This is a genomic window from Streptomyces sp. NPDC003943 (assembly GCF_053605265.1).
This window is the reverse complement of the sequence record NZ_JBSGIW010000047.1, coordinates 1-57671: the sequence shown is the minus strand read 5'-3', so window position 1 is coordinate 57671 and position 57671 is coordinate 1. Positions and strand designations below refer to the sequence as shown.

Below are 57671 nucleotides of genomic sequence, written 5' to 3'. Positions count from 1 at the left end.
GGGTGATCGGGTGCGGCTCGGTCCAGCCGAGCTCAGTGAGCGTGGCCAGCGAGTCCAGCGGCACGCACAGGTGCATGAACCCGGAGCGGTGGATGTGGCCGAACTCGTCCACCGACGGGTGCAGGAACATCTCGAACGGACGGTTCTGCCGGTTGAGGCGGAGGGCGAGCGAGCCGGGCTCGGAGACCAGGCTGGGGCTGGTGAAGACGCCGGGCAGTTCCTGGGCGCGGGCGACGAGCGCGTCACGGATCTCCCGCGGCGAGAAGTCCTCGAGCTGGTCGTGCGGAATCTCCCGGCCGGTCGTCGCGGGACGGGTCCCCTTGCGCGGGGGCAGAACGCTCAGATCGACGGCCATGGGAATTCCTCCGGTGCGGTGCGGGGTGCGGCGAAGCCGCGCACTTTCCGTGCGCTGGTTACTTCTTGTTTCCGACTGAATTCTGGGCGATCCTTCTGCTGTGGCAGAAGACGGCACTTCAAAAACACCTACGCACATGAATGTTCCCGAGCAGGTCGGAGAGGGTCTCACCACCTGTCAGCTACGGGATGTGCTCGACCGGGTCGGCGACAAATGGAGCGTCCTGATCATGGCGCTGCTCGGCGACGGGCCGCGGCGCTATTCGGAGCTGCGCCGCTCGATCGACGGCATCTCGCAGCGGATGCTGACCCTGACGTTGCGCAGCCTGGAGCGGGACGGTCTGGTGATCCGGACCGTCACGCCGAGCACGCCGCCGCGGGTGGACTACGAGCTGACGCCGGTCGGCCAGACCCTGTCCCGTGAGGTGGCCTCGCTCATCAAGTGGTCCGAGGAGCACCGCGAGTACATCAGCATGTCCCGGCTCACGTTCGACTCGGACTGAGCGCGCACGACGCGGAACGGCCGGCGACCCGCTCTCGGCGGGGCGCCGGCCGTTTCATGTGCGGTACGCGCCGTCAGGAGACGCGCATCTGGGCCATCATGCCCATCGCCGCGTGGTCGAAGATGTGGCAGTGGTAGAGGTACGTCCCCCGGTAACCGGTGAACGTGGCCTGGATCTTGACCGTCTCCCCCGGGTTCAGGTTGACGGTGTCCTTGAGCCCGACCTCGGGACCGGAGGTGATCGGCTTCCCGTTCCGTTCGAGGACCCGGAACTGCACCAGGTGGACGTGGAAGTTGTGCGGGATGATCTTGTTGGCGTTGGTGACGGTCCAGATCTCCGTGGTGCCGTAGGCGATCTCGGTGTCGATCCGGTTCATGTCGTAGCTGGCGTTGTTGATGTAGCCCATGTCCGTGGCCAGGCCGTTCTCGTCCATGCTCAGCGTGAACGAGCGGTTGACCGTGGCCGGCGGCAGGGCCGGGAAGGTGCGCATCTGGTACGGGATGGCGCCGAAGTCCTTCGCACCCGTACTGCCGATCCGGAACTGGAGCACCTTGGTGATCTGGTCCGCAGGGCCGCCGGGCATCGCGTCGGCGGCGTTCCTGAGCTCCACGGTGCTGTTCAGCGGGTACTCGTAGAAGTCGATGAGGATGTCGACGCGCTCGCCCGGGGAGAGCATCACGCTGCTCATGTCCTGCGGCTTCTCGAGCAGTCCGCCGTCGGTGCCGATCAGCGTGAACGCGCCGCTGGACAGGCTGAGGTTGAAGTACCGCATGTTCGACGTGTTGAAGATCCGGAAGCGGTACTGCCGGCGTTCGACGTTGAAGTACGGCCACGCCTTGCCGTTGGCGAGGATGACGTTCCGGTTCATGAAGTCGTCCATGGCGTACACGAGCTGGCCCTGGTCGTCGAAGCGGGCGTCGCGCAGCTGTATCGGCACGTCGTACGCGCCCGTCGGCAGGGTGCTGTTGCTCTTCTCGACGTCGTCGGTGAGCAGGTACGTACCGCTCAGACCGCGGAAGACGTTCTCCGACTCCGCGTGGTGCGCGTGGTCGTGGTACCAGAGGTTCGCGTGCGGCTGGTCGTTCGGGTACGTGTAGGTCTTGGTGCCGCCGTTCGCCGCGATGAGGTCCATCGGGCCGCCGTCGCTGTCCGCCGGCACGTGTGCGCCGTGCAGGTGGACGGAGGTGGCGACGGGCAGGTTGTTCGTCTGCTGCACCACGGCCCGCACGCCCGACTTGGCGCGGATGACCGGGCCGGGGAAGCTGCCGTTGAAGGTGCGGACCCGGGTGAGGCGGCCCGGCAGGATCTCGACGTCCGCCTCCTTCATGGTCATCGCGTAGTAGTCCGCGGTGCCGGTGGAGGAGTACGGGGTGAGCGTCGGCGGGATCGGCATGGCCTGGGTGAACTTGGGCACGGTGGCCGGATCGAGGTCGGCCGCCTGCGCGGTGCCGCTCGCGGCCGGTATCAGCAGGCCGGCGGCGCCGGCCGTACCGGCCACCGCCGCGCCCGCCTTCAGTACGTTTCGACGAGTGATCACGAAAAATCCCCCATGATGCCCCCGGACCGCGGCTCGGCGATGCGGCCGAGACCGGCGTCCGGGAGTAGTCCGTCGTGAACGAGTCCGGCCACGGAGAATCGGACCGGATCATGGCCATAATTCTCCGGTGGCCCCAGGACTTGATCAATGGAGGAAGATTCAGGGGTACGTGCAATTCCGCAGGTCACGCTCGCGCTGTGTCAGTTTTCGGCAAGCGAATGTCAAGATTCCGCCAGGACGGACCGAAGGCCGGTCGGGGCGCCCTAGGCCGGAATTCGTCGTTCCATTGCGATCGTCTCGGCCAATGGCCCGGCCAACGGCTCGGCGAAAGGCTCGGCCGACGACTCGGCCGACGGCTCGACGAAAGACTCCGCGAAAGACTCGGCGATCGACTCGTGGTGCCGGATGACCTCGGCCACGACGAAGCCCAGGAACTTCTCCGCGAAATCCGGTTCGAGCCGGGCCGATTCGGCGATGGCTCTCAGCCGGGCGACCTGCCGGGCCTCCCGGGCCGGGTCGGCCGGCGGCAGACCGTGCTCCGCCTTCAGCTCGCCGACCCGGCGGGTGTGGGTGAAGCGCTCGGCGAGCAGGTGCACGACGGCCGCGTCGAGGTTGTCGATGCTGGCCCGCAGCCGCGCGAGTTCCGCTCGTGCCTCAGCTGTCGTCACGCCTGTCACCCCTGTTGCGCCTGTTGCGCCTGTTGCGCCTGACACGTCCGTCATGCCTGCTCCTCGCGGTGCAGGAACTCCGAGACCAGGAAGGCCAGATCAAGCGACTGGCTGCGGTTGAGCCGCGGGTCGCAGGCCGATTCGTACCGCTCGAAGAGGTCGGGGAAGCCGAGGTCGTGCCCGCCGCCCACGCACTCCGTCACGTCGTCGCCGGTGAGCTCGACGTGGATGCCGCCGGCGTGCGTGCCGAGCGACCTGTGCACCTCGAAGAAGGCGCGGACCTCGCCGAGGATGTCGTCGAAGTGCCGGGTCTTGTGGCCGGACGGGGCCTCGACGGTGTTGCCGTGCATCGGGTCGCAGACCCAGGCCACCCGGGCGCCGGACGCGGTGACCTTCTCGACCAGGCCGGGCAGCACGTCGTGGACCTGGTCGACCCCGAGCCGTACGACGAAGGTGAGCCGGCCCGGCTCGCGGTTCGGGTCGAGCCGGTCGATCAGCCGCAGCGCGGTGTCGGCGGTGGTGCTGGGGCCGAGCTTCACGCCGATCGGGTTGTCGATGCGGGAGAAGTACTCGACGTGGGCGCCGTCGAGGTCCCGGGTGCGCTCGCCGATCCACAGCATGTGGCCGGAGGTGGCGTAGACGCGGCCGGCCTCGGGGTCGTGGCGGGTGAGCGGGGCCTCGTAGTCGAGCAGCAGGCCCTCGTGGGAGACGTAGAACTCGGAGTCGTCGAAGGCGCGCGGGCTGGCGCCGGTGGCCTGCATGAACTTCAACGCGCGGTCGATGCCGTCGGCGATGGCCTCGTACTGCTCGCGCTGCGGGGAGGTGGCGATGAAGTCGCGGTTCCACTCGTGGACCTGGCTGAGGGCCGCGTAGCCGCCGGCGGTGAACGCCCGGACGAGGTTGAGGGTGTTGGAGGACGCCTGGTACATCCGCAGCAACCGCTCCGGGTCGGGGACCCGGGCCTCGGCGGTGAAGGGGAGGCCGTTGACGGCGTCGCCGCGGTAGGTGGGGAGCGTGAGGCCGTCGCGGGTCTCGGTGGGCTTGGAGCGCGGCTTGGCGTACTGGCCGGCGATCCGGCCGACCTTCACGACCGGCATGGCGGCGGCGTAGGTGAGCACGGCGGACATCTGCATCAGCGTGTTCAGCTTGCTGTGCACGGTCTCGGCGGAAACCCGGTCGAAGGTCTCGGCGCAGTCGCCGCCCTGGAGCAGCAGCGCCTCGCCGCGGGCGACGGCGGCGAGCCGGTCCTTGAGCCGGTCGCACTCGCCCGAGAAGACCAGCGGCGGCGCGGCGGCGAGCTCGGCGGTGACGCGGAGGAGGGCGGCGGGGTCGGGGTACTCGGGCTGCTGGGCCGCGGGCAGCCCGCCCCATGTGTTCACCAGTTCGAATTCAAGGGTCGGGTTCTGGGATTTCAAGGTCTCCATGACGGAAGCTCCCGGAGAGGTAGCGAGGCGGGGTGTGACGGTCCCGCCGGGCGCCGCCCGCGAACGGGGACGCCCGGCCGGGACCGCCGGGCTGCGGCGGAGGGGAGCGCCGCAGGTCTTGTGGGACGTCGGTCGGGCCGGTACGGGGTCAGGCGCGCCGGGCGTGCTCGCGCGCGCCCGCGAGCGCCGCCTTCAGCGACTCGGCCGCCATCTGCTGGAAGCCGGCGAGGCGCGGGACATGACCGGACTTGGTCATCTCGGCGTGCAGGAAGGTCAGGTCGTCCGCGAGCGCGATCATGCTGAACGCGGCCTTCAGATAGGGCTCCTGGAAGTCGTACGCGTGCCGGGGCGTCCCCGGGCCGTACGCGCCGCCGCGCGCGGTGACCACGACGACCCGCTTGCCGGCCAGCGGACCGGTGCCGGTCTCGGGGTCGACGACCAGCGGCGCGACGACGACCCGGTCGAGCCACGCCTTGAACGTCGAGGGCAGCGAGAAGTTGTGCATGGGCAGGCCCAGGAGGATCGTGTCGGCCGCGAGCACCTCGTCGACCAGCTCCCAGGTGATCTCCCAGCTCTCCTTCTCCTCCACCGTCCGCGCCGCCCCGCGCGCCTCGTCGAGGTCACGGACGCCGGCCGTCTCGATCCGCTGCATGACGGCCATCTGCGCCCCGTCGATGTGCGGCACGGGCGCGGCCCCGAGGTCGCGGTACACGGTCACGCCGCCCTCGTGCGCGGCCCGCCACGACGCGGCGAACTCGGCCGTGACCCGGCGGGTGGTGGAACCGAGGCGGGCGCTGGTGTCGATGTGGAGCAGGGTGGACATGGGGTGGTCTCTCCTGACGGTCCGGTGCGGTGGGGGTGGAACGGGGATGAGCAGCGCGACGCAGGAGGTCGCGCGCCGGGCAGGCGACGTACGACCCGCCCGCCGGCCCCGCGCGATCGACCCCGGCGAGAGGAGCCCGGGCCTCCCGGGAGGGCGGGAGACCCGGACCCCGGAGCGGGGGCGGGACCGGTGCCGGTGCCGGTGGCTGAGTCCAGTCCGGTGCCTGGGCCCGGACCGGTGCCGGTGCCGGAGCCGTAGCCTGAGCCTGAGTCCAGTCCAGTGCCGGTGCAGGACGAAGCCGGCCCGACAGCCCGGCCAACCGCCAGGCCCGCAGGCCTCGGCCGAGAGACCAAGGGCAGAGAACCAGGCAGCCCGGAAGCCCGGGCCTCCCGGCCCAGTCCGGGGCCCGGCAGGCGTACGGCGGCCCCGCGGATCCAGCCGGAGTGCCGGTCGTGGCCAGGAGGCGGAGCCGAGGACCCGTAGAGCCGGGCCGCCGTCAGACAGCGTCCCCGCGCCCCGGAAGGGTCGGACCGGCCGCCGGCTCAGCCGGGCACGGACCCGACCGGAAGGCCGGAAGCCGGCCCGGCGGCCAAACCGGCTGCCAGGTCCGCAGGCCCCGTGGCCTGCAACTCCGGGGCCGGCCGAGGGGCCGAGGCCCGAGCCCCAGGGGGACCCGGAGACCCCCGTCTCACGGCCCAGGGCGCGAGGCCGGGGCCCCCGTCAGGCAGCCCTTCGCGCGCCCGGCAGGGCGTACTGGGCGTCCGCCGGCTCCGCGGTCACGGACCCGGCCACGGCACCGGACCCCGCAGCCGATCCGGCCACGGCACCGGACCCCGCCGCGCCGGCCACGACGCCCTGGCCCGGCATCGGGCCGACGGCCGCGCCCGCGCCCGCCCACCGCGGATAGCTCCCCAGGAAGCGCGCGCCCGCGCCGACCGCCGGCAGGGCCGACAGGGCGCCGCGGACCGCCGGGTTCTCGACGTGGCCGTCGAGGTCGACGAAGTAGCGGTAGCTGCCGAGGCGTTCGCCGGTGGGCCAGGAGTGGATGCGGCTCACCGGAATGCCGCGGCCCGAGAAGAGGCCGAGGACGTCCGCGAGGCGGGACGGGCCGCCGTCGGCGGTGGTGACGACGAGGGAGGTGCGGTCGCGTTCGGTGCGGGCGGCCGGGAGCCAGGCCGGGGCGACCGCGACGAAGCGGGTGACCGCTCCGCCGCGGCGGCCGAGGCCCTCGGCCAGGATCCGGAGCCCGTACCGCTCGGCCGCCGGCGGGGCGGCGATGGCCGCCGTCCCGCCGTGCGCGCCCGCCGCCGCGGCCGCCGTGGAGTCGGCGGGCACGGTACGGGCGTCCGGGAGGTGCTCGGCCAGCCAGCCCGCGCACTGCGCGAGCGCGTGCGGGTGGCTGACCACCTCCCGTACGTCCGCCAGCTCCGTGCCCTCCGGCGCCATCAGGGCGAAGGTCACCGCGAGTTCCACCTCGCCGATGATGTGCAGCTCCGCCTCGGCCAGCTGGTCCATGGTGGCGGGCACGACGCCCTTCACCGAGTTCTCCAGCGGGACGACGGCGACCGCGCAGTCACCGCGCCGTACGGCGTCGAGCGCCGCCGGCACGCTGGGGTACGGCCGACGGGGCAGTTCCTCCGCGTAGCCGGGCAGCCTGCGCAGCGCCGCCTCCGTGAAGGTGCCCTCCGGGCCCAGATAGGCGTATGAGGCGAAGGTCATGGCCGGGGCACCCGTCAGCTCTCGATCACCCGGTGGAACGCGACCGTGTCGAAGATGTCCTCCATGCGCACGGCCTTGCCGTCGCGGAACGTCCACGAGTGGACGAACTGCAGCGTCTCGGTGTGGCCGGAGCGGGAGGTGACGTCACGGACGCCGAAGACGACGACCCGGTCGCCGTTGTCGAGGAACTCCAGCGGCTGGAGCTTCATCCCGCCGAGCACGGTCGGGACGTGGGCCAGGAAGGCGCGGACGCCGGCGTGGCCGTGCTTGGTGCCGCCGAGGCCGTACTTGTCCATGGTCTCGGGGTGGATCCACTGCATGTCCTCGGCCATGGTCGCGACGAGCGCGTCGATGTCACGGTCGCGGAAGGCCGCGTACGCGGCGTGGATCAGGTCCAGGTTGCTCGAGGTGGTGGTCGAGGCGGGGGTCGAGGTGGGGGTCGTGGTGGTCATCTGCGCGGTGCCTCAGGCCTTCTTCGCGTACTCGGGATACATGGACTCGACCGTGCGGCGGATGCCCTCGCGCCAGTCGACCTTGCACGGGCCGGTCAGCTGCTTCCGCAGCGTCGGGTCGAACTGGTAGGTCTCGCGGGTGACCTCGCTCGGCGCCAGCTTGGCCTCGACGCCGGTGAGCTCCTCCAGGTAGCGGACGCAGTCGGTCATGCCGACGGACTCGTCGCCGCCCCAGTTGGTGAGGGTGGCGGGCACGGTCGCCGCGTTCCACAGGTGCGGGACCTGCTCGATCAGGTCGTCGGTGTAGAGCAGGGAGCACCAGTTCTGGCCCTCGATCGGGACCGGGATGGGCTCGCCGGCGAGCATCCGCTTGAAGTAGATCATCGGCACGCCGCCGTAACCGCCGGGCCCGTACGCGATGTTGAGGCGGGCGATGATGGTGGGCAGGCCGAGCGTCTGCGCGTACGCGCGGACCGCGCCCTCCGTGGCTATCTTGACGACCGGGTAGACCGGAAGCCAGTCGGCGACGCCGTCGACCGGGTCGGTCTCCTTGTACTTGTGGTCGAGCGTCTGGCGCTTGTAGAGCGCGCCGGTCGACACGTACAGGAAGGCCTCGGCCGTACGGCAGTGGGTCATCAGGCGCCCGGCGGCGACCGTGTTGACCTCGATGGCGTTGTTGAAGTCGCCGTCCTCACCGCGGTTCACGGCGGAGTGGATGACGTGCGTGAAGTCCTCGGGCAGGCCCTTGAGGCTTTCCTCGCTGGTGTCGTTCATGTCCCAGCGGAAGGTGGTGATGCCGTGCTCGCGCAGCGCCTCCTCCGAACCCGGGGAGCCGAAGCGGCCCAGCGCCCAGACCTCGTTGTCCTTGGCCAGCGCCTTGGCGACCGGGCCGGCCACCTGTCCGGTGCCGCCGGTGACCAGGATCTTCTTGCCTTGCATGGTGGTTCAATCCCCTCAGATTGATCTCAGATTTGATCGCGGAACTGACGTTTTGCCGCCGCCTGCGCGCCTACTTGCCGTCGCCAAGCGCCCGGTCGAGCTCCTTGCGGAGGATCGACTGGAAGCTCGCCACGTGCTGCGGGCCCATGAGCGTGTAGTGCTCGCCGGGGACGTCGATGAAGTTGACGTCGTCGGAGTGCTCCTTCCAGCGGCTCAGCTCATTGTTGAGCCAGTCTTCCTTGGTCCCGCGCAGCGGGATCGCGTAGAAGACCGACATGCCGCGCACCCGGCCGGACGGGGAGTAGGTGCGGCCCAGGTTGGTGAGGCCGTCGGCGAGCTCGGCCCAGGCCGTGAACTTGGGCAGGTCCAGGTCGAGTTCGGCGAGGCGGGCCTGCGGCGCGTTGTCGATGAAGTAGGCGAGCTGCTCCTCCTTCGACAGGTGGCGCAGCTGCTTCGGGAGTTCGAGCGACTGCTTCTTGTCGATGAGCGCCAGGAAGAAGGCGAGGTTGGCGGCGGTCTCGACGAAGTCGAGCTCGTCCATGCGGTACTTGATGTGCGGCGGCAGGTTGAAGCTGCCGACGAAGTCGACCTTCTCGCCCTCGGCCTCCAGGACCTTGGCCATCTCGAAGGCGACGGCGCCGCCGTACGAGTAGCCGGCCAGCGCGTAGGGGCCGTGCGGCTGCTTCTCGCGGATGGCGGCCACGTAGGTGGAGACCATCTCCTCGAAGCTCTCGAAGGGCTTCTCGCCGGGGTTGAAGCCGCGGGCGCGGAGCGCGTAGAACGGCCGGTCGCCGACGAAGTACTTGGCGAGGTTGACGAAGACGAGGACCTCGCCGACGCCCGGGTGGACGCAGAACAGCGGCGTCTTGTCGCCGATCACCTGCATGGGCACGATCGGGTCGTACGGGCGCTCCACGACGCCGCTGGCGTCCTCGGCGAGCCGGGCGGCGAGCTGGCGGACGGTGGGGTTGGTGAGGACGGTGATGACCTGGAGGTCGTTCGCGCCGAGGCGCTGGGCGACCAGGCTGCGCAGCCGCAGGATGTCGAGCGAGGTGCCGCCGAGGTCGAAGAAGTTGGCGGTGGCGCTCAGCTTCGCCGGGTCGGTGTCGAACATCTCGGCGTAGATGCCGGCGAGGACCGTCTCGGTCTCGCCCTCGGGCGCGGTGTAGCCGCCGAGGCGGCGCAGGATGAGGTCGGCGACGGCGTCGACGGTCTCGGCGTACGCGCCGGCCTCCAGGCGCTTGCGCATCAGCGGGCGCTGGATCTTGCCGAGGCTGGTCTTGGGGAAGGCGTCCTTCGGCAGCGGCAGGATCAGCGAGGGGCGGAAGCCCCAGTGCATGACGACGCTGGAGCGGACGGCGGAGAGCACGCGGTAGAGGGCGAGTTCGTCGCCCTCCTCGGTCTCCGGGTGGAAGGCGATGACGAGCTGCTCGGTGTCGGAGCCGGGGGCGCGGGTCGGGAAGGCGGCGACGTAGGAGCGGGCGACGTCGTCGAGCTCCTGGAGCAGGGTCTCGATGTCGTGGCTGAAGTAGTTGACGCCGTTGACGATGATGCTGTCCTTGCTGCGCCCGACCAGGGTGAGCCGGCCCTCGTCGATCCGGCCGAGGTCGCCGCTGCGGAACCAGCCGTCGGCGGTGAAGGCCTCCTTGGTGGCCTGCTCGTTGTTGTGGTAGCCGGGCGTGATCATCGGGCCGATGAGCTGGAGCTCGCCGACCTCGCCCTCGCCGAGCGGGCGGTCGAGCTCGTCGGCGACGCGGATCCGCAGGCCGTCGACGGGGCGGCCGAGGTTGGCGAACTCCTGGCCCTGGTCGGAGAGCGGGAACTCGCGGGAGTAGATGGAGCCGGCGCAGGTCTCGGTCATGCCGAAGGCGGGCCACACGGTGTCGCCCTTGAGGCCGTACGGCGCGAAACGCTCCAGGAAGGTCTCGCCGGTGGTGCGGACGACGGCCTCGCCGCCGCTGATGATGTGGCGCAGCTTGGACAGGTCCACCGGGCCGTTCTCGGTGAGCCGGTCGGCGGAAGCGTTGAGCAGGCCGAGCAGGAAGTTCGGGGTGAACGTCATGGTGACGCCGTAGCGGGAGATCAGCCGCAGGAAGTCGAGCGGCTCGCCGAGGACGACGGTGGCCTGGACGTGCAGCTGGGTGGCGCCGACGGACAGCGGGAGCAGGTGGCACTCCAGGAGCGCGGCGACGTGGTCGAAGGAGACCCAGTTGAGCGAGATGTCGTCGGCGCCGATGCGGTGGGCGCTGTTCTTGCCGGCCATGGAGGCGAGCAGGTTGGCGTGGGTGAGGCGGACGGCCTTGGAGTTGCCGGTGGAGCCGGAGGTGAGGACGAGCAGCGCGGTGTCCTCCGGCGCGGCCTCGTGCAGCGTCGCGGTGTCGGCCGGCTCGGCCCCGTACAGCGTCTCCAGGGCGGTGACGGCCAGGCCCTCGACGCGGGGCAGTTCGGCGGCGAGGGACTCGCTGGTGACGACCAGCGGGTGGTCCAGGAGGGTGTCGACGTGCCCGAGCTGGGCGGCCCAGCGCTCCGGGTCGCCGCCGAGCGGGGCCATCGGCACTGGTATGTAGCCGCCGAGGAGGCAGGCCCAGAAGGCGGTCAGGAACTCCTGCGGGCGCTCCAGGAGCAGCACGACCTTGTCCTGCGGGGCGAGGCCGCGGTCGCGCAGGGCGGTGAGGACCCGGCGGGCCTCGCGGACGAGCTCGGGATACGGCTGGAGGTGGCTGTCCTCGGAAGTGGCATCGCCCTCGTGGTAGAGGACCCCGTTGCCGGGGTGGTCCTCCGCCGCCTGGAGCAGCAGGTCGGCGACGGTCCGGATCGATGGGATGGCCACGGTCATGGCGATGTCCTCTCTTCGCTGAGTGGGGTGTACGGTGCGGGCGCTCCGCGCGAGGGCCGTGCACACGGTTCGCGTGAGGGGCCCTGTGACGGGTCCGGAAACACGGCCGCCGCCGGCCGCGGGATGGGCGGCGCGACGGCGGCGTCGGGTTTCGTGGGGGCGGGGATCTACCGGGCCGGAAGGGTGCTTCCGGCTGGGCTGGTCACACGGTGGAGGCAACGCACCGGACCTTGACAACCAGCTTCTTCGGTTGGGCCGCCGGGTTCAATGGGCATCGTGTCAGAGCTCTGTCGGGTTTCTCAAATCCCGGTCGGTGTGTGCGGGTTGTCATGGATTTCGGTCGGGGACGCGATCCGGTGGAGGCGCGGTGCGCGGGTGGCGGACCGCGGTGCGCGGACGGCGAGCGCGCCGTGATGGCGGGGGCCGCACGGCAGGTCGTACACGGTCCAGCCGGCCGGTTCGCCGGTGAGGTCGTCCAGTGTGGTGGCCCGGCCCAGGCCGGTGCCGATGCCCTTCAGATACGCCTCCTTGCGGGCCCAGATCCGGCTCAGGACGGCCGCCCCGCGCTCCGGGTCGGCGGCGGCCTCGACCTCCGACCGCTCGCGCGGATGCAGCGCGGGCAGCAGGTCCCGTACGGCCGTGGGGACTTGGGCGCACTCGACGTCGGCGCCGACCGGGACGGGCGCGGTCGCGACGAGGACGCGGCCCCGGGTGTGCGACAGCGAGAAGTGCACCGGCGGCTCCGGCACGGCGAGCACCGGCCGCCCGTGCGGCGCCCCGCAGCACGGGCAGGGCTCCCGCGCGAAGACGAGGTCGCCGGGCCGCTCACCGAGCAGCCGCCCGAGGACGGCGCGCAGCGCGACGTGCGCGGCGGTGTAGAGCCGCCGGTCCTCGGCCCGGAGGAAGGCGGCGGCGCGCTCGCGTTCGTGGGCGTCGAGGGTGGCGGTGTCGAGGTCGTCGGCGGAGCTCTCGGCGAGCTCCAGAAGCCAGGCTTCGGCCTGCATGGTGCGGTGTCCTCACGGGGCGGCGACGGGCACAGACCTCGCCCCGCCGGCCTCGGGGGCGGGCGGGGCGAGAGGGGTGCGGTGTTGTGGGGTTGCGGGGTTGAGGGGTTGAGGGCTTGAGGCGGGACGCGTGCCGCTGTCGTTACGGCGTCCCGGTCGTCGCCGGGGTGCGGCGGCGGCTGAAGGTGCCGTCGACGTCGGCCTCCGCGTAGTAGGTGCGGCCGCCCAGGTTGCGGCGGCGCCAGCGCTGCTCGCTGGCGAGGCGGTACACGGTGCCGGTGGGCGCGCCGAAGAGCTCGGCGATGTCCCGGGCGGTGAGCCAGCGTTCGCCCGATTCGGGGGCGGCCGCGCGGCGCAGCCGGGACCAGTCGGGGGCGCCCCAGCGGTGCGCCCGGTCGGCGTCGCACTCGATGTGGCGGGCGCCGGGCGGGACGGCGAGCCGGCCCGTGCAGCCGGGCTCCACGCAGGGCCCGACCGGCAGTTCGCGGGCGGGCTCGGCGCGGGCCACCCGGCGGGCCGCGCGGGCCAGCCGGTGCAGCTCGCGGGTGGCGTCGGCGGCGGCCGGGTGCGCGGCGAGCCACTCGGCGCTGCGCAGCACGAACGCCGCGAGGTGGGCCGGATTGCGCCGGGGTGCCGGGAAGCGGCGTTCGTCGGCGATGAGTCCGCTCCAGGAGGCGAGGGTGGCGACGATCGCCGAACGCACCTCGGCCGCCGGGCCGTTGAGGGGAATCCCGGCGGGCGCGCCGCCGGTGCCGCGCCGTTCGCCGCCGCCGCGTGCGGGGCCGCCGCCGCCGAGCAGCCGCTCACACTCGGCGTAGAGGCCGGGCAGCTCCTCGACCGTGGCGACCAGCCGGGTGAGACAGGTGGGGCAGAGCCGGAGCCCCGGTCGCGCGGATCGTTTCGTGCCGCCGTCGGCGGCGTTTCGCCTGCATTCCTCGCCCACGCACATGGTCCGTGGAGGGATGTGCGTTCCCGGGTGAGTCATTTTCTTTTTTCCGTCCTGTTCCGAAGCCTGCCGAAATGCGCACTGAGCGGAATGGATGTCTAAATCCACCGGATTTCACCCGTGGCCGAGTCTGAATCCGACTCCGCGAATGGTGACGATCCAGTCAGGACAGCCGAGCTTGCTGCGCAGGCTGCTGACATGCGTGTCGACGGTGCGACGGGACCAGGAATCCCCCCAGATCTGCTGCATGAGCTTTTTGCGCGGCACGACGTTTCCGGGATTGGAGGCGAGCAGATAAAGGACGTCGAACTCCTTGCGGGTGACGTCGATCCGCTTTCCGTCCAGGCTGACCTGCCGGGCCCCGGCGTCGATGCGCAGCGGCCCCTGGTCGATGACGTCCACGGTCTGCGGCCGGGGCTTCGCGCGGCGCATGACGGCCTGCATGCGGGCCATCAGCTCGTGGAACCCGTACGGCTTGACCATGTAGTCGTCGGCACCGGCCTGCAGGCCGAGGACACGGTCGAGCTCGGTGCCGCGCGCGGTGAGCGCGATGATCGGGGTCTCGCCGGCGGCGCGGATGGCCCGGCAGACCTCCAGGCCGTCCAGGTCCGGCAGTTCGAGATCGATGAGGACGAGGTCGGTGTTGCCGTAGACCTGCAGGGCGGCGCCGCCCGTCTCGACCCTGGTCACCTGGTGGCCGTGCCGGCGGAGGCCCGCCATCAGCGACTCCGCGTACGTGAGGTCGCGCTCCACCACCAGGATCCGCCAGACTTCGCCGGCCGCGGCGGGAATTATGTTTTCCGATATGAGAGGTGCAGGTTTTTCTTGCGTACGCTGACTCATCATCTCCCCCATGGACTAGTGTCCCCAGGAGTCTAAAAACCGCCGCTTCGCTTTGTCAAAGATCCCCGACGTAAACACGTCATGTCGACGGAGTAACGCGGATCATCGAATCGCTCTGGAATGTTCGGGGAATTTTTTTAATCTCCGAGGATACACGGCGCGGGTGTGCGCCCCGTGCCGGGCGAAGCATTCCGGACACCCCCCGTGGGGCTTTGGGCAGGGCTCGGGCGGTACCGGGGGCCCGCCCCGCCGGTCAGGGCGGTCCGAGGCTCGGCCGAAAACAGTCAGGAACACGCGTGTGCGCTGCCCACCCGCATGTGCGCCGAGGGTCCGTTCCGCATATTGAGACCTCCTGGATCCGGCATGGGATTCTCTTTGCCAGGGACCGCGGACGGATGTGTCGGGGGTCACTTCCGGCCACATTGGCGGAACCGGAGGTTCAGGTCTCAGGCCGTCCGCTTGTGCGGAGTCGCCTTCTTCGCGGGCTCCTTCTTCGCAGCCTTCGTCGCCTTCGTGGCCTTTGCCGCCTTCGTCGCCTTCGCGGCCTGCTTCTTCGCCGCGGTGGACCTGGTGGCGGTGGACTTGGTGGCGGTGGCGGTGGACTTCGCGGCGGCCGTCTTCGCCGTCTTCGCCGTGGACTTCCGGGCCGGTGCCGCCGTCTTCTTCGCCGCCGTGCGGGCCGTGGACTTCTTCGCCCCGGTCTCCTTGGGCTCGGCCCGGGACGCCGCCGCCCGCCCACGCGGCCGGAGCTCGGTGATCTCGGCCGACTCGCCGCGGGCCTCCTTCGCCGCGCGCACGCTGCTCTCCAGGGCCGCCATCAGGTCGATGACCTTGCCGCCGCCCGCCGCCGCGGGCTCCGCGGGCGCCACGGCCCCGCCGCCCTCCGCCTTGGCCGCGATCATCTCCTCGACGGCCTCGCGGTAGTCGTCGTGCAGGCTGGTGATGTCGACCTCGCCGAGCGTGGCCATCAGGGCGTCCGCCAGGTCGAGTTCGGCCTCCCGCACGGTCACCTGGGTCTCGGGCGCGACGCCCTCCGGGGCGCGGATCTCGTCCGGCCAGAGCAGTCCGTGCATGGCGATCACGTCGTCGACGACGCGCAGCATGCCGAGCCGCTCCCGCCCGCGCAGCGCGTACTTCGCGACGGCCACCTTGTCGCTGCGCTTCAGCGCCTCGCGGAGGAGGGTGTACGGCTTGGCGGCGGGCACACCGTTGGCCGAGAGGTAGTACGCGGCGTCCATCTGGAGCGGGTCGATGTCGCCGGCCGGCACGAAGGCCACGATCTCGATCGTCTTCGCCGTCGGCAGCGGCAGCGCGGCCAGGTCCTCGTCGGTGATCGGGATCATGGACCCGTCGGCGTCCTCGTACGCCTTGCCGATCTCGGCCTGGGTGACCTCCTCGCCGTCCAGCTCGCACACCTTCTTGTAGCGGATCCGGCCGCCGTCCTCGGTGTGGATCTGCCGGAAGGAGACCGACCGGCTCTCGGTGGCGTTGACCAGCTTGATCGGGATGCTGACCAGGCCGAAGGATATGGCCCCGTTCCAGATGGATCGCACGCTTCATCCCCTTCGTCCTGGTAACCGTGGGATTCTCATCGTATGACGCCCATCACAGAGGTGGCGGGACGGCGGATCGCCCTGAGCAACCTGGACAAGGTCCTGCACCCGGCCACCGGCACCACCAAGGGCGAGCTGCTGCACTACTACGCCACGGTCGGGGCCGCGATCCTGCCGCATCTGCGGGACCGGCCGGTCTCCTTCCTGCGCTACCCGGACGGCCCGGACGGCCAGCTCTTCTTCACCAAGAACCCGCCGCCCGGCACGCCCGACTGGGTGAGCACCGCCCCCGTGCCCCGCTCCGACGCCCCGGGCGCCCGGCAGGTGCTGGTCCAGGACCTGCCGTCGCTGATGTGGGCGGCGAACCTGGTGGTGGAGTTCCACACCCCGCAGTGGCGGGACGGCTCGCTCGGCGTCGCCGACCGGCTGGTCCTCGACCTCGACCCGGGCCCGCCCGCGACCGTCGTCGAGTGCTGCCGGGTCGCCCTCCACCTGCGGGAACGGCTCGCGGCCGACGGCCTCACGGCGTACGCGAAGACCTCCGGCGCCAAGGGCCTGCACCTCCTCGCGCCCCTGGAGCCGGCCCCGTCCGCGCAGGTCTCGGCGTACGCGCGGAAGCTCGCCGTCGAGGCGGAGGCCGAGCTGCCCCGGCTCGTCGTGCACAAGATGGCCAAGGCGCTGCGCCCCGGCAAGGTCTTCGTCGACCACAGCCAGAACGCCGCGGCGAAGACCACCGCGACCCCCTACACCCTGCGGGCCCGCCGTCTGCCGGCCGTCTCCGCGCCCGTCACCTGGGAGGAGGTCGAGGAGACCGCCGGGGCCGGGGACCCGGACCGGCTCGTCCTGCTCATGGACGACATCGCGCCCCGCCTGGACGCGTACGGCGGCGACCTGCTCGCCCCGCTCTTCGACCCGGCCGTCGCCGGAGCCCTGCCGTGACCCGGGACCGGAACCCCGCCGTGACCGGGGACGGGGGCGACGTGGTGCTGCGGCCGCCCGTCGAGGTGATGCGGCCCCGGTCCGCCGACGCGATCCCGCCGCAGGGCTCCATCCCCGGCGGCTTCCAGTACTCCCTCAAGCTCGACGGCTTCCGCGCGCTCGCCTTCGCGCTCGGCGGCGGCCAGGTCTTCCTCCAGTCCCGCAACCGGCGCGACCTCGCCCCCGAGTTCCCGACCGTCGCCGCCTACCTGGGCGAGCGCCTGCCGCCCGGCATCGTCCTGGACGGCGAGCTCTGCGCGTACCGCGAGGGCCGGATCAGCTTCACCGACCTGCTGCGCTCGCACCGGGAGCGCGAGCGGGCCGGCATCCCCGTCTCGTACATCGCCTTCGACCTGCTCGCGCTGCCCGGCCACGACCTGCGCGGCCGGCCGCTGCGCGAGCGCTGGGAACTGCTCGGCGCGGCTCTCGCCGGCACCGGACCGCCGCTCCAGCGGGTGCTCGCCACCGACGACGAGGCGACGGCACGCGAGTGGTTCGGCGCGCTGCGGGAGGCGGGCGTGGAGGGAGTGGTGGCGAAGGCGTGGAACTCGGCCTACCGGTCCGGTCACACCTGGCAGTGGCGGAAGGTCCGGCACGCGGACACCCAAGACGCCCTGCTCGTCGGGGTGTTCGGCCCGCCGGACCGCCCGCAGGCGGCCCTGGTCCGCCTCCCCGACGGCCGGACCCTGCGCACCACGCCCCGGCTGACCGGCCCGCAGGCCCGCGAGGTCGCCGAGTGGGCGGCGGGGCGGCTCGGCGCGCCGGTGACGGACCCGGAGCACGGGCCCGTGCGCCCGCTGGCCGATCCGCTGCCCGTGGAACTGCTGCTGATCCGGACCCGCCAGGACGTCGCACGCTTCGTACGCGTGCGGGACGAGCCGGCGGACGATCCGGCGAGCGATCCGGCGAGCGATCCAGCCCCCGACAATGACCTCCACACCGGGCCCCGCGCCGGGCCCCGCGCCGGGCCCCGCGCCGGGCCGGTGCCGGCCCCCGGCGAAGGCGACGACACGCCGGCGACCCCGCCCCAGGCCGACAAGCGTCCACACGGCTGAATCCCGACTCCCCCTCCGCTCCGCCCGGTTCAGGACAAACTCCCTGTGCGCCCGCCACGCGCGCCCCGGGATGCGCCCCGGCACACAAGTGCGCCGGTAGGACGGGCGCGGAGCGCGGTGCGGATCCGCCGGAGGGGGTGTAAGGGGCGCGGTGGAGCGCCGGGCCGGGGGCCGGCCGGGGTCCCGCACCCGCCCGGACGTGGCGCAAAGCGAACGCCCGGGCGGGGCTTACCGGGCAGGCTCCCGCAGGCGGGGCCTTGTTGTCGGTGCGTTGGTGCACACTTGCGTCCTGGTACAGCGCTCACGGGGAAGGCGGCCTTGGCATGCTGACGGGGATCGAGGAGGTCGACTGGGCCTCGCTGGGCCATGCGTACGGCCCCGCGGACGACGTGCCGGAGCTCCTGCGCGGCCTCGCCTCCGACGACCCCGCCGAGCGCGAGCAGGCCCTCGACGGCATGTACGGGGCGGTGCACCACCAGGGCGACGTGTACGACTCGACGCTCGCCTGCATCCCCTTCCTCCTCGAACTCGTCGCCGACCCCGCGGTCCAGGACCGGGGCGGCATCGTCGAGTTGCTCACCAGCATCGGCGGCATCGAGCTGTCCGACGACGACGAGCTCGACGACCTCGACGAACTCGACCCGGACGACGCGGAGTTCATCCCGGCCGCGAACTACGCGATGGCCGCGGCGGCGATCGCGGCCGGCGCCGACGTGTTCCTCGGCCTCGTCGACGACCCCGACCCCGAGGTGCGGCTCGCGGCGCCCTGCGCGCTCGCGTCCCTGCACCCCGACCCGGCGCACGTGCTCGACCTGCTGCGCGAGCGGCTGACCGTCGAGCGGGACACCGAGGTGCGGCTCGCCCTGGTCGCGGCCGTGGGACGGATCGCGCTGCGGCACGAGGCGCTGCGCGCCGAGACCGTCGAATGGCTGAGCTGGCTGTCGTACGTGGCCCAGGCGCCCGGCCTGCGGCTGGCCGCGCTCGCCCAGCTCGCCCGCTGCGCGCCCGCCGAGATCCCCGCCGACGTGGTGGAGCGGGTCACCGCCCTGCTCGACGAGGTGCGCACGGCTCCGCCGGACCGCCCCGTGGAGACCCCGAGGACCGCCGCCCCGACGCTGATCGGCCAGGTCCGCGAGCTGCTCGAAGAGCACTCCGCGGGCCGCCCCACCCCCTGGACCGAGGAGCTGCTCCGCACCCTGCACACCGCCCTCGACGACCGCGTCGACGACCGCATCGAGCTGATCCTGGCGCAGCTGCGCAGCCCCGACTGGGGGCAGCGGTCCGATGCCGTCTGGCTGTGCGGCGGCCTGATACGAGCCTGGCGCGGGCGGTACGAGGAGGTCGTCCGGCTCGTCGGGGAGCAGCTCGGCGACCCGGAGCCGCGGCTGCGCGAGGCCGCGACCTCGTTCCTGGAGCGGCTCTTCGAGCTCGCCGCGCCCGCCGCCGACGCGCTCGCGGCCCGGCTCACGGCGGGGCCCGTGGGCCCGCTCGGCCTGCCCGGCCCGGGCGCCCGCGCGGGGCGCGGCGGTGCGCTGCTCGCCCTCGCCCGTTCGGGTGATGCGCGCGCGATCCCGCTGCTCGGGCGCGCCCTGGAGGAGGAGCGCGAGGTGCGGCGCGAGTTGCTGTACGCGGTGGACGCGCTGGGCCCGGCCGCGCAGCCGCTGGCTCCGGTGCTCCGGCGCCGGCTCGCCGAGGTCGAGCTCGACGAGCTGCTGTACGACCGGGCGGCGCCGCTGCTCTTCGCGCTCGGGTCGGTGCGCGGCGCGCAGGCGCTGCCGGAGGTGCTGCGGGTGCTGCGCGAGGCGCCGCCGAACCGGCGGGACCGGGTGCGTGAGGCGTGCCTGCGGACGCTCGCCGCGTTCGGGCCGGTCGCGCGGGAGGCACTGCCGGACGTGCGGGCGCTGCTCGGCGACGGGTCCGCGGCGGTCTCGGCGGTCGCCGCGCAGGCCGTCTGGTCGCTGGACGGCTCCCTCGGCGAGGCCCTCGCCGCGCTGGAGCGCTGGCTGCGTCCCGGCACGACCTGCGCCGAGTGGTGCGCGGCCGCGCAGGCCCTCGGCGCCATCGGCCCCGCGGCGGCGGAGGCGGCTCCCGCGCTCCGGGCCGGCCTGGGCGCGCGCGACCTGTGGGTGCGGGTCCGCTCGGCGGCCGCGCTCTGGCGCGTCTCCGGCGAGGCGCGGACCGTGCTCCCGGTCCTCCTCGCCGCCTGGGAGGAGAACCGGCACGCGCGCGTGGCGGTGGCCGAGTGCCTGGCCGAGATGGGCCCGCTCGCCGCGGACGCCGAGCCCGCGATCCGCGCGGAGCTGTCCCGAAGACGTCGCCACAACGCCCGCGACGACGGCTCGGGCTCCCACGACGTCCACGAGGACGAGAAGCTGATCACGCTGTGCCGCGCGGCTCTGTCCCAGATGGAGCGACCGCTCCGCTAATGGGCAAAAAGGACTTCCCTACGAATAAGGTCTAGGGGAAGACCGACGCCCGAGCCGGAGGGAGCAGGGAGTGAGACAGCGCCGCACCCTGCTTCTGCCCGCCGTCCTCCTCGGCGTGCTCGCCGCCGCCTCCGCCGGGCTCACCGGCTGCGGGCGCCAGGGCGGGCTCAGGAGCGCCGGCCCCTCCCCCGCCGCCATCGGGCCGGTGCGGCTGTGGCCGGGTCTGTCGCCGGCGACGAATCCGCCGTTCGACTACGGCGAGACCGACACCGAGCGCGTGCCCGGCGTCCGGGTCCCCGACAACGACGTCCGCCGGATCGACCCGGTCGCGGTCGTGCAGGCCGAGGTGCGCGCGCACCAGAGCGACCGCTCGGGGCAGGACGGGCTGTACGAGGAGACCGTCAGGGCGGTGCTCGCCTGCACCACGGACCGGGCGCACTGCCCGGTCCTGACGCCGTACTACCGCGACCTCACCGGCAACGGCCGCGACGAGCTGATCGTCGGCATCCGGATGCCGGACCAGCAGCTCGGCGTCCGCGTCTATCTCGCCGAGAACGACGGCCTGACCCGGATCATGTCCACCGTCGACCAGGTGATCAGCGTCGACGTGGCGGGCCGGGACCTGATCGTGCGGGCGAGTTCGGCCGGGATCCCGGGCTACGAGTACCGGACCGCCTGGTCCTGGGACGAGCAGCAGCGGGCCATGCTGCCGGCCCGGGACGAGATCGTCCGGATCAAGCCGCCGGGCCCGGGCGTCTCGCTGGTGCCGGCGCCGGACTTCGTCAGCCCGAGCCCGTCCCGTACCCCGGCGCCCGTGCCGCCCGCGCCCGAGGTGAGTCAGTGAGAGCGCCCCGGCTGCCCGCCTGGACCGCGACGCTCACCTGGAAGGCCGCCGTCTTCATCACGGTGATGTGCTGCGCGCTGGCCGCGCTGCTCGGCGTCCTGGTCCATGTGTCGGTGGCCGGCCAGACGGTGCGGGACTCCCGGGACAAGGCGCTGGCCCGGCTCGGCGAGGTGAGCCGGCTGTACGAGGCGGGCGAGCCGCTGCCGCGGTTCGCCGGGGTGAACCCGCCGGGGATGCCCGACCGGCTGCGGGACCTGGCGGTGCGGGGCGACCGGGGCACGATGGTGGCCGAGTTCGAGGGCCGGCCGACGATGTGGGCGGCGGGCCCGGCGGACGGCCGCGCCCTCGCCGTGCGCGTCGACTACACGCAGAGCGCCGCCACCATCGACGGGCTCGACCGTTCGATCCTGGGCTCCTCGGTGCTCGCCATCGGGGCGACGCTGCTGGTCGGCGCGTTCGCGGTCACCCGGATCACCCGCCGGCTGCACGCGACCGCGCAGGTGGCCCGGCGGATCAGCGCGGGCGATCTGGACGCGCGCGTCAACGACCCCCGCACGAAGGACCCTTCGCGCCCGCAGGACGAGGTGGCGACGGTGTCCGGGGCGCTCGACACCATGGCGTCCTCGCTCCAGCGCAAGCTGCAGACCGAGCAGCGGTTCACCGCAGACGTGGCGCACGAGCTGCGCACTCCGCTGACCGGGCTGTCCGCCGCGGCCGAACTGCTGCCCGAGGGGCGGCCTTCGGAGCTGGTGCGGGACCGGGTGCGGGCGATGCGCTCGCTCACCGAGGACCTCCTGGAGATCTCGCGGCTCGATGCCGGCACCGAGCGGGTCGACCTGGCCGTGCACGACCTCGGGCCGCTGGCCGAGCGGGTGGTGCGCGGTTCGGGCACCGACACCGAGGTGCGGGTGGTGCGGGACGCGCGGGTGGAGACGGACCGGCGGCGCCTTGAGCGGGTGCTGGGCAATCTGGTGGCCAACGCGCACAAGCACGGGGCGCCGCCGGTGGTGCTGACCGTGGACGGGCCGGTGGTCACGGTCCGGGACCACGGGGCCGGTTATCCGGCGTATCTCCTGGAGTCGGGCCCGCAGCGCTTCCGCACCGAGAGCGGCGGCAAGGGCCACGGTCTCGGGCTGACCATCGCGGTGGGCCAGGCGGAGGTGATCGGCGCCCGGCTGGTCTTCGGCAACGCGCGCCGGACGCAGGGCGGCGGGGCGGTGGCGCGCCTGACGCTTCCGCTCGCCGACACGGACGCCGACCCCGACACCGACGACTGACGGCTCACCGTCACACAAAAGGGACATAAGGCTTACTGCTTGCTACGTTGCGGACCATGACCGCACCGCCGCCGACCGACTCCAGGGACGCCAGAGCCGCCGGGGACGCACCCCCGCCCGGGGTGCGGATCCCCAAGCGGCGCGGCGTGGAGCTCTCCCTGCTGGTCGGCGCGGTGCTGATCTCCGTGCTCGGCTACGCGGAGGTCGGCCTGGCCCGCAGTGGCGCCGTGCCGCCGGACGCCGCCCGGTACGGCGCCGGGCTCGGCGCCCTCGCGCTCGTCGCGCATCTCGCGGTGCGCTGGCGCGCCCCGTACGCCGATCCGCTCCTGCTGCCGATCGCCGTACTGCTCAACGGACTCGGCCTGGCCCTCATCTACCGGCTGGACCTGGAGACGCCCGGCGACATCGCCGCACCGACCCAGCTGGTGTGGTCGACGCTCGGCGTGGGCCTGTTCATCACGGTGGTCGTGCTGATCCGGGACCACCGGCTGCTCCAGCGGTACGCCTACCTCTCCGTCGCCAGCGCGCTCGCCCTGATGATCCTGCCGATCTTCTTCCCGGCGGTGAACGGGGCCAAGATCTGGATCCGGATCGGCGGACTCTCCTTCCAGCCGGGCGAGTTCGCGAAGATCCTGCTCGCGGTCTTCTTCGCCGCCTATCTCGCCGCCAACCGGCACGCGCTCGCGTACACCGGCCGCACGGTGTGGAAGCTCCAGTTCCCCACTGGCCGGGTGCTCGGCCCGATCGTGGCGATCTGGGGCCTGAGCGTCTGCGTGCTCGTCCTGGAACGGGACCTGGGCACCTCGCTGCTGTTCTTCGGCCTCTTCGTGATCATGCTGTACGTGGCGACCGGGCGCACCGGCTGGATCGCGGTCGGGCTGCTGCTCGCCGCCGCCGGGGCGTTCCTGGTGGGCTCGCTCGAACCGCATGTGCACAGCCGGGTGCAGGACTGGCTGGACCCGTTCGCCTCGATCCGGGCGGGCCAGGGGCCCGGGCAGCTCGCGCAGTCGCTCTTCGCCTTCGCCGCCGGCGGGATGCTCGGCGCCGGCCTGGGCCTCGGCCACTCGGTGCTCATCGGCTTCGCCGCCAAGTCCGACTTCATCCTCGCCACCGTCGGCGAGGAGCTGGGCCTGGTGGGCCTGACCGCCGTGTTCCTGCTGTACGCGCTGCTCGTCGCCCGCGGCTACCGGGCCGGGCTGGCGCTGCGCGACCCCTTCGGGCGGCTGCTGGCGATCGGCCTCGCCTCGATCCTCGCGCTCCAGGTCTTCGTCATCGCCGGCGGGGTGATGGGCCTGATCCCGCTCACCGGCATGGCGATGCCGTTCCTCGCCCAGGGCGGCTCCTCGGTCGTCACCAACTGGGTCATCATCGCGCTGCTCGTCCGGGTCTCCGACTCGGCGCGGGCCCCGCGCCCCGACATGGCCGACTCCGGGGTCATCGCCCCGGTCACGGAGGACGCGCAGTGAAGGAGACCAGGTGATCCGGTACATCCGGCGGGCCGCCGCGCTCTGTCTCGCGCTGCTCGTGGCGCTGCTCGTGAACGCGGCCCGGGTGATGGTCGTCGAGGCCGACTCGTACGACGACAACCCGGCGAACCGGCGGATCGCCATCACCCGCTGGGGCCAGCCGCGCGGCGAGATCGTCGTGGACGGCCGCCCGGTCACCGGCTCCCGGGACAGCGGCCAGCAGCTGCGCTACGAACGCACCTACACCCAGGGACCGTTGTACGCGCCGGTGACCGGCTACGCCTCCCAGACGTACGGCACCACGCTCCTGGAGAGCGCCGAGGACGACCTGCTCTCGGGCACCGATCCGCTGCTCGCGCCGTTCCCGCTGTGGAACGACCTGAGCCGGGACCGGCAGCCCGGCGGGGACGTCGTCACCACGATCCGGGCCGGGATGCAGCAGGCCGCCTTCCGCGGCCTGGACGGCAAGCGGGGCGCGGTGGTGGCGGTCGAGCCGTCGACCGGCCGGATCCTGGCCCTGGTCTCCTCGCCCTCGTACGACCCGGGCGTGCTGTCCGGTACGGGCCGCGCGGTCACCGCCGCGTGGCAGCGGCTCAACACCTCGCCGAACCAGCCGATGCTGGCCCGGGCGATCCGGCAGACCTATCCGCCCGGCTCCACCTTCAAGATCGTGACCGCGGCGGCGGCCCTGGACGCGGGCGTGGTCACGGACGTCGACGCGCCGACCGTGACACCCGACCCCTTCGTGCTGCCGGGCACCCGCCAGGTGCTGCCCAACGAGGCCACCGGCTGCGAGAACGCGTCGCTCGCGTACGCGATCCAGTGGTCCTGCAACACGGTGATGGCCGGGCTCGGGGTGAAGGTGGGGCTCGCCGGGATGGTGGAGGCGGTGCGCGGCTTCGGCTTCGACGACACCGGGCTGCGCATCCCGTCCTGGGTGGCGAAGTCCAACTTCGACACGGACATGAGCGACGACCAGCTGGCGCTGTCGTCCATCGGCCAGTTCGACACGGCGGCCACGCCGCTGCAGATGGCGCTGGTCGCCTCGGCCGTCGCCAACAACGGCGAGATCGCCCAGCCGCACCTGGTCGAACGCACCACGACCTCCGGCGGCACGACGGTCACGGCCACCGGCCGCCGCAGCTACCGCCAGGCGATGTCGCCGGCCACCGCGACCAGGCTGCGCGAGCTGATGGTCCGCGCGGTCGAGGACGGCACCGGCACCAACGCGGCCATCCCCGGCGCCCTGGTCGGCGGCAAGACGGGCACGGCCCAGCACGGCCTGGGCAACGCGGGCACCCCGTACGCCTGGTTCATCGCCTGGGCCCAGGCGGCGGACTCGGCGCAGCCGGCGGTGGCGGTCGCGGTCGTGGTCGAGGACGCGGAGGCGAACCGCACGGACATCAGCGGGGGCGGCAGCGCGGCGCCGATCGCGCGGGCGGTGATGGAGGAGGGGCTGCGACTTGAGGCGGCGGCGCGGGGGTGACCGGTCGGCCGGCCTGGTAGCACAACGGCGAAGGCCTCACCGGACATGTCCGGTGAGGCCTTCGCCTGTCACTCGCGAGCCGTTGTCTCAGTCACGGCCGATGAGTTCGTCGCCCGCCGCCTTGACCGCGGCCAGCGCTTCCTCGTCCACCGCGAGCGGCGCCGCGAGCGTCTCGATCCAGCCGACCAGGTCGGCTCCGTGCAGCTCCCGCCAGCGCGGATGCATGACGGCACGCCTCGCGATGAGAGGCCACCGGTGCTCATGCCGCGCGAGCCGGTACCAGTCGGCCTGCTGCTCGGCCTTCCCAGGGGTCGAGCTCGATCGCCACGCGGAGATCAGGCTCTCGCGAAGGCGGTTCAGCGCCGCCGCGTAGACAGGGCTGCCGTTGAGCACGTCCGTGTCCTCGGACAACTCGAACTTCAGCTCCATGCCGGCGCGCAGGAGAACCTCCAGCTGCGCACGGCTCTCGAACTCGACCTGTTCTGTCATCAGAAGGGATTCACTCCGTGATAGAGGACGTTCGCGGCCGGGATCTTCAGTGATCCCCTCGTGATCAGCTCGTTCGGCTGGGAACCGCGTCCGAGTTCGACACCCTGCGGCATGCGGAACACGAACACGTAGTCCGCCTTCCCCGCGTACATCGGGTTTCCGATGAAGATGTTCTGCTCGATCTCTGCCGGGCTGCCGATCTCCTGCGTCACGTGGACCTTGCCGGCCGAGTTGGCCCCGATCCTGAGGCTGCCGTCGTCCGCCAGAATGCCCGTGTGTCCGCCTTCACTCGTGTAGTGGAAGTAGACATCGTCATCGAGGTTGTCGACGGCATTCGAGACGTCGTGCGTCGCCGCGTTGCCGCAGTTGTGCACGAGAACCGGAGCTGTGCCCGCGAACACATAGTACGTGTGGTCCGTGGTCACGGTCAGGTTGTGGACCGTCGCCGGAACAGTGCGGTGCCGGACCGCGCTGATCTGGACCCGGGTACCGGCGGCCGTGCGGAGCCACATGCCCGGGCGGAGGTCCTTGGCATCGACCCAGCGCTTCGGCCCGGTCAGCCAGAACGGGTGACCGTCGGTGGCCGTCACGGTGCTCCCGGAGCCGGCCTTCCCGGCCGCCACGGTCACATCGACCAGGTGCTTCGAGCCGGTGCCCTTGATGGCGGCGGTGACCATGCGGACCGACGTGATGCCGGTCGCCGGGTCGGTGGCCCTGACCTTGTCGCCGGGCTTGACCCGCTCGATCGGCTTGGTGGAGCCGTCCGCCATCAGCACCTTGGTGCCGGGGGTGAAGCTGTTGTTGATCGGGCAGGAACCGCCGCTGCTTCCTCCCTCGGCCTTGCCGGAGCCGTGGCCACCGCTCGCTCCGCCATTGCTGCGGGAGGAGCCGCCGGCCTTGGGCTCGCTCTTCCCACCACCGCCGCCGTGGCCGCCACCGCGACCGGCACCACCGGGGCCGGCGTGGGCGGAGGACTTGGGCGCGGCCTTGGCCTGGGCCGCCTTGTGGACCGGGTTACCGGTCTTCTTGGCGCGTTCGGCCGCTCGGTCGGCCGCTCTCTTGGCCGCCTCGGCGGCCTTCTTCTTCGCTCTCTGGATGGCCTCCCGTTTGGCCTTCTCGATGGCCAGCTTCTTGGCCCGTAGCGCCGCTGTCTCGGCCGCCTTGGCCGCCTTGAGGACGATCTCCGCCGCCCGCTTGGCCACCTTGAAGGCCTTGATGGCCTCGATCGTGCGGTCGACCGCCTTCATGACGGCCGGGATCTTGCCGAGCTTGCCCCACGGAATGGCGTCCATGATGACGCTGGCGCAGGACCACATGTCACCGCCGAAGCAGGCGATGGCGTCGTTGATGCCGATGAAGTCCTTCAGCGTCTCCCAGGCCACGGCGAGGATCACCGAGGTGAGGGACTTGCCCTGCATCGACTGTGCCTGTGCGACCTCGGCGGCCGACAGGCCCGCGCCCGCGAGGGCCGCGGCCCGCTCGGATGCGGTGAGGGCGATCGAGAGCCCGCTCGGATCCGAGAAGGTCACCGGGTTGTTGTTCGCGTAGGCGTACCCGTTGGACTGCATCGGGTCGTTCAGGTCGAGCACCGGGTCCGCGGACAGGAAGCGTCCCACGACCGGGTCGTAGAGCCGGGCGCCCAGCGGCTGGTAGCCGGAGGCGTCGTCCCGCGTCTTGCCGAGGAATCCCTTGTGGTTCTGCAGGTTGCCCGCGAGGGTGCCGCGCTCGTTGCCGAACGGGTCCTGCTTGCGGATCCGCACGGACATGCCGCCGTAGAGGGCGACCTCGGCGTACGCGGAGCCCTGTTGGTCCGCGGTCTGGGCGACCAGGGTCGCGGAGCCCGTGCCGTAGGCGTAGCGCATGACCGCGCCACCGGGCGTGGCGTAGGTGCGCTGGGTGTTGACCAGGACACCGCCCTGCTGGACTGTCACCTCCGAGTCACCGACGGTCAGCGTGGCCTGCTTGCCCTTGATGGTGAGCAGGCGGCTGCCGTCGGGGCCGTAGATGTGACGGGTGTCGTTCTGCGGCTGCCACAGCTGCGCGGCGGAAGCCGCGTCGCAGGTCGCGAGCACGATCGCGGTGCCGTTCGCGGTGGCCCCGCCCTGCGCCGCGAGGCACAGGTTGGAGTCCTTGTGGGTCAGCTGACCGGCGGCATTGCGGAGCAGCTGCTGCGCGGAGGAACCGTCGCACTTCTGGATCTGCACCGCGGACCCGACCGCGACCGACGTGGGCTGGAGGCACCAGTCGCCGGAGACGGAGAGCGTGCCGAGGTTGGGGTTCGTCTGCGGCGCCGTCGGCGTGCCCGGGGTGGGCGTGAACTTGAAGTTCTGCGGCGACGACGCGTTGCATCCGTACAGCTGGATCGGCTGCGACGCGGCGGCGAGGCCGGACTTCAGGTCGAGGCACTTCTGGGCCGGACCCACGTACGGGGTCTTGCCGCCGGTGCCGGCACCGGTGATCCGGTCGACCTTGCCGTCGTAGGTCCAGGCCAGGTCCTGCTTGTCACCGTTCTCGATCGACGTGACCGTCTTGGTCTCGCCGGTGAGCTCGTACACCCGCTGCGCCTCGGCGGTGACGTCGGCGCCCGCGGGGGTCTTGTACTTCTTGGTGACCTTGGTCAGCGTGTGCGGCTGGGAGCCGTCCGCCTTGCCGTACTTGTAGTCGGTGACGGCGTCCTTGGTGGTGTCGCCGGCGAGGTTCCTCTGGGTCAGCTTGGTGCGGTTGCCCAGGAGGTCGTACTCGTACTCCTGCCAGTAGCCGGACTGGTCCGTGCCGGAAGCCACGTTGAGCGTGCCGTCGGCGTTCTTCGGGGCGGCCGAGCACTTGGCCTGGTTCTTGTCGGTCCACGCCGTCTTCAGCTCGCCCAGCGGGTCGTAGCTGAAGCACTGGTTCTCCGCGATCCCGGTCGAGTTCTCCTGGATCGAGGTGACGTTGCCGGCCGGGTCGTAGGTGTACGCCCGGTTGGAGACGAGGTTGCCGCCGACGACGGACTTGTCGGTCGCGGGGTCGGTGGCGCCCTTCTCGCGGTAGACCTGCTGGTCCTTCAGCTCACCGCTGGACTCGTCGTAGTCGTTCTGCGTCCACACGCGGTAGGGCTGGGCGCCCAGGGTGGAGCGCAGCACCTGGCCGTACGGGTCGTAGACCGTCTCGGAGCCGTACCAGTCCTTGCCGGAGATGGAAAGCGGCTTGCCGTCCTTGTTGTAGCGGACGACGACCTTCTCGGAGTCGAACCCGCCGATCTTGGGCAGGGTGGTGTCCTCCAGCTGTCCGGTGTCGGCGTAGGTGGAGGCGACGGTGTAGCTCTTGTCCAGGCCCCAGGTGGTGGCGATGGAGTCGGGCAGCGTCAGCGTGGTCGAGGTCGGCTGGTAGTCCTTCGTGTAGCCGTTGACCGTCTGCGTGTACGCCAGGTCGTCCGTGTAGCGGGTGGCCGTGGCGGGCATGCCGACGCCGCCGGGGGCGGTGTCGTAGGTGTACTCGGCCATGACCTTGCCGGCCGAGTCGTTCAGGCGCTGCTTGACCGGCCGCGACAGGTCGTCGTAGCCGTTCCACACGATCACGCCGCGGGCGTTCTTCGTGGTGAGCACACGGTCGAGGTCGTCGTAGGTGTACGACGTCGTTCCGGCGTCCGGGTCGGTGACGGTCTCCTTGCGGCCCCGGTGGTCGTAGGTGTACGTCCACGGGTGCGCCTGGTCCTCGGACTGCGTCGCCTTGGTGACGTTGCCGTTGGCGTCGTACTCGTAGCTCGTGGACGTGTAGCCCTTGGGCGCGGCCGGGTTGATCGTGTCCGCGCGGACGGTGCGGCCGAGGGCGTCGGTGTAGACCCGGTAGGAGGAGGCCCCCTGCGGGTTGACGACCTCGGACCAGTCCTCGCCGTACAGGTAGCGGGTGGCCCGGTCCTCGTACGCCTTGGAGTAGTCCTTGCCGTCGGCGGGGTCGACCCACTTCATCCACGGCGTCTCCTGCGTGACGCGGCCGAGGCCGTCGTAGGAGTAGCGCGTGATGTTGGGGATCTGGAGGTCGGAGACCGGGGTGAAGAGCAGACCCGGCGTGGCCTCCTGGGTGAGGTAGGCGTTGTTGGTCTGGTAGACCTCGCCGGTCCCGTCGTAGAGGGTGTCGGTGATCAGCCAGCCGGCGTCGTTGTCGGCCTCCTCCTGCGTCTGCCGCTCACGGCCGAGGCCGTCGTAGAGGGTGACCGACTGCTCGATCCGGTCCTCATAGCCACGGGCGTAGGTGGTGACGTACGGAGGCTTGCGGATCTTGATGTTGGGGTCGGTCGGGTCGGTCTCCTCGGCCGGGACCGTGTAGACCGCGCGGAAGTCCGGCACCGAGTTCGGCGACGGCGTGCGGCCGGGGGCCCATGCCTCGGCGAGCCGGCCCAGCGGGTCGAAGGTCGCCTCGCTGACGTTGCCGTTGGCGTCGGTGGTCTTCAGCGCGGTGCTGCGGCCGGGCTCCAGTTCCTGGATCTGGCTGTGACCCAGCTGGTTGGTCGTGGTGACCTTGAAGACCTGGCCGCTGGGCGGGTCGTAGGCGATGGTGGCGGGCTTGGCCTGGCCGGGGGTCTGCTGCGAGGTCACACGGCCCACGTCGTCGAAACCGACGGTGCCGTTGGACACGAAGGAGTCGCCCTTGCCGTTGAGCGTCCAGGACTCGGTGGCCAGGCCCCGGGTGGAGGCGCCGAGCGCGGTGCCGTAGGCCGTGCCGTCGTACGCGGTGCGGCTGGCGCCGGTGAGCGTCGACAGATTGGCCCAGTTGGCGTTCGCGCACAGCGTCGGCGAGATCAGGACCTCCTTGGACAGACCGATGAGGTTCTTGTCGGTCCGGTTCAGGTAGGTCGACTTGGTGCAGGACTCGTCACCGTTCTTGCCGGTGTCGCCGAGCGACTCGACCTGGGTCGGGTAACCGTAGGTCGGGTCGTACGTGGTGGTCGTCTTGACCTGGCGCTCGGTGCGCGGGTCGTCGGTGTTCGTGCCCGACGACTTGCTGTACGCGATCTCCGTCGGCTCCGTGACCCGCCAGGCCCGCAGCGGGCTCAGGCCGTCGTCGCGGTTGCGCTTGGCGAGCTCGGTGGCCTCGGGGACGGTGATGGAGCGGGAGAGCCAGTCGCTGTCGGCCTTGGAGGAGTCGGTGTACGTGAGCTCCTCGGCGATCCGGCCGGCGAACGGCTCCTCGTCCTTGGCGATCTCGGCGCCGGTGATGTCCTTGACGGACACCGTGCTGCCGAGGCCGCGGAAGAAGCGGGTGACCGCCTTGGACTGCTTCAGCTCCGGGTGCTCGGCGCTGGGCGCCTGGCCGGTGAGGACCGTGGTCTGCTCGAAGCCCGCGAACTGCGAGTAGGTGCGCGTGGACTTCTTGGTGAACTCGGCCTCGGCCAGCTTCCACGCCGGGTTGGCGTACACGTACTGCGTCTGCATCGGCATGGCGCCGTCGACGTTCGGCGACTCCTCGATGGAGTCGACGACGTACTTGTGGAACCAGTCGATGTCCTCGACCTCGGGGTCGGGGTTCCAGTACACCGGGTAGCAGAGCCGGTTGTTGGCCTTCAGCGCCGCGGTGTCCGACTTGTCGGGCAGGTTGCCGGTGACGCAGTCGTTGGTCTGGCCGGTCGGGTCGTCCGACTTGGGCTGCTTGTAGGTGACGAAGGTCTCGCCGCCGTACTCGTTGACGACGTGCGCGATGCGCAGCCGGGAGAAGCCGGGCCGGGAGGGGTGGACCGCCTTGACGCGGTTCGGCATGTCCTCGACGTTGGGCTCGAACCGGACCGGGTTCATGGTGACACTGGCGTCGGTGGAGCCGTTGCGGGCGTAGCCGGTGCGCTGGATCGACTCCAGCCAGAGGGCCGTGTTGGGGCCGGTCCGCAGCTGCGCGAAGCTCTGCTTCAGCTGGTACTCGTCGACGACCTGGCGGGCGGAGGTGTCCGTGCGCCGCTGGGCCGAGGTCGTGATCTTGTCGAGGCGCTTACGGGTCCAGAAGGACGGGCCCGCGTTCCAGCACTTCTTCTTGGCCTCGCAGCGCAGGTCGGCCGGGGTGTCGAACCAGGGCCGGTACTGGCCGGGGTCCTTCGACGCGAAGTTGGCGTCGGTGCAGGTGACCGAGCCGACGGTGTAGCAGCGCTCGGCGACGGTGAAGCCGACGCGGGCCGGGGCGGTCGCCGTGAAGATGTTGTTGTTGCGCTGGCCGTAGTAGATGTGGTCGAGCCAGCCGTCCCGGTCGTAGGCGATCGGGTCCTTGAAGTTGAAGTTCGGCGCGTAGTAGTTCTGGTCCTTCTTCCACCACAGCGACATGGCGTTGCCGTGGACGTCCTCGACGTAGTCGAGGCCCCAGCGCCAGCCCTGCGTGCAGTAGGAGTTGGTCCAGTCGGTGGTCGTCGGACCCTTGTAGCAGTCCTCGCCGCTGTGGTTGCCGTAGACGCGGACGGTGAGCACCGAGTCGGTGGTCGGGTCGTCCGGGTCGGTGCCGTGGTCGGACCAGCCGGGCAGCTTGTTCTTGCCGAAGTAGTACTTCGTGCCGTCCTTGGTGGTGACGACCCAGTACTCGCCGTCCTTGGCGCCGTTGCCGGTGGCCTCGCCCTTGACCTGCTCGACCTTGGAGCCGTCGCCGTTGGCGGTGAACCACTGGCCGACGGGCTTGCCGTCGGGGCCGTTAGGGCCCTTGGTGTCGTCCCAGACCAGCTCGGTGGTCATGCCGCCGAGCGAGAGGGTGGCGTTGTTCGAGCCCCAGCACAGGTCCGCGGTGCGGTGCGTGGAGTTGTTCGAGCCGGCCTTCTTGGAGTCCTGGCGGCAGTTGGCGTACGTACGGGTGATGGAACCCGCGTTGTAGTCCCAGCCGTCGCCGATCCAGGAGGCCTGGTTGTTGGACGAGGAGGTCCGGCCGTCCACGGTCTGCGACGAGTAGCCGAGGGACACCTTCGGCATCAGGCCGCCGGCGGTTTCCGGGACCTGGATGTCGTAGTTGTACGTGAAGGCGCCGGAGGACGAGCCCGCCGACCAGGAACCGGAGGACAGCAGCGGTGAGGCGGTGAAGTCACCGGAGACGGAGCTGCCGGTGTCCAGCATGCCGAGGGCGGCGCCGCCGTTCGCGGCCACCGCGGGCTGGACGCCGTCCTGGTAGGACGCCTTGGTCGCCGTCTTGTCGGCCGTCGACGAGGCGAAGCCGGCGTCGAGGAGGGCGGAGACCGGAACGGTACCGGTGACGATCTTGTGGACCTTGGCGTTCTTCGGCTCGGGGGCCTTGGTGGGCGCGTCCTTGGCGGCCACCGTCGTCACCGAGCTGCGCAGCCGCTGGAAGTGCTGCTTGCCGTTCTTGACGTCCTTGTCGCCGTCGGCGAGGGACATCGCGGTGGTGCCGCCGCCGTCCGCGCAGTCGCCGGCGGTGGGCGAGGAGTACACGCAGTCGGGCAGCAGCATCAGACCGAAGCGGTCGGCGGCCTGCGGCCCGTAGAGGTCGGCGAAGCCGGTGGTGTCGACGCTGATCGCCACCTCGGCGTTCGGGTCGACACCTGTCGGCGGGGTGACCTTCATGACCACGCCGGAGGCGCCGGCGTCCACCGAGGTGGTCTGCGGGGCGACACCGACGGTCCAGTTGCCGGCGAGCGCGTTGGGGTCGCCGCCCGCGGGCACGCCGATGGCGACCGGGGTCGTACCGACGGGCTTGGTGGTGCCGGGGGTGTCGGTCGACTGGATGGTGACCGGGAGACCGGCCTGGTCGGTGGAGTTCCACGGCGCGACGCCCGCGGGGACGTACGGGTCGATCGGCGTCTGCGGTGCCAGGTCGAGCGTCGTCGAGGCGCCGGCGTCGCCGTCGGTCTCGGTGCTCGGCGGGATGTCCGGCAGGTCGACCTTCGCGACGTCTTCCGTGCGGTTCATGCCGGGGCCGGGCGCGGCGAGCGCCTCACCGCCCAGGCTCGTCACGGTCAGTGTCGAGGACAGCAGAAGGACTATGGCCGTGCGGCTTCGCCGCCGGCGCCTTCGTTGTGACTCTGTCATGGCTGGGCGTCCTCGCCCCAGCCATGACAGCGGACCTGAAGCACGCATACGCGTCGACTCCCACCCTGGCGGATCATTCAACGGACGAGGTGCGGAAACACCCACGGTGCGGAAACACCAAAAGGCACACGTCTGGCTCAGGCGCGTGCGTGCGCACTCTCTGTCATGTCCGGCACAGAGTTCAAGATCGGCCCAGTGGCCGAAAACCCGCACAAGGTGATCCCTGTCACGCGGCGAAACGGATCAGATCACTCCGCTAACGGCCTTTCAGATCCTTGCCCGCGAAAGGGTCGAACGTGATCATTACAACCCCAGAAATAGGCCTGAACCGGACTCGCTGGATACAACTTCGTATCGGTTCCGCTTTTGCATAACGGATTCACAACTTCGACACGCGTAGACGTGGATCTTCGCATGTGTGATCGTGTGCGCGCCTTCTGCCCCGCGGCCTGCCGACCGGGGCTGTCTGTGCTGTCCTCAATCCGCTTGGTTCCCACGGGAGTAGACCGCCGTGACCGCGCCGCCCCGATATCCCCGATATCTCAGCCCATTCGTGCGCACGCGCACGCGGCTGTCGCTGACCCTAGGCCTCGTGCTGGCCGCACTGACCGCCGCCCTCCTGCCCTGGTGGCACCCCGGCGGCACGACCCCCACCACCGCCGGCGGCGCCACCGACGCCACGCCCGCCTCGACCGGCCCGCGCGACGAGGCCGCCGCCGTCACCGAGGCCCTGCGCACCCACAAGCAGGTCCTCGTCGACACCGCCACCACCGCCACCTCGCTCACCTGGGCGCTGCCCGACGGGCAGTTCAAGGTCCGGATCAACGCGGCCCCGGTCCGGGCGAAGAACGCCGCCGGTCACTGGGCCCCGGTCGACAACACCCTGAAGCGAACGCCCAAGGCCCCCAAGGGACTTGGCATCGCTCCGGTGAACGCTCCCGTTCCGGTCCGCTTCGCGAGCGGCAACGCTCCGCATCCGCGCGCCGACCGCTCCTTCACCCGCGCCGAGACGCCGGGCGAGACGCTGCTCGCCGAGGTGGAGCTCGCCGGTCACACCGTCGCGTACACCTGGCCGGGACCGCTGCCCGAGCCGGTGCTCGACGGCCCCCGCGCCCTCTACTCCGAGGTGCTGCCGGGCGTCGACCTGCTGCTCGTGGCCCGCGAGGAGGGCGGTCTGGCCCAAGCCCTGATCGTCAAGACCCCCGAGGCCGCGCACAGCAAGGCGCTCGCCACCGTCTCGTACGGGCTGCACGCCGATGACGCCGTCTTCCGGCGCGACGACAAGGCCAACCGCGTCCAGATCCTCGGCAAGGACGGCAAGGAGATCGGCTCGGTCCCCACGCCGTTCGCCTGGGACTCCAGCGGCCGTGACCCCGAGCTGCCCGGCGGCACCGAGCACCGCACGGCGACCGGCACCCCCGCCGACGTCCTGAAGCTCTCCGGCCTCACCGGCGTCGAGCCGGGCGCGCAGTCCGCGCAGCTGCCGATGGGCCTGGACGGCGAGGGCACCGGCACCGCCCACCTGAAGGTCGGCTTCGCCGCGACCGGACTTGCCGACCGCAAGGACGTCACCTACCCGCTGTTCGTCGACCCCTCGCTGGCCCCGGGCTGGCAGGCGTGGACGGTGGCCTACAAGCCGTACCCGAGCACCAGCTTCTACAACGGCACCAACTTCTCCTCCGGCACCTCCGACGCCCGCGTCGGCCACGAGAGCGAGACCGGCGGCACCGCCCGCTCGTTCTGGCGGATGGACTGGGACAGCAAGATCAAGGGCGCGGACATCAGCTCCGCGACCTTCAAGGTGCTCAACAACCACTCCTGGTCCTGCACCACCCGTGAGTTCCAGCTGTGGCGCACCGGCTCCATCTCGTCGAGCACCACGTGGAACGCCCAGCCGAGCTGGTCGGACGAGATCCAGCGCAAGTCCTTCGCGCACGGCTGGTCGACCTCCTGCCCGGACGACTACGAGGCGTTCAACGTGAAGGCCGCCGCCCAGTACGTGACGGACAAGGGCTATTCGAGCCTCACCCTGGGCATGCGGGCCACCAGCGAGTCCGACGTCCAGACCTGGCGCAAGTTCAAGGCGACGACCGCGGTCGTCGAGGCCACGTACAACCGCAACCCCAACGAGCCCTACAACGGCTCCTCGAAGCCCGGCGGCGCCTGCACGCCCGGCCCCGGCGCGGGCGTGACCGTCGGCAAGACCAACATCACGCTGACGGTGACCGCCAAGGACCCCGACAACAACCTGAGCAAGGTCCGCTTCCGCTTCTGGAAGACCGGCGGCACGGTCCCGGCCGGTACCTACGTCACGTTCGCCGCGGGCGGCGACACCAAGTCGCTCACCATCCCGGTCACCGACCCGCTGCTCAAGGACCTCACGACCACCACCACGTTCTCCTGGGACGCGATGGCCCAGGACTCCAACTCGCCCACCCCGGCGACCTCGACCAACTACCCGCCGGGCACCGAGCCCTGCCGCATCACGGTCGACCCGAGCGGCCCCTCGCAGCCCGTCGTCACCAGTGACGTGTGGCTGCCGGTCAACGCCGACGGCACGGTCTGGGCGACGCAGCCCTTCGGCACGACCGGCCCGGCCACCTTCGAGTCCCCCGAGGCGGTCAGGTTCACCTGGGCCTGGGGCGGCGTGGCCCCCGTGTCGGTCAACGCCACCGGCGGCGTGGCCACGGTGCCCGACCTGCGGCCGCCGAACTCCGGCCCGAACACCCTTCAGGTGTACGCGTACGACAACCTCGGCAACCCCAGCGCACGCACCGACTACACCTTCTACGTGCCGCCGAAGAACACCGCCGACACCCCCGGCGACGTGGGCGGCGACGGCATCGCCGACCTGCTGGTCGTCGACGAGAACGGCAACCTGAAGACGTACCCGGGCCAGACCAACGGCGAGCTGTACCAGAAGCTGTCCTCCTCGTACGTCATGGGCGCGGACGGCAAGCCGGCGCTCGACCCGGCCGGGCACTGGTACGACCCGGCCACCGGCAAGGCCGCCCTGATCGCGCACTACGCGGACGCCTACCCCGGCGACGGCACCACGGACCTGTTCGCCCGCACCCCGGACGGCGGTTTCTGGCTCTACCCGGGCGACGGCTACGGCTCCTTCGACGTCAACAAGCGCATGAAGGTCCGGCTCCCGGCCAACGCGCCCGCGCCGTCCACCTGGGACACGCTCAAGGCCGTCGGCGACATCACCGGCGACAAGATGCCCGACTTCACCGTGAAGGCCGGCACCGCGTTCTGGATCCTCTCCGGCTACAGCGGCGGCAGCATCCAGACGGCCACCCTCGAGGAGGGCACCGCCTGGGCCCGCCGTGACATCGTCAACCTGGCCGACATGAACAAGGACGGCACGCCCGACCTGCTCTGGCGGAACATGGACAACGGCAACATGTACCTGCGCCGCGGCAAGCCGGGCACGGGTACGGGCAGCGTCGACCTCAACTCGATCGCGCTCGCGGCCAACTCCGTCGCCGGCGACGAGTCCTTCGGCACCGGCTGGACCGACGCCAACGTCAAGTACGCGATCGGCGTGCCGGACCTCAACAGCGACGGCATCCCGGACATCTGGGCGCTGTTCGTCTCGGACGGCCACATGGCGATCTACAACCCGTCCACGACGAACACCAACTCCGCCGTGAAGACGGTGATCTCGTCGGGCTGGATGGTGAAGAAGGCGTTCGGGTAGTCCCGGAAGCCCGAAAGGGGTGAGCCCCCGGCGCGCCGATCACGGCGCCGGGGGCTCACCCCTTTCCCGTAGGACCTCCCGTACGAGTTACTCGGACCCGTCCGCGATCGCCGCCTCGACCTCCGCGACCCGCTCCTGCTCCTCCGCCGCGAACCGCTCCCGGTCCAGCGCCTCGGCGATCTCCTCGTCCTGGGTCATCAGCAGGTCGAGGTTGGAGTCGCCCAGATCGAAGACGCCCATGTCGAGGTACGCCTTCTGGAGCCGCTCGCCCCACAGCCCGATGTCCTTGACGCAGGGCACGATCCGGCTGAACAGGAGCTTGCGGAAGAGGTGCAGGAACTCGCTCTGCTCGCTGAGCGCCTCGGCCTCCTTCTTCGGGATGCCGAAGTTCTCCAGGACCTCGACCCCGCGCAGCCGGTCCCGCATCAGATAGCAGCCCTCGATCACGAACTCCTCGCGCTCGCGCAGTTCGGCGTCGGTGAGCTGCCGGTAGTAGTCGCGCAGCGCCATCCGCCCGAAGGCCACGTGCCGGGCCTCGTCCTGCATCACGTACGCCAGGATCTGCTTGGGCAGCGGCTTGTCGGTGGTGTCCCGGATCATGCCGAAGGCGGCGAGCGCGAGGCCCTCGATGAGCACCTGCATGCCGAGGTAGGGCATGTCCCAGCGGGAGTCGCGCAGGGTGTCGCCGAGCAGGCTCTGCAGGTTGTCGTTGATCGGGTAGAGCATGCCGATCTTCTCGTGCAGGAAGCGCCCGTAGATCTCGGCGTGCCGGGCCTCGTCCATGGTCTGGGTGGCCGAGTAGAACTTGGCGTCGAGGTCGGGCACGGACTCCACGATCCGGGCGGCGCAGATCATCGCGCCCTGCTCGCCGTGCAGGAACTGGCTGAACTGCCAGGAGGCGTAGTGCCGGCGCAGCTCGCCCTTGTCCTTCTCGGTCATCCTGGCCCAGTGCCGGGTGCCGTAGAGGGACATGGCCTCGTCGGGGGTGCCCAGCGGGTCGTACGGGTCGACCTCCAGGTCCCAGTCGATGCGCGTGGCGCCGTCCCACTGCTTGTCCTTGCCCTTCTGGTAGAGGGCGAGGAGGCGGTCGCGTCCCTCGTCGTACTCCCAGTTGAAGCGGGCGGCGCCGCCGGCCGGCACCTGCCAGAGCGACTCCTTGGGGGCCTGCGCGTAGAGGTCGTGCATCGACACGGACGGCTCCTTCCTTCGGTTTCCAGCAGGCTCACACGTTGGTAGACGCAGGGTCAACAAGTCGTGCGTGAGGGATTGACGACGTTACTGACGGGGAGTCTTATAAGTGGCATGCCCCGCCTCACCGAGCCCGACTTCGCCCTCCTGCGGGACGCCCTGGGCCCGCTGCGCGACCGCGAGCAGGTCGCCGAACGGCTCCTGGAGTCCTCCGCCAGGCACTCCTTCGACCCCGACACCGAGCTCGACTGGGAAGCTCCCTTCGAGGACGGCAAGTGGTTCTGGCCGCCCGAGCTGGTCTCCCTCTACGGCACCCCGCTGTGGCGGAAGATGTCCGAGGAGCAGCGGATCGCGCTCTCGCAGCACGAGGCCGCCTCGCTCGCCTCGCTCGGCATCTGGTTCGAGATCATCCTGATGCAGCTGCTCGTCCGGCACATCTACGACAAGCCGCTCACCGGCAACCACGTCCGCTACGCGCTCACCGAGATCGCCGACGAGTGCCGGCACTCGATGATGTTCGCCCGGCTGATCCGGCGCGGCGGGACGCCCGCGTACCCGGTGCCGCGGGTCTACCACAACCTCGGCCGCGTCCTGAAGGCCGTCTCCACCACCCCCGGCTCCTTCGCCGCGACCCTGCTCGGCGAGGAGATCCTCGACTGGATGCAGCGGCTGACCTTCCCGGACGAGCGGGTGCAGCCCCTGGTCCGCGGCGTCACCCGCATCCACGTGGTCGAGGAGGCCCGCCACGTCCGGTACGCGCGGGAGGAGCTGCGCCGCCAGATGGCCACCGCGCCGCGCTGGGAGCAGGAGTTCACCCGGCTGAGCTGCGGCGAGGCGGCCCGGGTCTTCTCGGTCTGCTTCGTGAACCCGGCCGTGTACGAGAACGTGGGCCTGGACCGCCGCGAGGCCGTGGCCCAGGTGAAGGCGAGCGGCCACCGCCGCGAGGTGATGCAGTCGGGCGCGAAGCGGCTCACCGACTTCCTGGACGACGTCGGGGTGCTGCGGGGCGCGGGCCGGCGCCTGTGGAAGTCGTCGGGGCTGCTGGCCTGAGATCCCCTGGGTTCCCGCAGAGCCCGCTCCCGGCCGGCGGTGCGGGGTTACGCTGCGGACATGACGAGTCCCGCCTCGCCCGCGTACCGCCGGCTCAGCGTCGAGGAGCGGCGGATCCAGCTGCTCGACGCGGCCCAGACGCTCTTCGCGCACCGGCCGCCGGAGGACGTGTCGCTCGACGACGTGGCCGAGGTGGCGGGGGTCTCCCGGCCGCTCGTCTACCGCTACTTCCCGGGCGGCAAGCAGCAGCTGTACGAGGCGGCGCTGCGTTCCTCGGCCGACGCCCTGGAGCGCTGCTTCGCCGAGCCGCCGGCCGGCCCGCCGACCGAGCGGCTCGCCCGGGTCCTGGACCGCTATCTGGCCTTCGTCGACGAGCACGACGCGGGCTTCGCGGCCCTGCTGCGCGGCGGGAGCGTCGCCGAGACCTCCCGGACCAGCGCGATCGTCGACGAGGTGCGGCGGGCCGCGGCCGAGCAGATCCTGTTCCACCTGGGCGTGGAGCGGCCCGGTCCGCGCTTCGGGATGATGGTGCGGACCTGGATCGCGGCCGTCGAGGCGGCGTCGCTGATCTGGGTCGACGAGGGCAAGCGGCCGCCGGCCGCGGAGCTGCGCGACTGGCTGGTCGACCATCTGGTGGCGCTGCTCACGGCGACGGCCGCGAGCGACCCGGAGACGGCCGGCGTGGCGACGCGGCTGCTCGCCCAGGAGCGGGCGGCGGGGCCGGTGGGGCGCCTGGCACGCGGCGTGCTCCCGGTGGTGAGCGAGGCCGCGCACCTCCTCTGATCTCCTCCCCCGGCGCCGGAGGGGACACTGGTGGGGTGAGAAGCGAGAACACCCCCTTCCGTGGCGGCCCCCTCGACGGCAAGGTGCTGCCGATCCTGACCGGCCCCACCGGACACCCGCCGAAGTGGTACGAGGTGCCCGTCCCGGCCCACGACGGGCACCCGGCGACGGTGTACGCGTACCGCCGCGAGCCGGCCGGCTACACCAAGCGGCTCGGGCTGCAGCGCGGCTGGGTGTACGAGTACGCGCCGGAGGGGCGGGAGCGCCGGGAGCTGAAGTGGCCGTGGTCGAAGCCGTCGGGTGCGCCGTCCGAGTGAGCGGGCGGGACACCACCCCGATCGTCCGGTAATCACACCATTCGTCACGTCATCATCCAGGTGGAGGTGATGACGTGCCGGGACGACGCCTGCTGCGCACGGTCTGCACGAGCGTGTTCGCCCTGACGACGCTGGCCGGGACGGCGACGGCCGCCCCCGGCGCACCGACCGACCCCACCGACTCCGTCGGCGGCCTGCTCACCCGCCTCCGCACCCTCTACCAGGAGACCGAGCAGGCCAGCGAGGCGTACAACGCCGCCGACGAGGCCCTCAAGCGGCAGACCGCCGACACCAGGCGCACCGGCGCCGAGCTGACCGCCGCCCGCCGCGCCCTGGAGAAGAGCCGGAACGAGGCCGGGCGCCTCGCCCGGAAGCAGTACCAGGGCCGCTCCGAACTCTCCCCGTACCTCGGCCTGCTGCTCGCGCCCGACCCGCAGCACGCCCTGGACGAGAGCCACCTCCTCGCCCGGGCGGCACGCGCCCGCGCCACCGTCGTCACCCGCCTCCAGGCCGCCGAGAAGAAGGCCGACGCCCTGGCCACGGCCTCCCGCAAGGCCCTGGAGCAGCGCAAGACGCTCCTCGACGGCCGGAAGAAGCAGCAGGAGACGGTCCGGACGAAGCTCCGCCAGGTCGAGGGGCTGCTCGCCTCGCTCAGCGCCGACCAGCTCGCCCGCCTCACCTCCCTGGAGACCACGCAGACCGCCGGCGCCCAGAGCCAGCTCCTCGGCTCCGGCGCGCTCGCGGGCCACCGCACCCCCTCCGCCGAGGGCGCCGAGGCGCTGCGCTTCGCCGTGCGCCAGATCGGCAAGCCGTACGAGTGGGGCGCGGAGGGCCCCGACACCTACGACTGCTCGGGCCTCACCCAGCGGGCCTGGGCGGCGGCCGGCCGGGAACTCCCCCGCACCAGCCAGGAACAGTGGCAGACCCTCCCCCGCGTCCCGCTGAGCGAGCTGCGCCCCGGCGACCTGGTCGTCTACTTCCCCGAGGCCACCCACATCGCCCTCTACCTCGGCGACGGCCTGGTCGTCCACGCCCCCCGCCCCGGGGCCCGCGTCAAGGTCTCCCCGCTCGCCGCCAACCCCTTCCTCGGCGCCGTCCGCCCCGACCCGGACGGCTCGCCCCTGAAGACGTTCGCGCCGCCCGAGCTCCCGGCGGGAGCCACGGACGGCGCGGACGAAGGCTTCTCGGGCGATCAGGCCCCGGACGCCACCGACTCCAGATAGGCGGCGGTCTTCTCCGGCTCGAAGAAGAAGTTCTCGAAGTCCGCCGGGTCGTCGAAGCCGTTGGCGAAGCGGTCGGCGACCGGCTGCAGCTGACCGGCCGCGCCGATCAGGCTGAGCACGTGCTCCGGCGGGACGCCCAGCATCGCGTTGGTCCACTTGGTGACGTGCCGCGCGGTGTCCCAGTAGCGGTCGAAGGTGGCCCGCATCCACGCCTCGTCGAAGGGGCGGTCGCCGTGCCCGACGATCGAGTCGAGGTAGGCGGCGGCGCACTTGGCGGCCGAGTTGGCGCCCTGGCCGGTGATCGGGTCGTTCGCGACGACCACGTCGGCGACGCCCAGGACCAGGCCGCCGCCGGGCAGCCGGCCGATCGGGTTGCGTACGGTCGGGGCGTAACGGCCCGCCAGCGTGCCGCCCGCGTCGGTCAGTTCGACCTTCGTGGCGCGCGCGTACTCCCACGGCGTGAACTTCTCCATGAGCTCCAGGGTGAGCGCCAGGTGGTCCGCCGGGTCCTTCACGCCCTTGAAGGCGTCGACCGGGCCGCCCGGGACGCCCTCCCAGAAGAGGATGTCGGCGCGGCCGGAGGTGGTGAGGGTCGGCATCACGAACAGCTCGCCGACGCCCGGCACCAGGTTGCAGCGCACCGCGTCGAAGTCAGGGTGCTCGGGGCGCGGGCCGAGCCCGTGCACATAGGAGACCGCGAGCGCGCGCTGCGGTTCGCCGTACGGGGAGCGGTCGGCGTCCCGGCCGAACATCGAGACCAGTTCGCCCTTGCCGGCCGCGACGAGCACCAGGTCGTAGCCGCGCGCGAAGTAGTCGAGGTCGCCGACGGCGGCGCCGTGGATGACGAGCTGGCCGCCGCGCTGGGCGAAGGTCTCCAGCCAGCCGGCCATCTTCACGCGCTGGTCGACGGACTGCGCGTACCCGTCGAGCCTCCCGACCCAGTCGATCGCCCGCGTGCCGTCCGGCGCGGCGACGGAGACGCCGAGGCCCTCGATCCGCGGGGCCTGGGACTCCCAGAAGTTGATGCCCAGGTCGCGCTCGTGCTGGAGCGCGGTGTCGAACATGCACTGCGTGGACATGACCCGCCCGGAACGGATCTCGTCCGCCGTCCGGTTGGACATGAGGGTGACTTCGTAGCCCTTGGACTGCAGTCCGAGGGCGAGCTGGAGGCCGGACTGACCGGCCCCCACTATGAGTATCTTCCGCATGGCGGGGAGGCTCCTGGGGTTTACTCGGGGGTTGCTTCGAGAGCGTGCTCGACCGTCGCGAGCAGCGTCTCGACCACGCTGTACCGCTTGCGCGCGTCCATGATCATGACGGGCACGTGCGCGGGCACGGTCAGCGCGTCCCGGACGTCCGCCTCCTCGAAGCGCTCGGTGCCCTCGAAGTGGTTGACGGCCACGATGTACGGCAGGCCGCAGCTCTCGAAGTAGTCGAGGGCGGGGAAGCAGTCGGTCAGCCGGCGCGTGTCGGCGAGCACGATCGCCCCGATCGCCCCGCGCACCAGGTCGTCCCACATGAACCAGAAGCGCTCCTGGCCCGGCGTGCCGAAGACGTACAGGACCAGGTCGTCGTCGAGCGTGATCCGGCCGAAGTCCATCGCCACGGTCGTGGTCAGCTTGTCCGGCGTGGCGGTGAGGTCGTCGGTGTCCTCGCTCGCCCGCGTCATCAGCGCCTCGGTCTGCAGCGGAGTGATCTCCGAGACCGCGCGGACGAAGGTGGTCTTGCCGACGCCGAAGCCGCCCGCGACGACGACCTTGGTCGCTATCGGGGCGCGGGTGTGGTCCAGCTGCCAGTCCTGGGCGCCGTCCTCGGGATCGGGCGCGCTGTCGGCCTCGCCTCCCGTGGGCTGGGCGGGGATGCCGGCGAGTACCGGCGCGTCGGTTTCGTCAGAGACGACGGAGTCCACTCAGCACCCTTTCGAGGAGCGCGCGGTCGGGACGGTCGGTGCCGTGACCGGTCCCGTACACACGGATCTTTCCCTGGTCGGCCAGGTCGCTGAGCAGCACCCGGACGACACCCAACGGCATCTTCAGAAGCGCCGAGATCTCCGCGACGGTCCGCATCCGGCGGCAGATCTCGACGATGGCCCGCATCTCCGGCATGAGGCCGCGCGCGGCGGGCCCACCGTCGGTCAGCGCCTTGCGGGCGGGCGTGGCCTCCAGCGCGGCCACGAAGGTCTCCACGAGGAGCACGTGGCCGAAGCGGGTGCGGCCGCCGGTGAGCGAGTAGGGACGGACCCGGGAGGGGCGGCGCCCCTCCCCGCGTATCGGCAGCCGATGGGCGTGGGTCGCGGACGTCACTGGTAGCTCTCCATGGACTTCGCCAGTTCGCTGCGGAGTTCCGGCGTCAGGACGTGCCCGGCGCGGCCCACGAAGAGCGCCATGTGGTACGCGACGACGCTCATGTCGCAGTCGGGCTCCGCGTGCACGCCGAGCAGCGAGCCGTCGCTGATCGACATGACGAAGACGCTGCCCTCGTCCATGGCGACCATGGTCTGCTTGACCCCGCCGCCGTCCATCAGCCGGGCGGCGCCCACGGTGAGGCTGCCGATGCCCGAGACGATGGTGGCGAGGTCGGCGGTGGAACCGCGCGGCCCGGTGGGCCGGTCGGCCGTGCCCTGGACGTCCGGGTCCGACGAGAGCAGGAGCAGCCCGTCGGACGACACCACGGCCACGGAGCGGACCCCCGGCACCTCCTCGACCAGGTTGCCCAGCAGCCATTGCAGGTTGCGGGCCTCACTGCTCAGCCCGAATGTTCCGGTCGCGGTCAACTGCGTGCCTCCTCGACTGTGTCCCCCGTGTTCTCCTCGGTACGTGCTGTCTGTGCGGCCCGGATCTCGTCGGCCACGTCACGGCGGCCGTTGGCGGCCCCCCGCTGGAAGCCTCCGAGCCGGCGGCGCAGCGCCTCGGCGTCCACGCCGCCACGGCGTATCGGCGTGGTGGCCGTCTTCTCCTGGCGCACTATCCGCGGCGTGCGCTTGGGCAGTCCCTTGTCGGTGACCCGCTCCCACTGTCCGGGGCGGGGGCCGGGCTCGGGCTCCGGCTCCGGCTCCGGTACGGGCTCGGGCGCCGGGGCGGGCACGTCCGTCTCGTCCGCCACGCGCTCGTGGGCCTCGGGCTCGGGCGGCGGCTGCGGCAGCCGGATCTCGAGGGTGGTCTCGGCGAGGGTCTCGACGGGCGCGGGCTCGACGTGGGTCTCGACGGGCGCGGGCTCGACGTGGGTCTCGACGGGCGCGGGCTCAGGCTGTACGGGCTCGGACTGTACGGGCTGCGCCGACTCGACGTCCGTCGCCGCGGCCTCCGCCTCGGCCTCTGCTTCGGCTTCGGCGATGGCCCGTTCCGCCGCCTCGACCAGCGGGTCGCGATGGCGTGACGGCAGGGTGTTGGAGTTGGCCTCGGCGACCGATCCGGGGAGGGTGAGGACCGGGGCCGGGGAGACACCGGCGACCGTGACCGTGGGAGGAACGGCGGTCGGCGGGGCGGTGGGGAGAAGCGGCAGCGGCAGCACGACGACCGCGGCGACGCCGCCCTGCTTCTGCTCGCGCAGCTCGACCCGCACGCCGTGCCGCGCCGCGAGCAGCGCCGTGACCCGGATGCCGAGGCCCTCGCCGTCCGTGCCGGTGACCTCGGGGGCGGCGAGCCGCGCGTTCAGCTCGGCCAGGCGGTCGGGCGCGATGCCGATGCCGCCGTCCTGGACCGAGAGCATGACCTCGCCGGACTCCAGGAGCCAGCCGGAGAGCTGGACCTGGGTGTCGGGCGGCGAGAAGGAGGTCGCGTTCTCCAGGAGTTCGGCGACCAGGTGGCTCAGGTCGTCGGCGGCGAAGCCGGCGATCTGGGTGTGCGGCGGGAGCGACTGGATGCTGACCCGCTCGTAGCGCTCGATCTCGCTGACGGCTGCGCGCAGCACGTCGACGAGCGGGACCGGGCCCGGGTGGCCGTGGTGGTGCTCGTGGCCGGCGAGGACGAGGAGGTTCTCGCTGTGCCGGCGCATGACGGTCGCCATGTGGTCGAGCTTGAAGAGGGTGGCGAGCCGGTCCGGGTCCTGCTCGCGCTCCTCCAGCTTCTCGATGACGCCGAGCTGGCGCTCGACGAGCCCGAGGCTGCGCAGCGAGAGGTTGACGAAGGTGTGCTGGACCGTGCCGCGCAGCCGCTCCAGTTCGGCGGTGAGCAGCGCGTTCTGGCCCTGGAGTTCGGCGCGCTGGGCGGCCAGCTCGGCGGCGACGGCCTCGCGGGCCCCGGCCAGGTCGGCGCGCTCGCCGTCGAGCTGCTCGACCCGGGCGGCGAGGGCGGCGAGCTTGCCCTGGAGCGTGTTGAGGGACCGGACGACCTGGGCGAACTCGTCGTTGCGGCCGGTGAACCGGATCGGCTCCTCGGCCTGCGGCTCCGGCGCGGCGGCGAGGCGCGCGGCGCCGATGCGCAGCACGGCGAGCGGCCGGGTGAGCGAGCGGGCCACATAGGTGGCGACGCCGACGGCGACGAGCAGGCAGCCGCCGAGGAAGGCGACGCGCAGTTCGAGCGCGGTGACGTCGTCCTGGCGGAGCTGGGCGAGGCGCTCGGCGCGCTGGGTGGCGAGGGCGGACTCGACGCCGCGCATCTGCTCGATGCGGGCGGAGAGCGCGGCGTCCAGCTTGGCCGGGTCGGTGTTCAGCTCGGACTCGGAGAGCTCGGGCCGGTCGGTGAGCCGGGCCAGGTAGCGCTCGGCGTCCTTGACGTCGGGGCCGGTGACACCGGCGGCGAGCGAGTCGCGGGCGGGCGCGGTGGCGGCCTGGTCGAAGTCGGCGAGGGCGGCGAGTTCGCGGACCCGGGCCTGCGAGGCGGCGGCGGTGAGCGCGTTCCGGTTCCGCTCGTCCTCGTCGGCGCCTTCGGCCGCCTCGGTGACGTACGTGCCGGTGACCGGGTCGTAGCGGGTGGTGGTGCTGGTGGTCGCGGGCCTGGGCACGGCGAGCGCGGCGAGCAGCAGCCCGCGCTCGGCGGACGCCTGCTCGGTGGCCCGGCCGAGGGCGGCGGGCGCCCGCACGGCCTCGGCGGCACGGGCCGGGGTGCGCTCGGCGAGCTCGTCGGAGAGCTCCTGGAGCTTGCCGATGACGTCGGTGTACGCCTTGTGCGCCTCCAGGGCGGTGCCCTTGCCGGTCAGCGCGGTGCGCCGGATGGAGGGCAGGGCGGCGAGCTCGCGGCGCAGGTCGGCGGGGGCGGCGGCGCGGATCTCGTCGATCTGGCGGTCGACGCGGGCGGACCTGGCGCCGCTGATCCGCTTCTTGTCCTTGCCGTCGCCCTGCTGGTCGTCGCGGCCCGCGGCGATGTACGCGACGACCTCGTCGCGCTCGTCGGAGAGGGAATGGGCGAGGGTGACGGCCTGCTGGTCGAGTTCGGCGAGCGCGACCAGGTTGACGGACTCGTCGAGGTCGGCGGAGGCGGCGAGGACCGCGGGGGCGCCTGCGGCGAGCACGGTGACGCCGACCAGGGCGACGCCGGCGAAGAGCCTGCTGCGGACCCGCTTGGTACGGCCGGCCGGGGCCGGGGGGGTGTTCTGCACCGGTGCTCGCATTCTCGACTCGTCCGCCCATGAAGCAGAGGTGACGACCGGTCACATGTAAGAGCCCCCACCCCTGGTGTGTCTTCCGACCATTTCAGCGGTTCTGGTCGGGGGACTCGCATCGGCCGCTGCGCCACCCGAACGAGTGAACAACACTCAGTAGTTGGCTAACAACTCGTGCCGGTGGGCGCCGGGGCTCCGGGCTTACCGCCGGTTGGATCTTCCGCGCGCCCTTTGGCAGGATGCCCCGCCGCAGCTTCACGGAGGTCCCGGTTCCGGCCTTCCGCACCCTTCGCACTCCTTTGGTACAGGCCAATTTCGGCCGTTTGGAGGGGATGTGAAGGAGTGATGCAGAGCGGGCCGCGGGCGGGGCAGACTGCGGATCATGCGGACCGAAACGGCGACCTTCCCCGGCAGTCCCGAACGCCCCAACGAGGACTGGTCGGCCACGGCTCTGGCCGCCTCGGGGGCGGGCGGCACCGTGGTCGTCCTGGACGGGGTGACGCCCCCGAAGGGTGATGACGGTTGTGTGCACGGGGTGCCCTGGTTCACCGCCAGACTCGGCGGCGCTTTGACGGAACTGTCCGCTTCACGCGCCGATCTGACGCTGTCCGAGATTCTGTCGCTGGCAATCCGGCGCACCGCGGACGCCCATCGGGGCACCTGTGACCTTTCTCACGTCCGCACTCCGCAGGCGACGGTGGCCATGGCGCGCTGGGACGAGGCGACGGTGGAACACCTCGTCCTGTCCGACGCGGCGCTACTGCTGCGGTCCCCGGACGGCACGGTACGGGCGGTGCTCGACGACCGGCTCGACCGCGTCCCGGACGAGGTCCTGCGCTCCCTGGAGGCCACGGACCGGCTGCGCAACCGCGAGGGCGGCTTCTTCACGGCGGCCGCCGACCCGTCCGTGGCGGCCCGGGCGGTGACCGGTACGACCCCGAGGCCGGAGGTCCGCGCGCTCGCGGCGCTCACGGACGGCGCGACCCGGTGGGTGGAGCTGTTCGGGGCGGGCGACTGGGCGGACCTGTTCGCGGTGCTGGCGAAGGAGGGCCCGCAGGGGCTGATCGAGCGGGTGCGGGCGCTGGAGGCGGCGGACGCGAGGGCGGGGGGCCCGGCCCGGCGGTGGAAGCTCCACGACGACGCGACGGCGGTGTACGCGGAGCTGTAGCCGCGATGGGTGCGCGGGTCAGCCCTCCGCCGACCGGACGTTGAAGTGGTGGAGCAGCCGGGCCAGTTCCGCGACCTCGGCGCGGTCCCAGTCGGCGAGCTTGCGCACGTACCGCTCGCGGCGGGCGTCCCGTACGTGCCGGAAACGGCCCTGCCCCTCCTCGGTGAGCCGGACCAGGGAGGCGCGGCCGTCGGCCGGGTCGGGGTCGCGGGCGACCAGTCCGAGCTCCTCCAGGGCGCGCAGCTGGCGGCTCATCGTGGCCTTGCCGACGCCGAACCAGCCGGCCAGGTCGGTGGCGCGCTGGGGTCCGGCCTCGTCGAGCCGGACGAAGAGGCCGTAGGCCGCGGGCTCCAGTTCGGGGTGGACCTCGCGGGCCATCTCGCCGGACTGGGCGCGGGCGCGGCGCAGGAAGACCGCCAGTTCGCGCTCCAGGGCGAGGAACTCCTGGTCCACACCACTCCCGCCCTTGGGTCCGGATTCACTCCCCGTACCGCTTCCGTGCACGTCAGCACCCCTCGTGCGCTTTCCGCTCGCTGAAAGTTTCTTCCAGCCGCGGCCATCGCCGCAGCTCGTTGCAGTATTTCGCAGGCGTAGACCAACGGCAGCACCCAGGCCCCCTTCCGCCGGCGGGTCTACGTGCGTAGCGTCGTTGTCGGCGACCCGCCTGACATGTTCAGAACATGTCTTCAGAGCATGCCCTCAGAACATGTCTCCCCGCTCCCCCCACCGAGCCTTTCGGAGGCACGCAATGCGTGTGCACAGATCCGGGACATCCCTCGCCGGCGCCGCCCTCGCGGCCCTGACCCTCCTCCTCCCCCTCTCCCTCGCGGGCACGGCCGACGCCGCCGACGCCGACGCCCGCGCCGCCGCCGCCCAGAAGATCCCCGAGCGCGGCTCCGCCTGGATGGGCATGGGCGTCATCGCCCACGACGGCCAGGGCGGAAAGCCGAGCGGCGGCTTCACGCTCCAGGCCGTCCAGACCGAGGGAGTCGACGTCTCCGGCCACAACGGGAACGTGGACTGGTCGACGCTGTGGAACAGCGGAGTGCGGTGGGCCTACGTCAAGGCCACGGAAGGCACGTACTACAAGAACACGTACTTCACCCAGCAGTACAACGGCTCGTACAACGTGGGCATGATCCGCGGCACGTACCACTTCGCGACGCCCGACACCACGACCGGCGCGGCGCAGGCGGACTACTTCGTCAACAACGGCGGCGGCTGGTCCAGGGACGGCAAGACGCTGCCGGGGGCGCTGGACATCGAGTGGAACCCGTACGGCGCGACCTGCTACGGCAAGACGCAGTCCGGGATGGTGGCCTGGATCCAGGACTTCGTGAACCGCTACAAGTACCGGACCGGCCGGGACCCGGTGATCTACACGGCGACCAGCTGGTGGACCCAGTGCACCGGCAACTACGGCGGCTTCGCGTCCACCAACCCGCTGTGGATCGCGCGCTACGCGACGGACGTCGGCACGCTGCCGGCGGGCTGGTCGTACTACACGATGTGGCAGTACACCTCCTCCGGCCCGACGGTGGGCGACCACGACCACTTCAACGGCGACTACACGCGGGTGCAGGCGCTGGCGAACGGCTGAGCCGGACACGACGGCATGGCGGCGGGACTCCGGGGCGGCAACGCCTCCCGGGCCCGCCGTTTTCGTACCCAGGGGTTACTTCCGCTCCCCCTCTTGCTCATTGGTATGGACCAATGCGACCCTCTGGTGGCGTCGGAAACCGCAACTGCCGTGCGCCGCACGTGAGTTGCTCGCCCGTACTCCCGTACTCCCCCACGCACGAGAGAGAGCCCCCGCATGCCGTCCTCCCGCCGGATCCCCGCCCTCGTCGCCGCAGCAGCGTCAGCGGCGGCCGCGCTCACCGCCCTCACCCCGACCGTCGCCCAGGCCCACGGCGCCGTCTTCAACCCGGTCAGCAGAATCGCCGCCTGTTACGCGGAGGGACCCGAGACTCCCAAGTCGCAGGTGTGCAAGGACCTCGTCGCCGACTCGGGCACCCAGCCGCTGTACGACTGGAACGAGGTCAACATCGCCAACGCCGACGGCAACCACCAGGCCCTCATCCCGGACGGCAAGCTCTGCTCGGCGAACCGCGACAAGTACCGCGCGCTCGACTGGGCCCGCACCGACTGGCCGGCCACGGCCGTCAAGTCCGGCACCTTCGGCTTCAGGATCCGGGTCACCGCCCCGCACTCCGGCACCATGACCATGTACATCACCAAGCCGGGCTTCGACCCGACGCAGCCGCTCAGGTGGTCCGACCTCGACACCACGCCGGTCGCGGTGTACAACACCACCCGCACCTCCACGGACGGCTACTACGCGTTCGACGGCAACCTCCCGGCCCGCACCGGCCGCCACATCGTCTACATGATCTGGCAGCGCAACGACAGCCCCGAGGCGTTCTACAGCTGCTCGGACGTCACCTTCGGCGGTACGGCCACCACCGCCACGGCCGCGCAGGCCCCGACCGAGACCGAGATCGCGGCCGGTGCCACCCTCTCCACGGTCAGCCACGCGGGCCACGGCGGCGACGAGCAGCCGCCGGCCCTCTCCGCCGACACCGCCGAGGCACCGGACTCCCCGCTGCCACTGGCCCTCGCGGGCGCGGGCGCGCTGGCCGCCTTCGGCGCGGGCAGCGTGCTCCTGGCCCGCCGCCGGAGCAACGAGTCCTGATCAGCCCTTGAGCCCGGCGACGAAGGACGCCCAAGCCGGCGCGGCCACCACGATGACCGGGCCGGCGGGCACCTTGCTGTCACGGACGGGGACGACACCGACGCAGTCGTACGTAATCTCTACGCAGTTGCCGCCGTCGCCGTCGCTGTAAGAGCTCTTGAACCAATGGGCGTTGGTCAGGTCGTAGGCGCGCATCGTCTGTAGTCCTCCGCCGCCGATTCGATCAGGGCCAGGGACGCCTCCGGCGACAGCGCGGCGGCCCTGAGCAGATCGTAGGTCGCCTGAGCTCGCTTCACCACCGCCGGATCGTCCAGCAGATTGCCCGAATACACCGCCTCCGTATAGGCCGTTGGAGGCTGATCCTCGAACTCCATGAGCTTGAGTGGCTTGCCCATCTGGGGATACGCGCCCACAGAGAAGGGCAGCACCTGGATCAGCACCTTGCGCTCGCGCACGGCCGCCAGGAGGTGGTCCAGCTGTTCGGCCATGACCGCCGAGCCTCCGACCGGGATGCGCAGCGCCGTCTCGTGCAGGATCACCCAATACATGGGCCGGGTGGCGTCCCTGAGAATTGCGGACCGCTCTACCCGCCCCTTGACGGTGTCCTCCAGGTACTCGTCGGTGGCGAGCGGATTGCTGGCGAGGGTAACGGCTCGTGCGTAGGCGGGGGTCTGGAGCAGTCCCGGCACGGAAGTGGATTCGAACTCGCAGATCGTCGTCGCCAGGTCCTCCAGCTCCGCCGCCGCCTGGAAGTACGACGCGTACGGCGACCGATTGATCAGCTTCCGCCACGTCCGTTCGAACAGACCCCCCGTCTTCAGCACGTCGTCGAACATCTTCGCCAGATCCAGCTGCGGTTTCCGGATGCCCTGCTCGAACAGGCCGATGTACGCCGACGAGACGAACACCCGCGCGCCCAATTCGCTCTGCGTGAGTCCCGCCGCCTCCCGGCGCTCCTTCAGCAGCTCGCCGAAGAATTCCCACGCTTCCTGCCGTTTTGCCTGACCCATGGCTCAACTCCCCGACCCGACAGTTCAGTTGCCACCCCCGTAGCCACTCCCGACCCTACGGATTCACCCGCCGCCCCGATACGCAAAAGCGGGAAATTCACTCGAACGGGAATCACGCGGACGTCCTCCCTTCGGGTGTCGATTTCACGCCATCCGTACCAGAACAAGCGGAGTCGGGTCATCCGTGGACGTCCTTCGGGAATGCTCTGTTCGAACGGCCGTCAGCGCACGTCGTCCGACCGTGAAGGAGAGAGCACTCCATGCGGAATGAGGAGCGGTGGGAGTACCACCGCGGGCAAGGACTGCGCACGATCGGGGTCGAGGAGGAGCTGCTCCTGGTCGATCCCGCGACCGGGCTTCCCCAGCCGCTGTCCGGGACCGTCACCGAGATCGCCGCCTGGCACGCCGATGTGCTGCCGGAGGCCGACCGGGGCGAGCCGGTGAAGCCGGAGTTGTACTGCGAGATGCTGGAGATCGGCACCAGGCCGTGCGCCACGGCGGACGAGCTCGCCGACCAGCTGCGTCAGGCCCGGGCCACCGCGGCGGCCGCGGCCAAGGAGGCCGGGGTGGCGGTGGCGGCGCTCGCGACCGCGCCGATGCGCTTCGAGCAGGTCCTCAACCCCGCCGAGCGCTATCGGCGCATCGAGGACCGGTACGCCCGTCTCGTCGACGACAAGCTCACCTGCGCCTGTCACGTCCACGTCCACCTCACCTCGCCCGAGGAGGGCGTCGGTGTCCTGGACCGGATCCGGCCGTGGCTCGCGCCGCTGCTCGCGCTCAGTGCGAACTCGCCGTTCTGGCAGGGTGAGGACACCGGGTACGCGAGCTGGCGGCACCAGCTCTGGTCGCGCTGGCCGATGGCCGGGCCGACCGAGCTGTTCGGCGACGTGGACGCGCTGGAGGAGACCACCCGGGCCATGCTGGCGAGCGAGGTGCTCGTCGACGACCACATGGTCTACTTCGACGCCCGGCTGTCCCGCAGCTATCCGACGGTGGAGGTGCGGGTCGGCGACGTGTGCCTGCACATGGAGGACGCCCTGCTCCTCGCGCTGCTCGTCCGCGCCCTGGTGGAGACCGAGGCCCGGGCCTGGCGGGCCGGGGTGGAGGCCGACCCGGTGCCGACCGTCCTGCTGCGCCTGGCCGCCTGGCAGGCCAGCCGTTACGGCCTCGGCGGCCGGCTGCTGCACCCGCTGACCTGGCGGCCGGCTCCGGCCGCCGACGTCCTGGAGGCCCTGATCGACCATGTGACCCCGGCTCTGCGGGACGCGGGCGACCTCGACCGGGCCGTGCGCGGCACCGAGCTGATCCTCGCCCGGGGCACCGGGGCCGATCTCCAGCGCGCGGCGCACACCGGCGGCGCGAGTCTGGCCCCGGTCGTCGCCGACGCCGTGCGCCGTACCAACCCCGCGTGACCAACCCCGCGTGAGACGGCGGTGGGGCGCCCTCCCGGGGGAGGGCGCCCCACCGCTGTCGCGTGCGAGTGCCTTACGCCGCCGCGCTCACGGCGACCGCCGCCGGGGTCAGGGCGATCTCCAGGACCTGGCGGACGTCCGTGACCGGGTGGACCTCCAGCTTCTCCAGGATCTCGGCGGGGACGTCGTCGAGGTCGGCCTCGTTCCGCTTGGGGATCACGACGGTCGTGATGCCCGCGCGGTGGGCGGCGAGGAGCTTCTGCTTCAGGCCGCCGATGGGCAGGACCCGGCCGGTGAGGGAGACCTCGCCGGTCATCGCGACGTCCGTGCGGACCAGCCGGCCCGACAGGAGCGAGGCGAGCGCCGTCGTCATCGTGATGCCGGCGCTCGGGCCGTCCTTCGGGACCGCGCCCGCCGGGAAGTGGATGTGCACGCCGCGGTCCTTGAGGCCGGTGACGGGCAGCTCCAGCTCCGCGCCGTGCGAGCGCAGGAAGGAGAGCGCGATCTGCGCGGACTCCTTCATCACGTCGCCCAGCTGGCCGGTGAGGGTCAGACCCGCCGCGCCCGTCTCCGGGTCGGCGAGCGACGCCTCCACGAAGAGGACGTCACCGCCGGCTCCGGTCACGGCCAGACCGGTGGCGACACCGGGCACGGACGTGCGGCGCTCGGCCGGGTCCTGGGCGGACTCGGGCACGTGGTGCGGGCGGCCGATCAGGTCGCGCAGCTCGCCCTCGCCGATGGTGAACGGCAGCTCCCGCTCGCCCAGTTCGTGCTGGGCGGCCACCTTGCGAAGCAGCCGGGCGATCGAGCGCTCCAGGGTGCGGACGCCCGCCTCCCGGGTGTACTCGCCGGCCAGCTTGCGCAGCGCCGACTCCTCCAGGACGACCTCGCCCTTCTCCAGGCCGGCCCGCTCCAGCTGCCGGGGCAGCAGGTGGTCACGGGCGATGACGACCTTCTCGTCCTCGGTGTAGCCGTCGAGGCGGACCAGCTCCATGCGGTCGAGCAGGGCCTCCGGGATGGCCTCCAGGACGTTCGCCGTCGCGAGGAACACGACGTCGCTCAGGTCGAGTTCGACCTCCAGGTAGTGGTCGCGGAAGGTGTGGTTCTGTGCCGGGTCGAGGACTTCGAGGAGGGCTGCCGCCGGGTCGCCGCGGAAGTCGGAGCCGACCTTGTCGATCTCGTCGAGCAGCACCACCGGGTTCATGGACCCGGCCTCCTTGATCGCCCGGACGATCCGGCCGGGCAGCGCGCCCACGTACGTCCGCCGGTGGCCGCGGATCTCGGCCTCGTCCCGGACGCCGCCGAGGGCGACCCGGACGAACTTCCGGCCCATCGCGTGCGCGACGGACTCGCCGAGCGAGGTCTTGCCGACGCCGGGCGGGCCGACGAGGGCGAGCACGGCGCCGCCGCGACGGCCGCCCACGACGCCGAGGCCGCGCTCGGCGCGCCGCTTGCGCACGGCCAGGTACTCGGTGATGCGCTCCTTCACGTCCTCCAGGCCGGCGTGCTCGGCGTCCAGGACGGCCTTGGCGCCCTGGATGTCGTACGCGTCCTCGGTGCGCTCGTTCCACGGCAGTTCGAGCACGGTGTCGAGCCAGGTGCGGATCCAGGACCCCTCCGGGGACTGGTCGCTCGACCGCTCCAGCTTCTCGACCTCCTTGAGGGCCGCCTCGCGGACCTTCTCGGGCAGGTCGGCGGCCTCGACGCGGGCGCGGTAGTCGTCGGACTCGTCGGCGTCCTTCTCGCCGTTGAGCTCGCGCAGCTCCTTGCGGACGGCTTCGAGCTGGCGGCGCAGCAGGAACTCGCGCTGCTGCTTGTCGACGCCCTCCTGGACGTCCTTGGCGATGGTCTCGGCGACGTCCTGCTCGGCCAGGTGGTCGCGCAGCTGCGAGGTGGCGAGCTTCAGCCGGGCGACCGGGTCGGCGGTCTCCAGAAGCGCGACCTTCTGCTCGACCGTCAGGAAGGGCGAGTATCCGGCGTTGTCGGCGAGCGCGCCCACGCCTTCGATCTGCTGCACGCGGTCGACGACCTGCCAGGCGCCGCGCTTCTTCAGCCAGCTGGTGGCCAGCGCCTTGTACTCCTTGACCAGCTCGGTCACGGCGCCGGGCAGCGGCTCCGGCAGCGTCTCCTCGACGACGGCGCCCTCGACCCACAGCGCCCCGCCGGGCCCGGTCGTCCCGGCTCCGATGCGCACGCGGCCGCGGCCGCGGATCAGCGCGCCGGGGTCGCCGTCGGAGAGCCGCCCGACCTGCTCGACCGTGCCGAGCACACCGGTGGCCGCGTACGTCCCGTCCACCCGGGGCACGAGCAGCACCCTGGGCTTCCCGGTGCCACCGCGCGCGGCGGCCTGCGCGGCCTCGACCGCGGCCCGCACGTCGTTGTCGGACAGGTCCAGCGGCACCACCATTCCGGGCAGCACGACCTCGTCGTCGAGCGGCAGCACAGGCAGAGTGAGCGGCGCGGACGCCATGGACTCAGAAGCCATGATCTCCCCTTCGGCAGTCAATCGCAGTCAATCAAGTTGAGCTATGCCGACTCAATGCATGTGAGCCCGCGATTGTTCCCCGCCCCGCGTTCGCTCTGAGCGATCACTCGTCACGCGTCCTGCGCGGGCCCGCCGGAACGGGCATGCTCGGGCCATGGAGTACGTGAAGCGGGAGTACGCGAAGCGGTACGGGCGCAGGTTCGGCGCCGCGGCCGTCCTCGCCGCGGCCGTCGCCGTGACCGGCTGCGGCCAGGCCCCGGCGGCGCCGCCGACCGGGAGCCCGGCGAGCAGCGCGGCCACCCGTACGACCGAGGAGCCCGCGCCCCAGGACGTCCTGGTCGAGGTCGGCGTCAGCGGCGGCTTCGCCGGGGTCAGCAACAAGCTGGTGGTCCACTACGACGGCGCCTACACCGTCCGCCGCGGCACCAGGCCGCCCGCTTCCGGGCAGCTGACGCCCACTCAGACAGCCGAACTGCGCGCGGCCCTGGAGGACCCGGCCTACGCCGAGGTCCCGGACCGGGCCACCGGCAGCCCGGTCCGCGACGGGTTCACGTACCAGGTCACGTACGGCCACCGGCTCGTCGTCACCCAGGACGGCGAGGCCCGCCCGCCCGCGCTCCAGCGCGTCTTCGACGCCCTTCCCGGCGGCGCCCCGCCGACGGCCCCGTAGGCCGTCAGGCCCGGAGTTCCTCGTACCGCCGCCGCAGGAAGTCCCGCACCCGCGCCGGCATGTCCATCGACTCCGGGTCGAGCGCCCACTGGATCTGGAGGCCGTCCATCACGGCCAGCTGCTCCTGGGCGACGGCCAGGCAGTCGGTCCCGGCGCGCAGCTCGCCGCGCTCCACGGCCCGCTCCAGGAGGGCGACGGTGTCCCGGAGCACGCGCGCGTACCGCTCCTTGAAGTACGCGTGGGCGGGGTGGCCGACGTTGCCGGACTCGCCGACGAGCACGTTGAACATGCGGACGATGCCGGGGCGCCGGGTGTTGTCCTCGATCAGGGCGACGAGGGTGTCGAGATAGGCGGCGTAGGACTCCGGCTCGTCGGCGAAGAGCCGCTCCATGTCGTGCTGCTCGCTCTGCGCGAGGACCGACAGGAGCAGGTCCTCCTTGCTGCGGAAGTGGTGGAGCAGTCCGCCCTGGGTGATGCCGCAGTCGTTCGCGATCCGGGCGAGCGAGGAGGCGTGGAAGCCCCACTGCCCGAAGTGCTCGACGGCGGTGTCGAGGATCTTCCTCCGCCGCGCGTCACCGACCGCGTAACTACCCCGGCCTGCGGCTTTCCCGCTCGCGGGGACCTTCTTCTCCGGCATGGGCCCACCCTAGCCGCGCCCTTCCGGGCCGCCCCCGCCCCGTGATCCAGGTCACAGTACACAAACCTAGTACCCACTCGGTTTTCACCCCTAGCCTTCGGCCATCCCCGGACCGCGCTGAAGGTGATGATGCCGGCCGGGCCGAGGTCCTTGAGGGCCGCGACGGTCTCCTCCTCGGTCCGGTC

At 71.7% G+C, this 57671-nt stretch carries 44 protein-coding genes (1 of these 44 running past the window's edge); 18 read left to right on the top strand and 26 right to left on the bottom strand.

Annotated features, from left to right (window positions below; translation table 11 throughout):
- Positions 1–355, bottom strand: the 5' portion of a protein-coding gene (locus ACWEV0_RS20380; protein ID WP_453150736.1) for a luciferase domain-containing protein. 113 nt of this gene lie to the left of the window's left edge; only the first 355 of its 468 coding nucleotides appear in the window; the start codon lies at positions 353–355; its stop codon lies beyond the left edge, outside the window.
- Positions 356–491: 136 nt separating this feature from the next.
- Here ACWEV0_RS20380 and ACWEV0_RS20375 point away from each other — a divergent pair, with 136 nt between their 5' ends.
- Positions 492–857: a winged helix-turn-helix transcriptional regulator gene (locus ACWEV0_RS20375; protein WP_451607291.1), complete on the top strand. Its 366-nt coding sequence runs from the start codon at positions 492–494 to the stop codon at positions 855–857.
- Positions 858–930: 73 nt separating this feature from the next.
- Here the strand turns inward: ACWEV0_RS20375 and ACWEV0_RS20370 are convergent, their stop codons facing one another.
- The 12 genes from ACWEV0_RS20370 to ku all read right to left on the bottom strand — a co-directional run bounded on the left by ACWEV0_RS20370 (position 931) and on the right by ku (position 15601).
- Positions 931–2394 (bottom strand): multicopper oxidase family protein, encoded by a 1464-nt coding sequence (locus ACWEV0_RS20370; protein WP_453150734.1) that lies wholly within the window; start codon positions 2392–2394, stop codon positions 931–933.
- Positions 2395–2657: 263 nt separating this feature from the next.
- Positions 2658–3116 (bottom strand): chorismate mutase, encoded by a 459-nt coding sequence (locus ACWEV0_RS20365; RefSeq protein ID WP_453150733.1) that lies wholly within the window; start codon positions 3114–3116, stop codon positions 2658–2660.
- Positions 3113–4486, bottom strand: coding sequence for a class II 3-deoxy-7-phosphoheptulonate synthase (locus tag ACWEV0_RS20360; protein ID WP_453150732.1), 1374 nt, complete (start codon positions 4484–4486; stop codon positions 3113–3115). The genes ACWEV0_RS20365 and ACWEV0_RS20360 overlap by 4 nt, the downstream gene beginning before the upstream one ends.
- Positions 4487–4634: 148 nt before the next feature.
- Entirely contained in the window at positions 4635–5309 is a 675-nt protein-coding gene (locus tag ACWEV0_RS20355; protein ID WP_453150731.1) for an FMN-dependent NADH-azoreductase, read from the bottom strand.
- A 720-nt stretch (positions 5310–6029) separates the two neighbouring features.
- On the bottom strand, positions 6030–7028 hold the full coding sequence (gene pheA / locus ACWEV0_RS20350) for a prephenate dehydratase (protein ID WP_453150730.1): 999 nt from the start codon (positions 7026–7028) through the stop codon (positions 6030–6032).
- A gap of 14 nt (positions 7029–7042) precedes the next feature.
- Complete coding sequence (locus tag ACWEV0_RS20345) at positions 7043–7480, bottom strand: nuclear transport factor 2 family protein (RefSeq protein ID WP_453150729.1); 438 nt, start codon at positions 7478–7480, stop codon at positions 7043–7045.
- A 12-nt stretch (positions 7481–7492) separates the two neighbouring features.
- Positions 7493–8419 carry an NAD-dependent epimerase/dehydratase family protein gene (locus ACWEV0_RS20340; protein WP_453150728.1) on the bottom strand — a complete coding sequence of 309 codons (927 nt, stop codon included), beginning with the start codon at positions 8417–8419 and terminating at the stop codon, positions 7493–7495.
- 70 nt (positions 8420–8489) lie between these two features.
- Positions 8490–11255 (bottom strand): alpha/beta fold hydrolase, encoded by a 2766-nt coding sequence (locus tag ACWEV0_RS20335; protein WP_453150727.1) that lies wholly within the window; start codon positions 11253–11255, stop codon positions 8490–8492.
- Positions 11256–11554: 299 nt separating this feature from the next.
- Positions 11555–12259: a 4'-phosphopantetheinyl transferase family protein gene (locus ACWEV0_RS20330; protein ID WP_453150726.1), complete on the bottom strand. Its 705-nt coding sequence runs from the start codon at positions 12257–12259 to the stop codon at positions 11555–11557.
- A 142-nt stretch (positions 12260–12401) separates the two neighbouring features.
- Complete coding sequence (locus ACWEV0_RS20325) at positions 12402–13202, bottom strand: helix-turn-helix domain-containing protein (RefSeq protein ID WP_453150725.1); 801 nt, start codon at positions 13200–13202, stop codon at positions 12402–12404.
- Between the two features lie 117 nt (positions 13203–13319).
- The gene (locus tag ACWEV0_RS20320) at positions 13320–13958 is read right to left on the bottom strand and encodes a response regulator transcription factor (RefSeq protein WP_453150724.1); all 639 of its coding nucleotides are present in this window, start codon (positions 13956–13958) and stop codon (positions 13320–13322) included.
- Positions 13959–14494: 536 nt separating this feature from the next.
- Complete coding sequence (gene ku / locus ACWEV0_RS20315; RefSeq protein ID WP_453150723.1) at positions 14495–15601, bottom strand: non-homologous end joining protein Ku; 1107 nt, start codon at positions 15599–15601, stop codon at positions 14495–14497.
- 42 nt (positions 15602–15643) lie between these two features.
- On the opposite strand from ku, the gene ligD reads away from it, so the two are divergent.
- The 7 genes from ligD (at position 15644) to ACWEV0_RS20280 (ending at position 25133) form a co-directional block, all read left to right on the top strand.
- Positions 15644–16540, top strand: a complete 897-nt coding sequence (gene ligD, locus ACWEV0_RS20310; protein ID WP_453150722.1) for a non-homologous end-joining DNA ligase — start codon at positions 15644–15646, stop codon at positions 16538–16540.
- Positions 16537–17634 (top strand): ATP-dependent DNA ligase, encoded by a 1098-nt coding sequence (locus tag ACWEV0_RS20305; protein ID WP_453150721.1) that lies wholly within the window; start codon positions 16537–16539, stop codon positions 17632–17634. The genes ligD and ACWEV0_RS20305 overlap by 4 nt, the downstream gene beginning before the upstream one ends.
- A gap of 323 nt (positions 17635–17957) precedes the next feature.
- On the top strand, positions 17958–20060 hold the full coding sequence (locus ACWEV0_RS20300) for a PBS lyase (RefSeq protein ID WP_453150720.1): 2103 nt from the start codon (positions 17958–17960) through the stop codon (positions 20058–20060).
- 70 nt (positions 20061–20130) lie between these two features.
- On the top strand, positions 20131–20904 hold the full coding sequence (locus ACWEV0_RS20295; protein WP_453150719.1) for a hypothetical protein: 774 nt from the start codon (positions 20131–20133) through the stop codon (positions 20902–20904).
- A complete protein-coding gene (locus ACWEV0_RS20290; protein WP_453150718.1) occupies positions 20901–22181 on the top strand; it encodes an ATP-binding protein in 1281 nt (426 codons plus the stop codon). The genes ACWEV0_RS20295 and ACWEV0_RS20290 overlap by 4 nt, the downstream gene beginning before the upstream one ends.
- Before the next feature lie 56 nt (positions 22182–22237).
- Positions 22238–23647 (top strand): FtsW/RodA/SpoVE family cell cycle protein, encoded by a 1410-nt coding sequence (locus ACWEV0_RS20285; protein ID WP_453150717.1) that lies wholly within the window; start codon positions 22238–22240, stop codon positions 23645–23647.
- A gap of 10 nt (positions 23648–23657) precedes the next feature.
- Positions 23658–25133: a penicillin-binding transpeptidase domain-containing protein gene (locus tag ACWEV0_RS20280; RefSeq protein ID WP_453150716.1), complete on the top strand. Its 1476-nt coding sequence runs from the start codon at positions 23658–23660 to the stop codon at positions 25131–25133.
- Between the two features lie 87 nt (positions 25134–25220).
- Here ACWEV0_RS20280 and ACWEV0_RS20275 read toward each other — a convergent pair whose 3' ends face one another.
- A complete protein-coding gene (locus ACWEV0_RS20275) occupies positions 25221–25622 on the bottom strand; it encodes a hypothetical protein (RefSeq protein WP_453150715.1) in 402 nt (133 codons plus the stop codon).
- Positions 25622–33529 (bottom strand): ricin-type beta-trefoil lectin domain protein, encoded by a 7908-nt coding sequence (locus ACWEV0_RS20270; protein ID WP_453150714.1) that lies wholly within the window; start codon positions 33527–33529, stop codon positions 25622–25624. The genes ACWEV0_RS20275 and ACWEV0_RS20270 overlap by 1 nt, the downstream gene beginning before the upstream one ends.
- Positions 33530–34115: 586 nt before the next feature.
- On the opposite strand from ACWEV0_RS20270, the gene ACWEV0_RS20265 reads away from it, so the two are divergent.
- Entirely contained in the window at positions 34116–37310 is a 3195-nt protein-coding gene (locus ACWEV0_RS20265; protein ID WP_453150713.1) for a DNRLRE domain-containing protein, read from the top strand.
- An 87-nt stretch (positions 37311–37397) separates the two neighbouring features.
- On the opposite strand, the gene ACWEV0_RS20260 is transcribed toward ACWEV0_RS20265, so the two are convergent.
- Entirely contained in the window at positions 37398–38501 is a 1104-nt protein-coding gene (locus tag ACWEV0_RS20260; protein WP_453150711.1) for a ferritin-like domain-containing protein, read from the bottom strand.
- Positions 38502–38612: 111 nt separating this feature from the next.
- Here ACWEV0_RS20260 and ACWEV0_RS20255 point away from each other — a divergent pair, with 111 nt between their 5' ends.
- The 4 genes from ACWEV0_RS20255 (at position 38613) to ACWEV0_RS20240 (ending at position 41871) form a co-directional block, all read left to right on the top strand.
- Positions 38613–39548, top strand: coding sequence for an AurF N-oxygenase family protein (locus tag ACWEV0_RS20255; RefSeq protein WP_453150710.1), 936 nt, complete (start codon positions 38613–38615; stop codon positions 39546–39548).
- Between the two features lie 60 nt (positions 39549–39608).
- On the top strand, positions 39609–40331 hold the full coding sequence (locus ACWEV0_RS20250) for a TetR/AcrR family transcriptional regulator (RefSeq protein ID WP_453150709.1): 723 nt from the start codon (positions 39609–39611) through the stop codon (positions 40329–40331).
- Between the two features lie 35 nt (positions 40332–40366).
- Positions 40367–40648 carry a hypothetical protein gene (locus ACWEV0_RS20245; protein WP_453150708.1) on the top strand — a complete coding sequence of 94 codons (282 nt, stop codon included), beginning with the start codon at positions 40367–40369 and terminating at the stop codon, positions 40646–40648.
- Positions 40649–40722: 74 nt separating this feature from the next.
- A complete protein-coding gene (locus tag ACWEV0_RS20240; RefSeq protein ID WP_453150707.1) occupies positions 40723–41871 on the top strand; it encodes an NlpC/P60 family protein in 1149 nt (382 codons plus the stop codon).
- Here ACWEV0_RS20240 and ACWEV0_RS20235 read toward each other — a convergent pair.
- The 5 genes from ACWEV0_RS20235 to ACWEV0_RS20215 are packed head-to-tail and all read right to left on the bottom strand — an operon-like array spanning position 41841 to position 47418.
- Positions 41841–43079 carry a styrene monooxygenase/indole monooxygenase family protein gene (locus tag ACWEV0_RS20235; RefSeq protein ID WP_453150706.1) on the bottom strand — a complete coding sequence of 413 codons (1239 nt, stop codon included), beginning with the start codon at positions 43077–43079 and terminating at the stop codon, positions 41841–41843. The genes ACWEV0_RS20240 and ACWEV0_RS20235 overlap by 31 nt on opposite strands.
- Positions 43080–43099: 20 nt before the next feature.
- Positions 43100–43780 (bottom strand): GTP-binding protein, encoded by a 681-nt coding sequence (locus tag ACWEV0_RS20230; RefSeq protein WP_453150705.1) that lies wholly within the window; start codon positions 43778–43780, stop codon positions 43100–43102.
- The gene (locus tag ACWEV0_RS20225; RefSeq protein ID WP_453150704.1) at positions 43761–44174 is read right to left on the bottom strand and encodes a DUF742 domain-containing protein; all 414 of its coding nucleotides are present in this window, start codon (positions 44172–44174) and stop codon (positions 43761–43763) included. The genes ACWEV0_RS20230 and ACWEV0_RS20225 overlap by 20 nt, the downstream gene beginning before the upstream one ends.
- Entirely contained in the window at positions 44171–44644 is a 474-nt protein-coding gene (locus ACWEV0_RS20220; protein WP_403792151.1) for a roadblock/LC7 domain-containing protein, read from the bottom strand. The genes ACWEV0_RS20225 and ACWEV0_RS20220 overlap by 4 nt, the downstream gene beginning before the upstream one ends.
- Entirely contained in the window at positions 44641–47418 is a 2778-nt protein-coding gene (locus ACWEV0_RS20215) for a nitrate- and nitrite sensing domain-containing protein (protein WP_453150703.1), read from the bottom strand. The genes ACWEV0_RS20220 and ACWEV0_RS20215 overlap by 4 nt, the downstream gene beginning before the upstream one ends.
- Before the next feature lie 373 nt (positions 47419–47791).
- On the opposite strand from ACWEV0_RS20215, the gene ACWEV0_RS20210 reads away from it, so the two are divergent.
- On the top strand, positions 47792–48577 hold the full coding sequence (locus ACWEV0_RS20210; RefSeq protein ID WP_453150702.1) for a protein phosphatase 2C domain-containing protein: 786 nt from the start codon (positions 47792–47794) through the stop codon (positions 48575–48577).
- Between the two features lie 18 nt (positions 48578–48595).
- Here ACWEV0_RS20210 and ACWEV0_RS20205 read toward each other — a convergent pair whose 3' ends face one another.
- Positions 48596–49081, bottom strand: a complete 486-nt coding sequence (locus ACWEV0_RS20205) for a MarR family winged helix-turn-helix transcriptional regulator (RefSeq protein WP_453150701.1) — start codon at positions 49079–49081, stop codon at positions 48596–48598.
- A gap of 244 nt (positions 49082–49325) precedes the next feature.
- Here ACWEV0_RS20205 and ACWEV0_RS20200 point away from each other — a divergent pair, with 244 nt between their 5' ends.
- Together ACWEV0_RS20200 and ACWEV0_RS20195 are read left to right on the top strand one after the other, a co-directional pair.
- Positions 49326–50177, top strand: a complete 852-nt coding sequence (locus ACWEV0_RS20200) for a lysozyme (protein ID WP_453150700.1) — start codon at positions 49326–49328, stop codon at positions 50175–50177.
- A gap of 216 nt (positions 50178–50393) precedes the next feature.
- Positions 50394–51272: a lytic polysaccharide monooxygenase auxiliary activity family 9 protein gene (locus ACWEV0_RS20195; RefSeq protein ID WP_453150699.1), complete on the top strand. Its 879-nt coding sequence runs from the start codon at positions 50394–50396 to the stop codon at positions 51270–51272.
- Here the strand turns inward: ACWEV0_RS20195 and ACWEV0_RS20190 are convergent, their stop codons facing one another.
- Together ACWEV0_RS20190 and ACWEV0_RS20185 are read right to left on the bottom strand one after the other, a co-directional pair.
- Positions 51273–51467, bottom strand: coding sequence for a DUF397 domain-containing protein (locus ACWEV0_RS20190; protein WP_453150698.1), 195 nt, complete (start codon positions 51465–51467; stop codon positions 51273–51275).
- Complete coding sequence (locus ACWEV0_RS20185) at positions 51449–52282, bottom strand: helix-turn-helix domain-containing protein (RefSeq protein ID WP_453150697.1); 834 nt, start codon at positions 52280–52282, stop codon at positions 51449–51451. The genes ACWEV0_RS20190 and ACWEV0_RS20185 overlap by 19 nt, the downstream gene beginning before the upstream one ends.
- Before the next feature lie 260 nt (positions 52283–52542).
- Between ACWEV0_RS20185 and ACWEV0_RS20180 the strand changes: the two genes are divergently transcribed.
- The gene (locus ACWEV0_RS20180; RefSeq protein WP_453150696.1) at positions 52543–53694 is read left to right on the top strand and encodes a carboxylate-amine ligase; all 1152 of its coding nucleotides are present in this window, start codon (positions 52543–52545) and stop codon (positions 53692–53694) included.
- A gap of 73 nt (positions 53695–53767) precedes the next feature.
- On the opposite strand, the gene lon is transcribed toward ACWEV0_RS20180, so the two are convergent.
- Positions 53768–56179, bottom strand: coding sequence for an endopeptidase La (gene lon / locus ACWEV0_RS20175; protein WP_453150695.1), 2412 nt, complete (start codon positions 56177–56179; stop codon positions 53768–53770).
- 154 nt (positions 56180–56333) lie between these two features.
- On the opposite strand from lon, the gene ACWEV0_RS20170 reads away from it, so the two are divergent.
- Entirely contained in the window at positions 56334–56849 is a 516-nt protein-coding gene (locus ACWEV0_RS20170) for a hypothetical protein (RefSeq protein ID WP_453150694.1), read from the top strand.
- A 4-nt stretch (positions 56850–56853) separates the two neighbouring features.
- On the opposite strand, the gene ACWEV0_RS20165 is transcribed toward ACWEV0_RS20170, so the two are convergent.
- Positions 56854–57486, bottom strand: coding sequence for a TetR/AcrR family transcriptional regulator (locus tag ACWEV0_RS20165; RefSeq protein ID WP_453150693.1), 633 nt, complete (start codon positions 57484–57486; stop codon positions 56854–56856).
- Between the last annotated feature and the right edge of the window lie 185 nt (positions 57487–57671).

Bases quoted from the DNA above. Each gene is read 5' to 3' on its own strand.
- ACWEV0_RS20375 (WP_451607291.1), top strand. From the start codon at position 492: ATGAATGTTCCCGAGCAGGTCGGAGAGGGTCTCACCACCTGTCAGCTA.
- ACWEV0_RS20365 (WP_453150733.1), bottom strand. From the start codon at position 3,116: ATGACGGACGTGTCAGGCGCAACAGGCGCAACAGGCGCAACAGGGGTG.
- ACWEV0_RS20360 (WP_453150732.1), bottom strand. From the start codon at position 4,486: ATGGAGACCTTGAAATCCCAGAACCCGACCCTTGAATTCGAACTGGTG.
- ACWEV0_RS20355 (WP_453150731.1), bottom strand. From the start codon at position 5,309: ATGTCCACCCTGCTCCACATCGACACCAGCGCCCGCCTCGGTTCCACC.
- pheA (WP_453150730.1), bottom strand. From the start codon at position 7,028: ATGACCTTCGCCTCATACGCCTATCTGGGCCCGGAGGGCACCTTCACG.
- ACWEV0_RS20345 (WP_453150729.1), bottom strand. From the start codon at position 7,480: ATGACCACCACGACCCCCACCTCGACCCCCGCCTCGACCACCACCTCG.
- ACWEV0_RS20340 (WP_453150728.1), bottom strand. From the start codon at position 8,419: ATGCAAGGCAAGAAGATCCTGGTCACCGGCGGCACCGGACAGGTGGCC.
- ACWEV0_RS20335 (WP_453150727.1), bottom strand. From the start codon at position 11,255: ATGACCGTGGCCATCCCATCGATCCGGACCGTCGCCGACCTGCTGCTC.
- ACWEV0_RS20330 (WP_453150726.1), bottom strand. From the start codon at position 12,259: ATGCAGGCCGAAGCCTGGCTTCTGGAGCTCGCCGAGAGCTCCGCCGAC.
- ligD (WP_453150722.1), top strand. From the start codon at position 15,644: ATGACGCCCATCACAGAGGTGGCGGGACGGCGGATCGCCCTGAGCAAC.
- ACWEV0_RS20300 (WP_453150720.1), top strand. From the start codon at position 17,958: ATGCTGACGGGGATCGAGGAGGTCGACTGGGCCTCGCTGGGCCATGCG.
- ACWEV0_RS20285 (WP_453150717.1), top strand. From the start codon at position 22,238: ATGACCGCACCGCCGCCGACCGACTCCAGGGACGCCAGAGCCGCCGGG.
- ACWEV0_RS20275 (WP_453150715.1), bottom strand. From the start codon at position 25,622: ATGACAGAACAGGTCGAGTTCGAGAGCCGTGCGCAGCTGGAGGTTCTC.
- ACWEV0_RS20255 (WP_453150710.1), top strand. From the start codon at position 38,613: ATGCCCCGCCTCACCGAGCCCGACTTCGCCCTCCTGCGGGACGCCCTG.
- ACWEV0_RS20250 (WP_453150709.1), top strand. From the start codon at position 39,609: ATGACGAGTCCCGCCTCGCCCGCGTACCGCCGGCTCAGCGTCGAGGAG.
- ACWEV0_RS20235 (WP_453150706.1), bottom strand. From the start codon at position 43,079: ATGCGGAAGATACTCATAGTGGGGGCCGGTCAGTCCGGCCTCCAGCTC.
- ACWEV0_RS20215 (WP_453150703.1), bottom strand. From the start codon at position 47,418: ATGCGAGCACCGGTGCAGAACACCCCCCCGGCCCCGGCCGGCCGTACC.
- ACWEV0_RS20210 (WP_453150702.1), top strand. From the start codon at position 47,792: ATGCGGACCGAAACGGCGACCTTCCCCGGCAGTCCCGAACGCCCCAAC.
- ACWEV0_RS20200 (WP_453150700.1), top strand. From the start codon at position 49,326: ATGCGTGTGCACAGATCCGGGACATCCCTCGCCGGCGCCGCCCTCGCG.
- ACWEV0_RS20195 (WP_453150699.1), top strand. From the start codon at position 50,394: ATGCCGTCCTCCCGCCGGATCCCCGCCCTCGTCGCCGCAGCAGCGTCA.
- ACWEV0_RS20190 (WP_453150698.1), bottom strand. From the start codon at position 51,467: ATGCGCGCCTACGACCTGACCAACGCCCATTGGTTCAAGAGCTCTTAC.
- ACWEV0_RS20185 (WP_453150697.1), bottom strand. From the start codon at position 52,282: ATGGGTCAGGCAAAACGGCAGGAAGCGTGGGAATTCTTCGGCGAGCTG.
- ACWEV0_RS20180 (WP_453150696.1), top strand. From the start codon at position 52,543: ATGCGGAATGAGGAGCGGTGGGAGTACCACCGCGGGCAAGGACTGCGC.
- lon (WP_453150695.1), bottom strand. From the start codon at position 56,179: ATGGCTTCTGAGTCCATGGCGTCCGCGCCGCTCACTCTGCCTGTGCTG.
- ACWEV0_RS20170 (WP_453150694.1), top strand. From the start codon at position 56,334: ATGGAGTACGTGAAGCGGGAGTACGCGAAGCGGTACGGGCGCAGGTTC.
- ACWEV0_RS20165 (WP_453150693.1), bottom strand. From the start codon at position 57,486: ATGCCGGAGAAGAAGGTCCCCGCGAGCGGGAAAGCCGCAGGCCGGGGT.